Raw genomic sequence first — 57,262 nt, 5'->3', positions numbered from 1 at the left:
ATCCGCCGGCTCCCGGGCATTGAGGGCATCGACGATCTCGGGCGCCCGCACATGGGCGAGATCCCCGTTCTGGCCGGCGAGCGTGTCGTGGGTGATGGTTTCGCTGGTGTCCTGCATCGATCGGCCTCGGCTTTGCGTCCAGCAGCGCAATGAACCAAGGCGGCGCAGAATTCAAACAGAAAGTGCGGCGGCACGTCGCAGGCGCGGTCGACTGAGCCCGCGTCACGGCGCCGTCACATTTCGGGAGATTGCGCGGTGCCGTGCCGGAGGGCCGATCAGGCCCGGCTGAACAGTTTCGCGGCGTCGTCCACCGCCTGGCGCGCGGCGGCGAGATCCGGCGTTTCGTTGTCGTCGTTGAAGCCGAAATAGTCGTTTTCACCGACCGGCTGGACGACGATGCCATCGCGCCGCCCGAGGACGCTGAGGTTGCGGTAGAAGACGCCGTAATTCACATCCGGCTGGGGAATGAGCCAGGCGATCTGGCCGCGCACCGGAACGATGCTCTCGTCACGAAACAGCGCACGAGCGCCGTAGCCGGTGCAGTTGACAATGACGGTTTCGCGGATCTTCGAAAGATCGGACGGCGCCTGCAATTCGATCGGCACGAACAGCCCGCCGGCGCGCTGAAACTCCGCTTCGAGCTGACGGTAGAGATCCGTGACGTTGTAGGTGAGCGAAGCGCTTTTCCACGCGTACGGCGCGGGAAACGGATTCGATCCGGCGGCCAGCAAATCCCATCGCGGCGTGAGCGACCTGATCCGGCCGCGCAATTCGAGGAATTTCTTCGAGCCGTCGCCCGAGGCATGCTGGCGCCTGTGCGGACGGCCGTCGGCGTCGGGTGCATCGTCGGACAGCAAATAGCGATCGGTCCATTCGATCGGATTGCCGGCAAGGCCGAGATAGCTTTGATGGGTCGCAAAGGTCGTGCGCGCCATCCGCTCCCAGCGGTCGGCAAAGTCCGGTGCGACGTCTGCTTCCATCGCGATACGCGAGTCCGGCGACCAGTCCCCGGTCGCACGCGCCGAGCGCACCTGCGGAAATCGCTCCTTGGCGTAGATCGTGACGGTCGCGCCCATCCTCTGGGCGGTGATCGCCGTCGTCAGACCGATCGCGCCGGCGCCAAGGACGGCAATGTTGCGCGCGCTCAATTGCAGGGCGAGCGGCACGGCCTCCTGCGCGGCGCCCCAGGACAGCGACCAGCCGCTACCGCCGTGTCCGTAATTGTGGACGACATATTTGCTGTCGATCCATTCCGCTTCGATGCGCGGACCGGCAGCGCGGAACGGACGCAGACATACCGTGACACGAAACATGCGGTCCGGACGCGCGAGAACCGGCCGGAGCGCAGGCGCGTCGACGAAAGCAGCGTTGTCGGCAACGCCACGCGTTGATATCCCTGCGACCGCAGCGCTCGCCAGGCCGCCGCCGAGAAATGCTCGACGATTGAACATCGATCCCACTTCGATCCCCCTTGCCGCCACGGACTTCCGGGACGTTACGTCCCGTGCGGCAGAGCATCGAATCGTGACATGACGATGTCGCGCTTGGTCTCGTCGACCCGCACCGTCATGTCGAAGCGCTCGCCATTGAGCTCCTTGTTCAGGACCTCGGCATTGCGATGCAGCCAGCTGATGCCGGCGCCGTCGGAGGCATCGATCGAAAGATTGAGCGTGATGCGCTTGGCCGCGAGGCGATCCTCGATCGCGGTCAAGAGCTCCTCGATCCCCTCGCCGGTCACGGCCGAGACCAGGAAGCACGGGCGCTCCGGCGGCCGGCGCGCGGCGATGTTGCGCAGATTGTCCCGCTCCTCCGGATCGAAGCGATCGATCTTGTTCCAGACCTCGATGATGCGCTGGCCGCCGTCGGCGTCGGGATCGATGCCGAGCTGGTGCAGCACCGCCTCGACGTCGCGCTCCTGCGCCTCCGCATCCTCATGGGAGATGTCGCGGACATGCAGGATGATGTCGGCTTCCAGCACCTCCTCCAGCGTGGCACGGAACGCGGCCACCAGCTGGGTCGGCAGATTGGAGATGAAGCCGACCGTGTCCGACAGCATCGCTTTGCCGCCATGCGGCAGGTTGAGCGCGCGCAGGGTCGGGTCGAGCGTCGCAAACAGCATGTCGGCGGCCTGCACGTCGGCGCGCGTCAGCCGATTGAACAGGGTCGATTTGCCGGCATTGGTGTAGCCGACCAGCGCGACGACGCGGTACGGCACGCGCTGGCGTCCGGCGCGATGCAACCGCCGCGTCGCCTGCACCTTCTTGAGCTCGTTCTCGAGCCGCGTGATGCGGTCGCCAATCAGGCGGCGGTCGGCCTCGATCTGGGTCTCGCCCGGGCCGCCCATGAAGCCGAAGCCGCCGCGCTGGCGCTCGAGATGGGTCCACGATCGCACCAGGCGGCTGCGCTGGTAATTGAGATGGGCAAGCTCGACCTGCAACGCGCCTTCCTTGGTCTTGGCGCGGCGGCCGAAGATTTCCAGGATCAGGCCGGTGCGGTCGAGCACCTTGGTGCTCCAGGCCTTCTCGAGGTTGCGCTGCTGGATCGGCGACAACGCGCAATCCATCACCACGAGCTCGACCTTGTCGCCAGCGACGAGGCCGTTGATCTCCTCGACCTTACCCTTGCCCAGATAGGTCGCGGGCCGGATCTGGCTGATCGGCGCGACGACGGATTCCACCACGGTGAGGTCGATCGCACCGGCGAGGCCAGCGGCTTCCCCGATCCGCGCTTCGTAGTCGCGGACAGACGAATCCGTTTGCGCATCGCCGTCGCCACGGCGCATGCGCAGGTACGGGCCGATGACAACCACCCGCCCGGTGCTCAAGTCCCCCGCCGACCCGGGCCTAGACTTGGTCCGGTCGACGCCCCCTTCAGGATTGAAGGGTTCCAATCAGTTCACTCTCAAGCCGGTGCGTCCTCACCACCTTCGAACAGCTGAATCGGAGCGCCGGGCATGATGGTCGAGATCGCGTGCTTGTAGACAAGCTGCGAGTGACCGTCGCGCCGCAGCAGCAAGCAGAAATTGTCGAACCATGTGACAATGCCCTGCAGCTTTACCCCGTTGACCAGAAATATCGTCAGTGGCGTTTTTGTTTTACGAACGTGATTAAGGAAGGTGTCTTGTAGATTTTGTGCGCGGTCTGCCGCCATTGTTTTTGTCCCGCAAGCTTGTGCTTCTTTTTCTTGAACCGGTTGCGGCTCTCTGACGGAGCCTCCTCCGGCTGCCCGCCTGCCCTGAGATCCCCCTCTGGCAGGCGTAGCGGTAGGATTAGAGGCCACGCGCGGTTTTTAGGCAAGCCGGTTCGCGCAGCAGTCGGTAGGAACACGGTGGCCATTCTAAGAAAGCGCAGGGAAAGAGACGAATATTCTCGCAGGGAGTGATAAATCCCCCGGTTGTACCGACCCGGCCCTCGCCTCGCTCAGCGGCCCGCCCGGACCCGAGCCTGGCCTGCTTCCCCCGGCGGGTGACCGCCGAGACTTCGCGCCAGGCTACCGGCGAGTGCCGGCCCTGGCGTATTGGGTCAGGCGTTTCGGGGTCAGCCGACCCCGAGCGCCTTCAGCTTGCGATGCAGCGCTGAGCGTTCCATGCCGACGAACTCCGCGGTGCGCGAGATGTTGCCGGAGAAGCGGCTGATCTGGGCGATCAGATAATCGCGCTCGAACACCTCGCGCGCCTCGCGCAGCGGCAAGCCCATGATGTGCTCGCCATTGTTGGAGGTCGGCATCGCCGGCACCATGGAGCCGACGTCCTGCGGCAGCATATCGGCGGTGATGATCGCCTCCGGCCCGCCGCCGGCCAGGATCATCACGCGCTCGACGTTGTTGCGGAGCTGGCGGACGTTGCCCGGCCAGACATGCGACTGCAGCACGGCCATCGCGTCTTGCCCGATCTGCCGCTTCGGCAGGCCGGTGGCCGCCGAAATCTGGTCCATGAAATAGTCGATCAGCTCGGGGATGTCCTCGCGGCGCTCCGACAGCGGCGGCACCCGGATCGGCACCACCGAGAGGCGATGATAGAGATCCTCGCGGAAACGGCCCGCAGCGATCTCCTCCTCCAGGTTGCGCGCGGTCGAGGAGATGATGCGGACGTCGACATGGACCTTGCCGGTGCCGCCCTGGCGCTGGAAGGTCTGATCGACCAGCACGCGCAGGATCTTGTTCTGCGTCTCGCGCGGCATGTCCGCGATCTCGTCGATGAACAGCGTGCCGCCATGCGCCTCCTCGAGCGCGCCGGCCTTGCGCTGCTGCTCGCCGTTCGATCCCTCGATGCCGAACAGCTCGATCTCCATGCGCTCGGGCGTGATCGCGGCCGCATTGATCACCACGAACGGCCCTTCGGCGCGCCCGGACGCATGATGCAGCGTGCGCGCGGCGAGTTCCTTGCCGGCGCCGGAGGGACCGACGATCAGGATGCGGCTGTTGGCCTTGGCGGCGCGGTCGATGGTCTGGCGCAGCTGGTTCATGCAGGCCGAGCGGCCGGTCAGGACGCTCGCCGCCGGCGCCAGTTGCTTGAGCTCCTTCACCTCGCGCTTGAGCCGCGATGTCTCCAGCGCCCGCGTCGCCACCAGGATCAGCCGGTCAGACTTGAACGGCTTCTCGATGAAGTCATAGGCGCCGCGCTTGATCGCCGCGACGGCGGTTTCGATGTTGCCGTGGCCGGAGATCATCACGACCGGCAGATCGGCATTGTCCTTCTTGATCTGCTCGAGCAGTTGCAGGCCGTCGAGCTTGGAGCCCTGCAGCCAGATGTCGAGGAAGACCAGGTTCGGGCGGCGGTTGGCGATCTCGGCAAGCGCCGAATCGCTGTCGCGCGCGGTACGCGTGGAAAACCCCTCATCGTCCAGGATACCCGCAACGAGGTCACGAATGTCAGCTTCGTCGTCGACAATCAGAATGTCACTTGCCATGGGTTACACCTGCGTTGTCAGTCGCCCGTCGCGGCTTTGATTCTTGGCTGTTGGCTTCTTGGCTCTTGTGCATTTGGCTCTTGGTTATTTGGTTCTTGCTGGTCGGGTTCTTGGATTGGTTGTTGGATTTTTGGTTCATTGTTGGTCGCCTGTGCCGGGCCGTTGGTCGGCTCTTGCGGCGGATTTTTTTCGCCGACGGGGTCGGATGATTTCGCGTCCGGCTTTTGTTCCTTGTTCTCCGGCTTGTTCTCCGGCTTGGCCGCCTGGCCCGTGACGGAAAAGCGCAGCCGCATCCAGGCCCCGCGCTGGCCCTCACGAAAATCCGACGCGTCCTTGAGCTCGATGCGGCCGCCATGGTCTTCGAGAACACGGCCGACGATCGCGAGTCCAAGACCGGTGCCCTTCGCCCGCGTCGTAACATAGGGCTCGAGCAGCCGCGAACGGGCAACCTTGGGCAGGCCGATGCCGTTGTCGACGACGTCGATCAGGATGTCGTCACCCTCGCGCTGCGCCACGACGTCGATGCGGCCCTTGCCGAGCTCCTCGCGTGGGACCTGCTCGATCGCCTCGGTCGCGTTCTTGATGATGTTGGTCAGCGCCTGCGAGATCAGCCTGCGGTCGAACTGTGCCGGCAGCGGCGCCTGCTTGATGTCGGCCTCGATGTCGAGATCGGGATGCGCGACCTTCATCAGGAACACGGCCTGACGCACCACGTCGGCGACGTCCTCGCCTTCCATCACCGGCTTCGGCATCCGCGCGAAGCGCGAGAACTCGTCGACCATGCGCCTGATGTCGTCGACCTGGCGCACGATGGTGTCGGTGCACTGCTCGAAGATCGACTTGTCCTTCTCCTCGGTGATGGTCTTGCCGAACTTGCGGCGGATCCGCTCTGCGGAGAGCTGGATCGGGGTCAGCGGGTTCTTGATCTCGTGGGCGATGCGGCGGGCGACATCGCCCCAGGCCGAGGTGCGCTGCGCGGAGACCAGTTCGGTGATGTCGTCGAGCGTGATGATGTAGCTGTCGCGCGACTGGCTGGTCTGCTCGGCCGAGACGCGAACCGACAGATTGCGCTCATTGCCGTCTCGCAGGATCGTGACCTGCCCCTGCACCAGGCGCTGGGTGCCCTCGCGCGCGGTCTTCATCATCTCGTCGAGCTCGGGCAGCACGTCCGAGAGCGGATGGCCGAGCGTCTCCGACTCGGCATGCCCGATCAGCTTCTCCGCCGACCGGTTGAGGACGCCGATGGTGCCCGACGCGTCGACCCCGATGATCCCGGCGCTGGCCGACGACAGCACCGCCTCGATGAAGCGGCGGCGGCTGTCGATGGTCTCGCTGGCGTCGACCAGCTCGTTGCGCTGGGTGCGCAGCTCCTGGGTCATCTTGTTGAAGATTTCGCCGAGCATCGCGAGGTCGCTTGCCGATTTGTGGACCGGCACCTGGACATTGAGGTTGCCGGTCGAGACCTCGCTCGCGGCGCCCATCAGCTGGCGGATCGGCGACACCAGCCCGTTGGCGAAATTCAGGCCGATCAGCACCGAAGCCATCAGGATGGTCAGCGCGATCACCGCGAACATCAGCGCGAACGCGACCTGGATGCCGAGCCGGCGCGTCTCGAGCTGGGCATACTCGGCGGCACTGGTCTGGGTCTGCTTGAGCTGGGCGACGACGGCCGGATCGAGCAGACGCGCCACGTACAGGAACATGTCGTCATAGGCCCGCAGCCGGACCACGGAGGCGACGTAGTTCTCCGGGAAGACCGAAATCTTCGGCTCGGTCTCGTTGATGTCCTTGAGGATGTCGGGTGGCGGTGCTTCATAGTTGAAGCGAACGCCGGTTTCAGCGCTGGCGACGATCTTGCCGTCCTTGTCCATCAGCACCGCGACCGGCAGGTTGCGCGCCTCGGCGCCGGCGGTCAGGAGTTGCAGGAACGTCATGCGATCCTGATCGTAGAGCGGCCGCGCGTGGGCAAGGTCGTTGGCCATCGCCAGCGTGTCGCCGTTGATGAGTTGCGCGTGCTCCTGCATGTAGGCGCTGGCGATCGTCAGCGAGTTCTGGATCACCTGCTTGGTGGGGCCCGAGAACAGCCGGTCGAGGCCGCGCTCGATGGTGACGTTGGCGACGATCGACACCAGCACGGCGGGCAGCACGGCGATCACCGAGAACAGGCCGACGATCTGGACATGCAGCCGTGCCGCCGCCCGGCCCCGCCGTCTCGCCTGCACCATCTGCCAGACTTCCCGGACGATGATGCCGACCAGCAGCAGGATCGTGGCGGCGTTAATCATCAGGAAGGAGCGGACGACGTCTGAGGTCGGCTCGATCGGGGTCAGGCCGGTCAGCACCACGAAGGTGAGGAAGCCAGACAGCAGCGCAATCGCCACGGCGAACGGCGCCAGCCAGCGTCGCAGCGGGAAGCCCCGCGCCTCTGCAGTGGGCTCGGCCGGGGGCGCGTGTAAAGTTGAAGCGGTGGTGTCTGCGCTGGTCATACCGGCAATTGAGCTGAGAGCGATCGCCCGCGGGAATTGCGAACTGATGCAATCATATCACAATGTTGCCGAATTGCGACATTTCCGCGGCGCAAACCGCGGTGCGGCGCCGTGTCCCTCAAAACCATTTGTGACTACTCAAAAACGGTTGCGAGGCTCGCGCCCCGCCCCGTCTCAGCCCTAGCCGCCGCTCCGGTAGACTTGGATATCGAGGTCGCGGATCTTCTTGCGCAGCGTATTGCGGTTCAATCCGAGCAGGTCGGCAGCCCGGATCTGGTTGCCGCGGGTCGCCGCCAGCGCAGCTGTCAGGAGCGGGATCTCGATCTCCTTGAGGATGCGGTGGTAGAGGCCCGGCGGCGGCACCCCGTTCGGGAAGCCGGAGAAGTGCGAGGACAGATAGGCCTCCACGGCACCGCCGAGATTGTCGACGCCGACGGTCGCGGTGCTGCCCGAGGTGACGGCCGGCGGCGCCAGCTCGCCGTCGATGACAGAAGCGGTGATGACGTCCTGCGGATAGAGCGCGGCGAGCCGCCGGGCGAGATTTTCCAGCTCGCGGACGTTACCCGGCCAGCGGTGCTGCTTCAGCCGCTCCAACGCCTGGGTGTCGAGCTTCTTCGGCGGCAGACCGTCCTTCTCGGCGAGCGAGAAGAAGTGCCGGATCAGGTCGGGCAGATCCTCGATGCGCTCGCGCAGCGGCGGCAGCCGCAGCGGCACCACGTTGAGGCGGAAGAACAGATCTTCGCGGAACAGGCCCTGCTGGATCAGGATGCGCAGATCCTTGTTGGAGGCCGCGACGATGCGCACGTCGGTCTTGATCGGGGTGCGGCCGCCGACGGTGGTGTACTCGCCCTGCTGCAGCACGCGGAGCAGACGGGTCTGCGCCTCCATCGGCATGTCGCCGATCTCGTCGAGGAACAGCGTGCCGCCCTCGGCTTGCTCGAAGCGGCCGGAGGCGCGGGTGTTGGCGCCAGTGAAGGCGCCGCGCTCATGGCCGAACAATTCGGACTCGATGAGATCGCGCGGGATCGCCGCCATGTTGACCGCGACGAACGGGCCGTTGCGGCGCCGGCCGTAGTCGTGCAGCGCGCGCGCCACGAGCTCCTTGCCGGTGCCTGACTCGCCCGAGATCATCACGGTCAGATCGGTCTGCATCAGCCGCGCCAGCACGCGGTAGATCTCCTGCATCGCCGGCGAGCGGCCGACCAGCGGGATCGAGTCGAACTCGCCGTCGTCGGCGGGACTGGAGACCCGCTCCTTCGGCTCGGCGAGCGCGCGGCCGACGATGGTGATCAGCTCCTTCAGGTCGAACGGCTTCGGCAGATATTCGTAGGCGCCGCGCTCGGAGGCGCGGATCGCCGTCATGAAGGTGTTCTGCGCGCTCATCACGATGACAGGCAGGTTCGGCCGCATCTTCTTGATCCGCGGCAGCAGATCGAACGCGTTCTCGTCGGGCATCACCACGTCGGTGATGACGAGATCGCCCTCGCCCTGGCTGACCCAGCGCCACAGCGTGGCGGCGTTACCGGTCAGGCGCACCTCATAGCCGGCGCGCGACAGCGCCTGGTTCAGGACGGTCCGGATGGCGGTGTCGTCGTCAGCGACAAGTATGCTACCTGCAGGCATTGTTGTTCCTCATCGTGAGGCAGGCGAGGACGTACCCGGAACGTCATCGCGGTTGCTGTGATCGTGTTGCTTGGCGGCGCTGTACATCGGCATCAGCACGCGGAAGGTGGTCTTACGCGGCTGCGACTCGCATTCGATGATGCCGCCGTGATCGCCGACGATCTTGGCGACCAGCGCGAGGCCGAGTCCGCTGCCGGTCTGCTTGGTGGTGACGAAGGGATCGAACAGGTTCGGCAACAGGTCTTCCGGCACGCCTGAGCCGTTGTCCTTGACGCAGAATTCCAGCGGCAGCGAGACCCGCGATTTCTTGCCGGGCACTGACAGCCGCACACCAGGCCGGAACGCCGTGGTGAGGTGGATCTCCGCATCGGTGCCGAGATCGGCAACCGCTTCGGCGGCGTTCTTCACGAGGTTGAGGAAGACCTGGATCAACTGGTCCTGGTTGGCCAGCACCGGCGGAAGCGACGGATCATAGTCCTCGATGAAACGGACGTTGCGGGCGAAGCCCGATTGCGCGAGGCGCTTCACATGGTCGAGCACCGAATGGATGTTGACCGGGCCGCGCGCCACCGGACGGTCGTCGCCGAACACTTCCATGCGGTCGACCAGCGTCACGATGCGGTCTGCCTCGTCGCAGATCAGCCGCGTCAGCAGCCGATCCTCCGAGGAAGCCTGCTGCTCGAGGAGCTGCGCGGCGCCGCGGATGCCGGACAGCGGATTCTTGATCTCATGGGCAAGCATCGCGGCCAGCGCGATCACCGAGCGCGCCGCGCTGCGATGGGTGAGCTGGCGATCCATCTTGTCGGCGATGGTGCGCTCCTGCAGCATCACCACGATATGTCCGGGCCGCTCGGTCAGCGGCGCGACGTGCAGGTCGACCTGACGATCGCCGCCGATCCGCGGCGTGCCGAGATCGACCTTGTATTCGTTGACCGGCGAGCCGCTCGCCCGCACCTGCTCGATCAGCGCGAGCAGCGGACTGCCGAACGGCACCAGCTCCTTCAGCGACTGCCGGCGCAAGAACTGCGTCGAGATCTCGAAGAAGGATTCGGCGGCGATGTTGGCATCGACGATCCGTCCGTCGGGTGCGACCAGCAGCACCGGATTGGGCAGCGCGTTGAGGATGGCCTCGCCGTCGGTGGGCACGGGTCGGCGAAATTCCATGGCTGACGTCATGCGGCAGCACTCCAGGCAAAGTCGTCATAGGCGTCCTCGAGCGCGCGATGCACGCTGGACGGCTGCTCCGAGGTCAGGATCGCCTGCCGCCAGGTCTTCAACGTTGCCGCCGGCGCGCAGCTATAGGCCGCAGCAGTCTCCAGCGCCCAGCCGAGATGCTTGCGCGCATGCCTGAGCCCGATACGCAGGCCATAGTGGCTGCAGACCTCGTCATAGAGCGCGCGAACATGCTTGAGTTGCTCGGCGAGCGACGGCGCAGCCTCGGCGACCCCGGTCTCGAGCCGGCGACCGATCTGGCCGGGCAGCCAGGGCTGGCCCTGCGCGCCGCGGCCGATCATGACGGCGTCGGCGCCCGACATCTCCAGCGCGTCGAGCGCCCTGTCGAACGAGGTGATATCGCCGTTGACCACGACCGGGATCGTGACGGCGTCCTTGACCGCGCGCACCGCGTTCCAGTTGGCCTCGCCCTTGTAGAACTGGCAGCGGGTGCGGCCATGCACGGAGATCATCTGCACGCCTGATGCCTCGGCGCGGCGCGCCAGTTCGGGCGCATTGAGCGAGCGATCGTCCCAGCCTAGTCGCATCTTCAGCGTCACCGGCACCTTGACCGCCGACAGCGTCGCCTCGATCAGCGTTACCGCGTGGTCGAGGTCGCGCATCAGGGCCGAGCCGGACTGGCCGCCGGTCACGTGGCGCGCCGGGCAGCCCATGTTGATATCGATGATGTCAGCGCCCGCGCCCTCGGCGATCCGCGCGCCCTCCGCCATCCAGTGGGTCTCGCAGCCGGCGAGCTGGACCACATGCGGCCCGATCCCGGCTGCCTCACAACGCAGCTTCGACATCGGCTTGCCGTTCACCAGATCGTCGCTGGCGGTCATCTCGGAGACCACCAGCCCGGCGCCCAAGGTGGCGGCGAGTCGCCGGAAGGGCGCGTCGGTGATGCCGGACATGGGCGCGAGGAGAACCCGGTTGGCGACAGCAATATCGCCTATCTTCAATGGGTTACGAGGAGTACTTTGCACGCCGGTCACAGCCGTCTCGTCGTTCTGTCAGCCACGCCATTGCAGCCGACGCCATCTATTCTGCGCACAATTCTTGTGCAGTCAAGGCTCATGCCTACGGTTTAGACATTCCTAGCACCTGTGCAAGTGCACTGCAACAAAATCTGCTTTTCCCACAGTCATCGGCAAACGCTCTGTTTTTGCGCAGCTGTCGTGCTAAGGGCTGTGCGCGGCGGTCCCCGCCGCTCCCCTCATCCCTGATTCGCCTGTCACTGGTTCAACATGTCGAAGCCTGAGCGTACCGCAGCCATCCTTGTCGCAGCCGGCCGTGGACTGCGCGCCGGCGCAGGCGGACCAAAGCAGTACCGGACGATCGGCGGACAGACGGTGATCTACCGCGCCATGGAGGCGTTCTCCGGACACCCCGACGTGTTTGCGGTGCAGCCGGTGGTCAATCCCGATGATGCCGCGCTGTTCGATGAAGCGGTGGCTGGCCTCCGCCATCAACCGCCGACGCCGGGCGGCGCGACCCGGCAGGCCTCGGTCCATGCCGGGCTCGAGGCGCTCGCCAGCGCGAAGCCCGATATCGTGCTGATCCACGATGCCGCGCGCCCCTTCGTCACCGCGGCCGTGATCTCGCGCGCGATCGCCGCGGCCGGCCGGACCGGCGCTGCGATCCCCGTGATTCCCGTCACCGACACGATCAAGGTCACCGGCGATGCCGGCGATGTCGAGGCGACGCCGGAGCGCGCCCGCTTGCGGATCGCGCAGACGCCCCAGGCATTTCGTTTCGACGTAATATTGGAGGCGCATCGTCGTGCCGCGCGCGAGGGCCGCAGCGATTTCACCGACGATGCCGCGCTGGCTGAATGGGCGGGATTGACCGTTGCGACGTTTGAAGGCGATGCTGCCAACATGAAACTCACCACCCCCGAAGATTTCGTGCGCGAGGAAGCGCGGCTCGCAAGCCAGCTCGGCGACATCAGGACCGGCACCGGTTACGACGTGCACGCCTTTGGCGACGGCGACCATGTCATGATCTGCGGCGTCCGCGTGCCGCACACGAAGGGATTCCTGGCCCATTCCGACGGCGATGTCGGGCTGCATGCGCTGGTCGACGCGATCCTCGGCGCGCTGGCCGACGGCGACATCGGCTCGCACTTCCCGCCGAGCGACGCCAAGTGGAAGGGCGCCTCCTCCGACCAGTTCCTGAAATATGCCGTTGAGCGCGTCACCGCGCGCGGCGGGCGGATCGCCAATCTCGAGGTGACGCTGATCTGCGAGCGGCCGAAGATCGGCCCGCTGCGCGACACCATGCGGGCGAAGATCGCGGAGATCTCCGGCGTCCACATCTCGCGCGTGGCGGTCAAGGCGACCACCAGCGAGCGGCTCGGCTTCACCGGCCGCGAGGAAGGCATCGCGGCGACCGCGAGCGCCACGGTCCGCCTGCCTTGGGATGAAAAAGGCTGGGGTGCCTGACATGGGCGGCAGCGACGCTCGTGCCCTCTCCCGCGCGCTGCTCGACCTGTGCCGGATGCGCAAGCTGACCATCGCGACCGCCGAGTCCTGCACCGGGGGCCTGGTCGCGGGCGCGCTCACCGATATCCCCGGCTCTTCCGACGTGATCGACCGCGGCTTCGTCACCTATTCGAACGAGGCCAAGCGGGCGATGCTCGGCGTCAAGGCGGCAACGCTGGAGACGTTCGGCGCGGTGAGCAAGGAAACCGCGACCGCGATGGCGATCGGCGCACTGGAAAAGGCCGGCGTCGACCTTGCGGTCTCGATCACCGGGATCGCGGGCCCCGGCGGCGCGACGCCGGGCAAGCCGGTCGGCCTGGTGCACTTAGCCGTCGCCGCGCGCGACGGCCGCATCGTTCATCGGGAGCAACGATTTGGCGCGATCGGCCGCAGCACGGTGCGGCAACGCTCGGTGGTCGAGGCGCTCCGCATGCTGATCGAGCTCGCGCGGCCGCCGCAGGCCGCAAAGCCGCGCCGCGAGGCTGCCAGCCGATTGCGGCCGCGCGTGGCCCGGTCGCCGCGAAGCCATGCCGCGAAGCGCCGGCGGCCGCCACGCGGATAGGCCTACGCAAGTCGCATCGCGCGAAGGCCAACCTCACACACCCCTGTGTCAACTGCGACCCAGTGCCGCCTATCTCAGGTGGAACTGCGACGTCGCTTCGCCGTTTTCTATTGTTCCAACTCTGCTGTTTGAATTGTTTGTCCAAACAGCAAAATCCCACAACAAGGAGAAAATGATGAAGTTGGGAACTTTGGTCGTGGCCGCAATCACCTCAGGCGCCATGACGCTTTCAACTATTGCCCCCTCGTTCGCCGCACCGCTCGCGCCCGCGCGATTGCAGGACCAGCCGATCTCCGTCGAGCAGGTGCAGTATCGTCACTGGCATGGCGGCCCGCGTCACGGTTACCGCGGCGGCTACTACGGTCATCGCCATGGCGGTGGTGGAAACGGTGCTGCGATCATCGGCGGGCTTGCAGCCGGCGCGATCATCGGCGGCGCCATCGCGGCGAGCCAGGCCAAGGCCAACAACGACGCCTATTGCTCCCAGCGCTTCCGCACCTACGACCCGGCTTCGGGCACCTACATCGCGTCCGGCGGCGTGCGTCGTTCCTGCCCGTAAGTCCACGCATCACCCGTCATGCCCGGCCTTGCGCCGGGCATTTGCGTTCCGGGGATGCAACGAGACGGCTTCGCTACGTTGACAGCTGAGGCTTGCCGTAGACTTGGTCCGCCCGCTTCTCGAACGCGGCGGCAAAGCGCGAGAATGCGGCGTCGAACATCGAGCCCATCAGCATCGCCAGCATCCGGCTCTTGAATTCGTAGTTCAGGAAGAAGCCGACATCGCATTCGGTCTCCGACTTCGGCTCGAAGCTCCAGCGGTTCTCCAGATTGCTGAACGGGCCGCGCAGATATTCGACCAGAATCTTCAGGTTGGGCCGATCGAGCGTCACCCTGCTGGTGAAGGTTTCGCGGACCAGCTTGAACGAGACGGTCATGTCGGCCACCACGACCTCGGTGCCGTCGTCCTTGGGCGTCCGCTGGCGGACCTTGAGCGCCTGGCACAGCGGGACGAATTCCGGATAGCGCTCGACGTCGGCGACCAAATCGAACATTTGAGGTGCGGTGTGGCGGACCCGCCGCTTGCTTGAGAATCGTGGCATCAGTGGATACTCGCACGGTTTTGCTGGCGTGCGAGACGCTTCAGATAGTCGTCCGCCTGGGTCCGATCGGTGAAGCAGACCAGCGATTGATCGGCGCGCAAGCCCGAAAAATATTCGACCAGCTTCGGCCGCTGCTGCTGGCGATAGGTCCAGACATACCGGAAGAATTCGAGATCGATCTTCTCCGGGCATCCCTCCGCCATCTCGGGGCGAACCTGGCCATAGCTGCCGGCTATCCGGCCCAGGATTCCGAGCATGCAGGTCAGCCGCGGCAGGTCGAACCAGATGATCGTATCGGAGAGTTGCCGGCGCAGTTCACCTGCACCGCTCTTCATGTAGTTCCCATCCATGATCCAGCGCGGCGCTTGCGTGACCTCGACCATGCGGCGCTCGAATTCATCCTTGTCGGACTCGACCCAGCCCGGCTTCCAGAACAGCGCGTCGATCGACACGGTCGGGATGCCCGTCATGGCGGACAGCCGTCGCGCAAAGGTCGATTTGCCGGACCCCGACGATCCCATCACCAGCACGCGTTGCATTGGTCCCGTCCAAGATTCGGTCAAGGTTCGGTCGAGGCTCGATCAGGCAACGGCGCGTGGCGACGCCGGCCTCCTGCCGTTTACAAAATCTAGCGGCCGCGAGCCGTGCGGGCCGCCTGCAGCTTCGCAAAATCCTCGCCGGCATGATGCGACGAGCGCGTCAGCGGACTCGCCGACACCATCAGAAAACCCTTGGTATAGGCGACACGCTCGTAGCCCGCGAATTCGTCCGGCGTCACGTAGCGCATCACGGCGTGATGCTTGCGCGTCGGCTGCAGGTACTGGCCGATGGTCAGGAAATCGACCTCGGCCGAGCGCAGGTCGTCCATCACCTGCAGCACCTCGTGCCGCTCCTCGCCGAGCCCGACCATGATGCCCGACTTGGTGAAGATGGTCGGGTCCATCTCCTTGACCCGCTGCAGCAGCCGGATCGAATGGAAATAGCGCGCGCCGGGACGGACCGTCAGATAGCGTGACGGCACGGTTTCCAGATTGTGATTGAAGACGTCGGGCTTGGCCGCGACCACGCGCTCGAGCGCGCCGTCCTTGCGCAGGAAGTCCGGCGTCAGGATCTCGATCGTGGTGGTCGGGCAGCGCGCGCGGATGGCGCGGATGGTCTCTGCAAAATGCTCGGCGCCACCGTCGGCGAGATCGTCGCGATCCACCGATGTGATCACGACATGGGTCAGACCCAGCTTCGAGACCGCCTCAGCGACGTATTCGGGCTCATGGGCATCGAGCGCGCCGGGCATGCCGGTCTTGACGTTGCAGAACGCGCAGGCGCGTGTGCACGTGTCACCCATGATCATGAAGGTGGCGTGCTTCTTGTCCCAGCACTCACCGATGTTGGGACAGCCCGCCTCCTCGCACACCGTGACGAGGCCGTTCTCCTTCACGATCCGGCGCGTATCGGCATAGCCGCGCGTGTTCGGCGCGCGGACGCGGATCCAGTCCGGCTTCGGCGGCGACACGGCATCCGGCCGGTTCACCTTTTCGGGGTGACGCGGGCGGAGCTGAGCGGTGGAGATGGTGTCGACGATGGTGACCATTTGTGCCTGCAAGTCGCGAGAGGCCATAGCTAATCGGTGTTGACGCGGCTCGCAACCCGCCCTGCGACCCTAGCAGATCAGCCCATATGTTGGCAGTCTTGCGGTCCGTTCCACGCCGATTCCCACCTCAAAATGGCTCAAAAACCCCGATCGACCCGTGCGACCGCGCCGCGCCTCGGCAAAGCTCTGAAACGCGCCTTCTTCGATCGCAGCGTCCATGAGGTCGCGCCCAACCTGATCGGCGCGACCTTCCTGGTCGGCGGCGTCGGCGGCATCATCACCGAGGTCGAGGCCTACCATCACACCGAGCCGGCGGCCCACTCGTTCAACGGACCGACCCCGCGCAACCAGATCATGTTCGGCCCGCCGGGCTTCTGCTATGTCTACCGCTCCTACGGCATCCATTGGTGCGTCAACTTCGTCTGCGAAGCGCCGGGCTCGGCCAGCGCCGTGCTGATCCGCGCGCTCGAGCCGACCCATGGGCTCGCCGCGATGCGCCGGCGGCGCGGGCTGGAGGATGAGCGTGCTTTGTGCTCGGGGCCCGGCAAGCTCTGCGAGGCGCTCGGCATCACGATCGCGCACAGCGAACTGCCGCTCGACCGTCCGCCGATCGCGCTCCACGCGCGGCCAGAGACGCCCGACATCGTCACCGGATTGCGGATCGGCATCACCAAAGCCGTCGACCTGCCCTGGCGCTACGGGCTGAAGGGATCGAAATTCCTCAGCAAGCGGTTCTGAGCGTCACAGCGTTGTCAGCTATGACGCCTTCTTCAGCAGCTCGATCGCCTCGAGGATCTTGGCCCGGCGCTCCGTTGCTGCCGCGCGCTTCTCTTTCTCTTCCTCGACGAGCTCTTCCGGCGCGTTGGCGACGAACTTCTCGTTGGAGAGCTTTGCGTCGACCCGCTTGATATCGGCGTCGGCCTTGCCGAGCTCCTTCTCCAGCCGCGCGCGTTCGGCTGCAAGATCGATCACGCCCTTCAGCGGCAGCGCGACGACTTCGCCGCGCACCAGCAGCTGCATGGCGCCTTCAGGCGCGGCGTTCGCGAAGGAAATCTCCGACAATCGCGCGAGGCGCTTGATGGTGTCGTTCCAGCGCTGCGCGCGGTCGCGCGTCTCGTCGGAGGTGGTCACGATCACCAGCGGTGTCAGCGTCGACGGCGGGATGTTCATTTCCGCCTTCACCGACCGCATCGCGGTGACGAGATCGACCACCCAGCCGATCTCGGCCTCGGCTGCGGGATCGCTGAAATCGTCCGCGTCGAGCGCGGCAATGACCGGCGGAATGATCGGATCGACAATCGGCCCCGCCGTTGCGATCGCCGCCAGCTGCTCGCCGGTCACGCCCGACTTGCGCGGCCAGGGCGCCAGCACCAACAGGCCGTCGCGCTTCGCGGTCACGGCCCACAGCTCTTCGGTGATGAAGGGCATGAACGGATGCAGCAGCTTGAGGATCTCGTCGCGGGTCCAGGCGATCATGGCGCGAGTCTCGGCCTTGGCTGCGCCCTCCTCGCCCATCAGCACCGGCTTTGCGAGCTCGAGATACCAGTCGCAGAACACGTTCCAGACGAAGCGGTAGATCGCGCCGGCCGCATCGTTGAAGCGATGATCCTCGATCGTCTCGGTCACCTCGCGGGTGACGCGCGAAGTTTCGTGCGCGATCCAGCGGTTCAAGGTCTCCTTGGCGCTCTTCGGATCGAAACCGTCCGGCTTCACGCACTCGTTCATTTCGGCGAAGCGGCAGGCGTTCCAGAACTTGGTCGCGAAGTTGCGGTTGGTCTCGACCAGATGCGGCGACAGGCGGATGTCATGGCCCTGCGCCGCCTCGCGGGTCAGCGCGAAGCGCAGCGCGTCGGCGCCGAAATCGTCGATCACGCCGAGCGGGTCGATAACGTTGCCCTTCGACTTCGACATCTTGGCGCCCTTCTCGTCACGGACGAGACGGTGGATGTAGACGGTCGAGAACGGCGCCTCCTTCATGAAGTGGAGGCCCATCATCATCATGCGGGCGACCCAGAAGAAGATGATGTCGAAGCCCGTGACCAGCGTGTTGGTCGGGTAGTAGCGCGCGACCTCCGGCGTGTCGTCCGGCCAGCCCAGCGTCGAGAACGGCCACAGCGCCGAGGAGAACCAGGTGTCGAGCACGTCCTCGTCACGCGTGATGAAGCCCTCGCGCTTGGCGGGGTCGACCGCCATGTCGTGGCCCTGCTCCGGCGTGATGACTTCCTGCTCGACGTAGTAGCCGAGCGCGTTGCCGACCGCCTCTTCCTCGGTCTCGGCGACGAACACCTTGCCGTCGGGCCCGTACCATGCCGGGATCTGATGGCCCCACCAGAGCTGGCGCGAGATGCACCAGGGCTGGATGTTCTCCATCCACTCGAAATAGGTCTTTTCCCAGTTCTTCGGCACGAACGTAGTCTCGCCCGAGCGCACCGCCGCCATCGCCGGCTGCGCCAGCGTCTTGGCGTCGACATACCACTGGTCGGTGAGGTACGGCTCGATCACGACATTGGAGCGGTCGCCATGCGGCACCATGTGGGTGTTGGGCTCGATCCGCTCGAGGAAACCGAACTCCTCCAGCCGCGCCACGACCTTCTTGCGCGCGGCGAAGCGCTCGATGCCGTGAAACTCTGCCGCGAATTCGTCGGCGCCCGCTGGCAGGCCGCGCAGATAGTCCTCGTTGCCGGTGAGATTCAGGCAGCCTTCCTGGTCCAGCACGCTGATCTGCGGCAGGCCATGGCGCTTGCCGATCTCAAAATCGTTGAAGTCGTGCGCCGGCGTCACCTTGACCGCGCCCGAGCCCTTCTCCGGATCGGAATAGTCGTCGGCGACGATCGGAATCTTGCGGCCGACCAGCGGCAGGATGACATGCTGGCCGACCAGATCGGTGTAGCGCTCATCGTCCGGATGCACCGCGACCGCGGTGTCGCCGAGCATCGTCTCCGGACGCGTGGTCGCGACCACGATGAACGATTTGGGATCCTCGGGGCTGAAGCTGCGGCCTTCGATCGGATAGCGCAGGTACCAGAGATGGCCCCTGACCTCGACCTGCTGCACTTCGAGATCGGAGATCGCGGTGAGCAGCTTCGGGTCCCAATTGACCAGGCGCTTGTCCTTGTAGATCAGGCCCTGGCGGTGCAGCTCGACGAACACCTTGACGACGGCACGCGACAGGCCCTCGTCCATGGTGAAGCGCTCGCGCGACCAGTCGCAGGAGGCGCCGAGGCGCTTGAGCTGGTTGACGATGGTGCCGCCGCTCTCGGCCTTCCACTGCCAGACCCGCTCGAGGAATTTGGCGCGGCCCATGTCGCGCCGGCCCGGCTCCTGCCGTTCCATCAGCTGACGCTCGACCACCATCTGGGTAGCGATGCCGGCATGGTCGGTGCCGGGCTGCCACAGCACGTCACGGCCGCGCATCCGCTCGAACCGGCACAGGATGTCCTGCAGCGTGTTGTTGAGCGCGTGGCCCATGTGCAGCGAGCCGGTCACGTTCGGCGGCGGGATCACGATGGTGAAAGGCGGGGCGTCCTTGCGCTCGGGCCGGCCGGCCTTGAATGCGCCGCTCTCCTCCCAGAGCTGGGCCATCCGGAGCTCGATATCGGCAGGCTGGTAGTTTTTCTCGATCATGACAATGCGCTGTGGACCATGGGGAAAGGGTAGAAAGCCGCCAGAACGCACCGAGTCAACCGGACCGGCACGTCAAAACGGCAATGAGAGCGTTTTCGAGCGAAGCGGACACCGTTTCGCGTGAAGAAAACGCGTCAAAACAGGGAACTGGAGTTTCGGGTCTGATCCTATCAGAACCGAAACTCTGGGGCATTTGGGGGCTGAATGAGGGCTGCCAAGCCCCTGCGGCACCAGCTACCGCCCGCGGGAGACCCGCTCGATCTCGGCCTTGACGATCCGCTCGACCAGCCCCGGCAGATTGTCGTCCAGCCAGGACTTCAGCATCGGCCGCAGCATCTCCTTGACCAGATCCTCCAGCGTCCGAGCATTGTTGCTCAGCACGGTGTTGGCCAGCGAGTTGAAGGCGGATTCGACCGCCCGCATCGTGGTTCCCGAGATGATCTGCTGCATCGGCGCGGTTTCGATTGCCGGCGGTTCTCGCTCTCGAACCGGTTCTCGCATAGGCTCCGGCGCCCGTGTGCGGGCTTCCGTGAACTCGACGTCGTCCTGGGGCTCGACCTTGCGGAACGACGGCGTGGCCGCCGGCTCCGGCAGCGCCATGTCGTCGGTGAGCTCGAATACGTCGGCTTCGGGCTGGGCTTCGGGCTGCGGCGACGGCCTGATCTCGGACGCGGGCGTCGCCTCGTCGAGGCTTGCGAGCAGCGAGTCGATGTCGTCCTGATTGTTGCTGGCCGGCGCCGGCGCGGGTGGCGGTGATTTCGGCGCTGACGCGGCGGGCTTCGCGGCCGGGGGCGCTGCGGGCGGCGGGCTCTTCATCGCGGGCTTGGCTGCTGGTGGCGGCGATTCAACCTTCGGCGGCGGCGCAGCGGCGGCCGCAGGTTTCTCGGCCGCGGCCGGCTTCGCCTCATCGTCGGCAATGATGCGACGGATCGACGCCAGAATCTCCTCCATCGAGGGCTCTTGGACCTTCGCAGGTTGCGTCATCTCCGACTCCACATCGAAACTTATTTTACATCAAGCCCGAGAGGATTCGCCGGTTCCGATGAAGCGCGCGGAGATTTTCATTGCTCCCGCCCGACTTGTCCCCAGATCAAGCCCGCCCGAGGCTTTGTGCAAGCTTCGTGTCGCCCCATGCAGCGTCATCACAGGTGGCGTCGCACCTGCCATCACGCAACGCCGGCGCGAATCGCCTTGCTGCCCGACAAAACGGTATGTCAGGCCAATTATCGATTGCAAGCAAACGCGCCAGTCTGTGGTCCTGATTAACTCAGAACCACAAACATGGCGCGACAAGCGATGTTGACGTGAAGGTGTTTAGCGGCCGTCGGGCGTGCGTACGCCGGCCCAGTTGTCGCGCACCTGCTGGTAATGCACGCTGGCATCATAGACGTTGGTCGAAAGGCCCATCACCTGCGGTGACAGCCGGCCAATCGCGCTCAGCACGTTGTAGGATGCAACGACGCGGTCGTGTTGCGCGGTGACGAGTGCGTTGCGCGCATTGACCAGCGCTTGCTGCGCGTTGAGCACGTCGAGCGTGGTGCGCTGGCCGGCCTTGGCCTCTTCGCGCACGCCGTTCAGCGCGATTTCGGACGCGGTCACCTGCGCCTGCGCCGACGCCACCTGCGACTTGCCGGCGACCAGCTGGCCCCATGCGGTGACGACGTTGGCGCGCGCCTGATCCCTGGTCTGTTCCAGGACCAGACGCTGCTGCGCCAGCGATTCCTTCGACTGCCGGATCAGCGAGTATTCAGCGCCGCCCTGATAGATCGGCACCGACACCTGAACCTGTGCAGCCGCATTGAAGGCGCGATTGACCGACAATTGTTGCTGGTAGCCTTCGGTCACCGACGCCTGCAAGCCAACGGTCGGCAGCAGCGCGCCTTCGGCAACCTTGGTCTGCAGGAAGTTGACGTCGACGCCGTACATCGCGGACGTGACGTTCGGATTCTGGGTCAAGCTGAGCTCGACGGCGGCCGCAAGCGTCGTCGGCAGGAAGCGATCGACCGGCGAGCCGGGCGCAAGATTCTGCGGTTCGTTGCCGATGATGCGGCGGAAGTTCGACCGCGTGGTCGTCAGGTTCGATTCTGCGGTGAGCTGCTGCGTCTTGCCGGCCGCAAGTTGCGCCTCGGATTGTGCGACGTCCGTCCGCGTTACCTCACCTACGTTGAAGCGATCCTGGGTCTGCTTCAGCGTCTGCTCCAGCACGCGCGTGTTGCTGCGCTGGACCTCGACGATCGCCGCGTCGCGCAAATAATCCATGTAGATGGTGGCGGCGCTCAGGATGACGGTCTGCTCGAGCACGCGCAGACCTTCGCGTGCCGACGACACCTGGCTTTCGGCCGCGCGCACCTTGTGCGGGGTCTGCGCGTTGTACAGCGACTGGTTCACCGTCAGCCCCGCGCTGGCGGGATTTTGGGTGCCGTGAATCGAGTCTTTGATGCCCGTCGGCTGCTGGTCGCTATATTGATATCCGCCGCTCACGGTCAGCGCGGCTTTCGGACGATAGCCCGAGAGCGCCTGGGGAACGTTTTCGTCAGTCGCCCTCACCAGCGCGCGCTGCGCATTCAGCTGGGGATTGTTCTGGTAGGACCGCACCAGCGCGGCCTCGATAGTATCGGCGAGCGCAGGCACGGGGCCCATCTCCGCCAACAGAAGGACGGCAGTCGCAGCCGCGGTGATAAGCTTCACCCCACGCATCCCCGGTAATCCAATCATTGTAGTCGCCGTCTCCACACGCAAGTCAGTTCCGGCGGTCGCTTCAGACGAAGTGAGTCCCGCCTCACCTTAGTCCGCAGCTAAGGGCAACGGAACTACCCCGCAACGGAACGTGGTGGAAACTCTTCACGTGGGGCAAACGGGCCACACTTCTGATTCAGAACGGGATTTTATCAGCTAGCGCAGCGCGGTAGCGGTCAGAAGACGAACGCCGGAACCCGCTCGAATCCGGGCAGCACAGGGGCCGTGGCGTCGAACAGCTCGCGATGGCCGAAATCCCCGTGGGAGTGAGTCACGAGGGTGGCACGCGGCGGCGGCGTCAGGCCGAACACCCCGACCAGCCGGCCCCCCTCCTTGAGCTGGCCGAACAGCCCGGTCGGGATAACCTCGGTCGCACCGTTGAGAACAATGACGTCATACGGCGCGCCGGCGGCATCACCGTCGGCGGCGGCTGCGGTCTTGACGGTCACATTCTGGATGCCGAGCTGGGCGAACGCTGCGGAGGCCTTTGCGGCGAGCGCCGGATCGCTTTCGGTTGCGCTGACCTCGCCGGCAAAACGCGCCACGATGGCGGCGGCGTAGCCGGTCGCGCAGCCGACGACCAGGACGCGGTCGGTCGCCTTGATCTCGGCGGCTTGCAGCATCCTGGCGAGCAACGCCGGCGTGATCAGGCAGCGCCTGGCCGTGCCGCCCTCGGTCACGTCGAGATCGAGGTCCAGATAGGCCAGCGCCTGCTTGCCGGCCGGCACGAACACCTCGCGCGGCACGGTCAGCATGGCTTCGAGAATACGATCGTCGGTCACGTCGCTCGGACGCACCTGACCATCCACCATGTACTGGCGCGCGGTTGAAAAACCGGTCATTGGCGGGACCCTGCAAGTCGCGGCATTGCCGCTGGAGAAGCTAGAACAGGGCCATCTTTTGGAACAAGCTCCGCCAAAACGCAACACGCCGTTGGCGTGCAAAACCCGCTCTCAAAATGCGCGCCGTGGTGCGCTCTATTCGATCGTGACGGCAAGCCGGCCGATCAGGCGGACCACTTCATCGAGATGCTCGGAATCATGCTCCTCGACGGCCCTCGCGAGCCGGCGGACACACTCATCGTCACTGATGTCGGGAGCATCGCTCGGAACAAGCGTCGGCTGCAGCATCGACAGGTCGATCAGGTTAATGGCCATCAAAATCACCTCTCAAGACCCGGCAGGACGAAGTGTTGACGGTTATTGAGTCGATTTGACGACGTTTTTTGTCTGTCCGTAGCGGACCACAGGCTTGTGATGGGCGTTGAAGGGGTCTTGATGCGGCCAAAACTGGCTCCCCGGGCTGGATTCGAACCAGCGACCATTCGATTAACAGTCGAATGCTCTACCGCTGAGCTACCGAGGAATAGGCGAACAAAACGTTCGCGAGCGGGCAGCGTATAACAAAGCCTTTCGGCCTTGCAAAGAACCAAATGGGCCTCCGGCGAAACTTTAGCGGGGCACGGTAAACCTCTGCGTTGCAAGGCTTTGCCGGCGTTCCAGGGCGATGCAGGCCTGTCCCGGCTGTGCCGTTATCGGCGCCGCGGGCGCAAGGAAACACCGTCAAACACCGCCGGGCGCGGCCATTTCGCCGCGCCGCTGATTCTTCCGCGGGCCCGCCCCGCCTCTGACCTCATTCCGCGATGAACGAGGTGGTCGTGCGGCACGAGTAAAAATCGTGCACAAAATGTGAAGCTTCGCTCGGAAGCGCTCTATCGCGCAGCGATGGCGGCAATCAGCAGCGCCGTCGCCGCAAGCGAGGCGATGGTCCGCGCGTGGTTCCAGAAGGTCCAGTCGGTCAGGTAGCGCGCCCAGACCGGCGCGGCCGCGGTGCTCGCGGGGTCTGTGGCCGCAAGCTGATCGTTCAGCGGCACGTTGAAGACGACCGTGACGACGAACATCCCGACGACATAGAGGCCGCCGCCGCAGATCATCGCAAGCGCGCCCGGCTCCTGCCATCGCAACCCGCCGAGCACGACGAGCCCGGCGCAAGACAGCGTAGTGCCGAGGAAGACCGGCATGAACAGCGAGCGCACGATGTCGACATTGATCGCGTTCATCGCCGAGACGCCGGCGGCCTGGTCGATGCGGCCGAGCGCGGTCATGACAAACGCCGAGAACGTGAAATAGACCCCGGCAAGCAGGCCGCAGCCGAGCGCGGAAAACCACAGCAAGCCCGAGGTCAGCACATTGCGCATCGCTCTACCTCCAAAAGCGAGAAGTACTCGCATTTGTAAGATGCGATAAACTCTCGTATTTAAGACGTCAACCCCCATTGCGGAGGAGACAGATGGCGAGACGAAAGGCAGTCGCAGGGGCCGCGCCCGGGGCGGAAGCCCCCCTGCCCGGGCTGGCGCGGCTTGCTCCGACGCAACAGCGCAGCCGCGAGCGGTTCGAGCGCATCCTCGCCTGCGCGACCGAGATCATGGCGGAGAAAGGCAGCGAGGCCTTCCGCATGAGCGACATCGTCGAACGCAGCGGCGTCGCATTCGGCTCGCTCTATCAATATTTCCCCGACAAGGCCGCGATCATCGGCACGCTGGCGGAACGGCATAATGCCACCGGGCGCGATTGCGTCAGGCGCGATCTGGCCGCGGTCTCGTCCGCGCGCGACCTGCACCCGGCGCTATGCCGGATCGTCGACAGTTACTACGAGATGTTCATACGCCAGCCTGTGATGCGCGACATCTGGCAGGCGACGCAGGCCGACCGCGCCCTGCAAAAGCTCGATGCGGACGACATGGCCGTGCTCTCCGGCCTGTTGTCCGACGCGGTCAGGCGTGTTGCGCCCACCATACCGGCCGCCAGCCTCGCCACCTTCTCGGGACTGACGATGACGCTGATCGCGGCCGCCGTGCGTCACGCGATCACGCTGCCGCCGCGGAAAGCCCGGCAGGTGCTGACGCAATTCAAGGCCATGCTGCCGGGAGACCTCGCCGGACTGGCATGACCGCGACCGCGCCGATGTCGGGAATTTCCCCGGCACTGATGCGATAGACAGCGGGCGTAGACGATCTACGCCGTTCGGGCCTTCACTACTGTCACGTCTCCCTAAAATTCCTGCGATATTTGACGGCTATGAATATTGCCGGGAAGTCCGGGAAGAGTTTTTCGCTAGATGTGATTTGTCTCACACGAGGTGCGGCCTTGCCGACCTAGGTTCCCCGAGGGGTCGTCAGACATTTATTTACCAAAGCGGGCGCCATCGTTCATTTCATAAAATTCGAACGAATCGCTCAATCAGGACCGAAGACAGTTTTGCGACCATGGCGCTCTCGAACCTCGGAGAGCGCGATGAGCGAAGTCGAATTTGATCTGCTGCTGGACGCCGTGCGAACGGCGATCGCGCCTATTGCTCAGGAGGATTTCGTGGCTCGACCCTCGCCCCGCATTCAGCCGCCGCCGCGCGCGGCGAATGACAACCAGGCGCCGTGGCCGCTGATTCCGTTTCCTGAAGGCTGGTACGCCGCAAGCTAATGCGGCTTCTCATTTGTCGGCTGCAAGCCATTGATGAGATGAGTGGAGGCCACGACCAGAATTGAACTGGTGTACACGGTTTTGCAGACCGTTGCGTAACCACTCCGCCACGTGGCCCCTTGCGGCGCACTTCATATACGCCCTCTTTGCGATAGGCAACCAAGCCGGACAGCTAACGTCGGCGCTTCCGGAAGTCCCGCTTCTTCGGTTTTGGCGCCAATTCCGGCATTTCGGCCTGCACTTCCCGGAATCTCGCCAGCATCCGCTCGAAACTATCAGTTAACGTTGTGGCGATATCCGGCCGCTTTTCCAGCCCTGCCAGCAGGATCGCGGCCGCCTCGATGGTGGACAGGCCGTCGCGCCGCGGTTCCCGGCGCAGCTTGCCGTACAGCGAGGGCCGTTTCGGCCCGAGAATCACCCGCTGGCACTTCAGCATCCAGGCGTTGCGCCACCACAGCGCCTTGGCCTGGCTCCAGGTGCCGTCGAGCAGTACGATGCCCTCGATGTCGGAGAGGACCGCGCGCTGGTGCGGCTCCGGCTCGCCCTTGCGGTTGATCGCGACGATCTCGGCGTCGGTATCGAGATCCTCGACCTTGGCCGAACCGAGATAGAGCACCGCCCAGCGCGACGGATCGGCCACCGGTCGGCCGAGCGCCTTGGAGAGGCTCGGCCAGGACAGCCCGATCCGGACGACCGCATTCTCAAAGTGCCGCGCGGTGAGCCGCGCCGTGCCGAGCGCCCTGTCCTGCTCCTGCGGGTGCTGCAGGATCAGGAGCTGGATCCGGCTCTTGATCGGCGTGACGCTGTCGCAGATACACAGCGGCATCGGCTTGCCGCAATGCGGACACTCCGGGATCTCGGTGGCAAGTTCGGTCTTTGCTTCGGTCGGTTCGGACATCGCTCCGCTATACGCGTGCCGAGCCGTTCAATCCAACCTATTCCGCCGGCGCGTGCACGCCTGACGGCGCCGGGCGCCGGCGCAACCGGTCGATCAAGAGATAGATCACCGGCGTGGTGTAGAGCGTCAGGATCTGCGACACGAACAGGCCGCCGATGATGGTGATGCCGAGCGGCCGCCGCAGCTCGGTGCCCGGGCCGGTCGCAATCACCAGCGGAATGCCGGCGAACAGCGCGGCCGTGGTCGTCATCAGGATCGGGCGGAAGCGCGCCCGGCAGGCCTCGAAGATCGCATCCCGCGACGACAGGCCCTGACGCCGCTCGGCCTCGAGCGCGAAGTCGACCATCATGATGCCGTTCTTCTTGACGATACCGATCAACAGGATGATGCCGACGAAGGCGATCACCGTCAGCGGCGTGTTGGTGACCTGCAACGCCAGCAACGCGCCGAGCCCGGCCGACGGCAAGGTCGAGATGATCGTGATCGGATGCGCCAGGCTCTCATAGAGCACGCCGAGCACGATATACATCGCGACCAGCGCGCCGAGGATCAGCAGCGGCTGCCGCCCGCTGGTCTTGTTGAAGTCGCCGGCATTGCCGTCGAAGCTGCCGCGAATGCCCTCGGGCATGTGCAGCTCGTCGACCGCCTGCTGGATGTTCGTGGTGGCGACCTCGAGCGGCACGTCCGGCAGCAGGTTGAACGACACCGTGGTCGAGGGAAAGCCGCCGGAGTGATAGACCGCGAGCGCCGACAGTCCGCGCTGGTAGTGCACGAGCGCCGACAGCGGCACCTGCACGTCGTTGGCGCCGGCGACATAGATCCGCTCGAGATTCGACGGGTCGCTCTGGAATTTCGGATCGATCTCGAGCACCACCACGTACTGGTTGCGCTGGGTGTAGATGTACGAGATCTGCCGTTGCGAGAACGCGTTGTTGAGCGCGTTGTCGATGTCCTGCACGCGGACGCCGAGGCTGGAGGCGATCTTGCGGTCGATCACGAGGTTGAGCTGCAGGCCGCCGGGGTCGCGGTCGGCGGAGACATCGGTGATGCCCTCCACCGTCTCCATGCGCTTGGCGACGAGCGGCGCCCATTTCTGCAACAGATCGAGATCGGTCGAGGCGAGCGTGTACTGGTAGTCGGAATCGCTCTGCCGGCCGCCGGTGCGGATGTCCTGGGCGGCGAACATGAACAGGCGGATGCCCGGCACCATGAACAGGTTGCGGCGCAGCCGGTCGATCACCTGCGCGGTCGACAGACCTCCCCGCTCCTCGGGCGGCTTCAGGCTGATGAACATGGTGCCGCGATTGGAGGTGGCACCGCCCGGGCCGCCGCCGGAGCCGACCGACGAACCGATGCCGGCGACCGCGGGGTCGGCCATCACGATGTCGGCGAGCCGCTGCTGCAGACCGAGCATCGATTGGAACGAGATATCGGCGGAAGCGCGGGTCGCCCCGATCACGAAGCCGCTGTCGTCGGTCGGGAAATAGGCCTTCGGCGTCTTGACGTACAGCACCACCGTCAGCGCGACGGTGGCGAAGAACACCACCAGGGTCAGGAAGGGATAGCCGAGCACGATCCGCAGGGTCGACGCATAGAACGCCACGACGCGCGACAGCGTGCCCTCGATGACGCGATCGTACCAGGTGGCACGATCCGAGGTCGCCTCCTTGATGTAGTGCGCGCAGATCATCGGCGTGACCGTCACCGACACCAGGGTCGACACGATGATGGCAAACGTCAGGGTCAGCGAGAACTCGCGCAGCAGGCGGCCGACGATCCCGTCCATGAAGATCAGCGGCGTGAAGGCCGCGATCAGCGACAGCGAGATCGACAGCACCGTGAAGCCGATCTGCTTGGCGCCTTCGACCGCGGCCGGATATGGCGCCATGCCCTGCTCGAGATTGCGGTACATGTTCTCGATCATCACGATTGCATCGTCGACCACGAAGCCGACGGAGATCGCGAGCGCCATCAGCGACAGATTGTCGATCGAGAAGCCGGCGAGCCACATCCCGGCGCAGGTGCCGGCCAGCGCCAGCGGCACCGAGACGCCGGCGGCGATCGTCGGTACGATCCTGCGCAGGAATACGAACACCACGATCATCACGAGCACGGCGGTCGCCAGCAGCGTGAACTGCATGTCCTCGACGCTGGCGCGGATCGTTCCGGTGCGATCGACCAGGGTCGAGATCTCGACACCGGCCGGGATCCACTGCTTCAGTTCCGGCAACATCCTGCGAACGCCGTCGACGGTGTCGATGACGTTGGCGTCGCCCTGCTTGGTGATCTGGATCAGCACCGCCGGCTGCTTGTTGAACCAGGCGATCGAGCGCGAATTGCGGACGGAATCCTCGACCTCTGCGACATCCGAGAGGCGGACGAAATTGCCATTCGAACTCTTGATGATGATGTCGCGGAACTCGGCCGCAGTGCGCATCTGCTTGTTGATCGAAAGCGTCTCGCTCAGCCGGTCGCCATTGAAGATGCCGACGGGGCCGAGCGGATTGGCATTGATGATCGCGAGCCGGACGTCGTCGGTCGCGATCCCGGCATTGGCCAGCGACACCGGATTGAGCGCGATGCGCACCGCCGGTTGGTCGGCGCCGCTGACCGTCACCTCGCCGACCCCCGGCACCTGCGAGATGCGCTGCGCGAGCACGGTGTCGGCGACGTCGTACATCGCGCTGGTCGAGATCGTCTTCGAGGTCAACGCCAGCACGAACACGGGTGCCGCGGCCGGATTGGCCTTGCGGAACTTGGGCAGCGACGGCAGGTCGCTCGGCAGATCGGCGAGCGAGGCATTGATCGCGGCCTGCACGTCGCGCGCGGCGCGGTCGATGTTGCGGCCGATCGAGAACTGCACCTGGATGCTGGTGGTGCCGAGCGAACTCGTCGAGGTGATCTGGTCGACGCCCGAAATGGTGCCGAGCTTGCGCTCCAGCGGCGCGGCGACAGTCGCAGCCATCACCGAGGGATCGGCGCCGGGCCGCGACGCCGACACCCGAATGGTCGGGAAGTCGACATTCGGGACCGACGACACCGGCAGAAACTCGTAGGCGACGATCCCGACCAGGAACAGCCCGATCGCCAGCAAGGTGGTGCCCACCGGCCGACGGATGAAGGGCTCGGAGATCGAGATCACTGCATGCCCTCGGTGGCACCCGCGATCGGCGGGCCGCTGGGACCGGGCTCAGGCACGGCCCGCTCGATCCGGCGGTTGAGCCGGTCGAGCGCGAGATAGATCACCGGTGTGGTGTAGAGCGTCAGCATCTGGCTCAGCAGCAGACCGCCGATGATCGAGATGCCGAGCGGGAAACGCAGCTCGGCGCCGGTGCCGCTTTCGATCGCGAGTGGCAGCGCGCCGAACAGCGCCGCCAGCGTCGTCATCATGATCGGCCGGAACCGCAACAGGCAGGCCTGCACGATGGCGTCATAGGACGACATGCCCTGGTGCCGCTCGGCCTCCAGCGCGAAGTCGATCATCATGATCGCGTTCTTCTTGACGATGCCCATCAAGAGGATGATGCCGATCAGGCCGATCACCGAGAGGTCCTGCCCGCACAGCATCAAGGCCAGGATGGCGCCGACGCCGGCCGAGGGTAGCGTCGAGAGGATCGTGATCGGGTGGATGTAGCTCTCGTAGAGCACGCCGAGCACGATGTAGATCGTGATGATCGCCGCCAGGATCAGCCAGGGCTGTCCGGCCAGCGAGCGCGCGAATTCGGCGGCGTCGCCGGAATAGATACCGACGATGCTGCCGGGCATGCCGATCCGGGTCTCGATCGCCTTCACCGCCTCGACGGCGTCGCCGAGCGCCTCGCCGGGCGCCAGGTTGAAGCTGAGCGAGACCGACGGGAATTGCGCCTGGTGCGAGATCGCAAGCGGCGCCGTGGTGCGGACCAGCGTCGCGACCGCCGACAGCGGCACCTGCGCGCCGTTGGCGCCGGGCAGATAGAGCTTGTCGAGGATCGAGGGATCGCGCTGATACATCGGCAACGCCTCGAGCACCACGCGGTACTGGTTGGCCTGGCCGTAGATCGTCGAGATCTGCCGCTGCGCGAAGGCGTCGTTCAACGTGTCGGTGACGCCCTGTAGACTGACGCCGAGCTGGCCGGCGCGCTGGCGGTTGATGTCGAGCGCCGCGCGCAGGCCGCCATCCTGCGCCTCCGACGAGACATCGCGGAAGATCGGGTCGCGCCGCATCTCGGCGACGAGCTTCTGCGACCACTGCGAGACCTCGGCGGCATCGGTCGCAGTCAGCGTGTACTGGTATTGCGAGCGGCTCGACTGGGTCGAGATCTGCACGTCCTGCACCGGTTGGAAGTAGACGGTCATGCCGGGGACCGTCGCGATCTTCTGCTTCAGCCGCTCGATCACCTTGACGACGCCGTCACGCCGCTGGTCGAGCGGCTTCAGCGTCATCACCAGGCGGCCGACATTGGTGGTCGGATTGACCGAGCCCGCACCGATCACCGAGACCACGCCGACCACGTCGGAGTCGGCCTTGATGAGGTCGGCGACCGCGCTCTGGCGCCGCTGCATCTCGGCGAACGAGACGTCGGGGCCGGCCTCGGTCACCGCCGTGATCGAGGACGTGTCCTGCAGCGGCAGGAAGCCCTTCGGCGCCAGCACATACATGATGAGCGTCAGCGCGATGGTCGCGAATGTCACCAGCAGCGTTGCGCGCTGGCGCTGCAGCACCCAGAGCAGCGTGCGATGGTAGAACTCCACCATGCGGTCGATGAAGCGGCTGACCGCGGCAAGGCCCGGGACCGCCATCTCCTCGTGGATGTTCTTGAGCAGCCGCGAGCACATCATCGGCGTCAGCGTCAGCGAGACGATCGCCGAAGTCACGACCGCGATCGTCAGGGTCAGCGCGAATTCGCGGAACATGCGGCCGACCAGGCCGGACATGAACAACAGCGGGATGAACACCGCGATCAGCGACACCGTCAGCGAGATCACGGTGAAGCCGATCTCGCTGGCGCCCTTCAGCGAGGCCTCCATCACCGTCTCGCCGCCTTCCATGTGGCGGACGATGTTCTCGATCATCACGATGGCGTCGTCGACCACGAAACCGGTTCCGATGGTCAGCGCCATCAGCGACAGATTGTCGAGGCTGAAGCCGGCGAAATACATGACGCCGAAGCTCGTGATCAGCGACAGCGGCAGCGCGACACCGGCGATCAGGGTCGCGCGCAGCGACCGCAGGAACAACAGCACCACCAGCGTTACCAGCACCACGCTCAGGATCAGCGTGAACTGCACGTCGTGGACCGAAGCACGTATCGTGACGGTACGGTCGGAGACGATGGTCAGCCTGACGCCGGCCGGAACGGCCCGCTGCAGCCGCGGGATTTCGCCGCGGATCTGCTTGACGACGTCGATGACGTTGGCGCCGGGCTGGCGCTGGATATCGATGATGACAGCCGGCGTGCCCTGGTACCAGCCGCCGGTGCGATCGTTCTCGAGCCCGTCGACGATCTGCGCGACGTCGCCGATCGTGACCGGCGAGCCGTTGCGATAGGCGATGATGATCGGCCGGTAGGCGGCGGCGGCGGCGATCTGGTCGTTGGCGGCGATGGTGTAGGACTGCTGGGCACCGTCAAGCGAGCCCTTCGGCCCCGACACGTTGGCGCCGGCGATCGCGTTGCGCAGATCCTCCATCGCGATGCCATAGGCCGCAAGCCGCGCCAGGTCGGCCTGCACGCGCACCGCGGGCTTCAATCCGCCGAGGATCGAGACCCGGCCGACGCCGGAAATCTGGCTCAGCCGTTGTCCGAGGATGGTATCGGCAAGATCGCTCATCGCCCGCAGCGAGATCGTGTCCGAGGTCAGCGCCAGGGTCATGACAGGCGCGTCCGCCGGGTTCACCTTGGCGTAGACCGGCGGGTACGGCAGCGTCTTCGGCAGAATGCCGGCGGCGGCGTTGATCGCGGCCTGGACGTCTTGGGTGGCGCCGTCGATATCGCGGTTGAGGTCGAACTGTAGCGAGATCTGGCTGACGCCGAACGAGCTGGTCGAGTTCATCGACGACAGCGACGGAATCTGCCCGAGCTGCCGCTCCAGCGGCGCCGTGATCAGCGAGGCCACCACGTCGGGGCTCGCGCCCGGCAGTTGCGTCGTCACCTGTACGGTCGGGAAGTCGACCTGCGGCAGCGCCGAGACCGGCAATGCCCAATAGCCCAGCGCGCCGCCGATCATCAGGGCGATGCCGAGCAGCGAGGTGGCGATCGGCCGGCGGATGAACGGTTCGGAGACGCTCATGGTTGCGTGCTCGCTGTTAGGTCGGACATTACGAGGTCGGGATGTCGGTCATGGCTGCGCCTTCGGCGCGCCGCCCGACTGTTCGCCCCCTGCAGCCGGCGCGGGCGCCGGTCCGGTCTGCCCCTTCTGATCGCCCTCGCTGTGGTCGCGCCGGCCGCGATGCTCGCCGCCCTGCCCGTCCTGCTTGGCGTCCTTGCCCTGATCCTTGCTCTGGCCCTCGCCTTGCGCCCCGCGCTTGCCGTCCGGAGTACGGCCGCGCTTGCGCGGCGCAAGATCGGCGGCCGGCGGCCCGTCGTCCTTGCCGACCACGACCTTGGAGCCTTCAGCGAGATTGGCAAAGCCCGTCGTCACGACGCGGTCCGACGTGGTCAGGCCGGTGGCGATGACGGCTTCATGCTCGTTCTGCTGCGTGACCGTGACCGGCTTGGCTGTGACAGTGCTGTCCTCGCCGATGACGTAACTGAACGTGCCGGCGGGACCGCGCTGCACCACCGAGGTCGGCACCACGATCGCCTGCGGCAGGGTCTCGACCTTGAGCCGCACATTGACGAACTGCCCCGGCCAGAGCTGGTAGCTGGCATTCGGCAGTTCGGCCTTCAGCTTCAATGTGCCGGTGGTCGGATCGACCTGGTTGTCGATGCCGGTCAGCTTGCCGGTATCGACGACGGTGACGCCGTCATTACCGAACACGTCGACCGCAAGCTGGCCCTTTGCGGCCGCGGCGTTGACCCGCATGATCTGCTGCTGCGGCAGGCTGAACCACACCGCGATCGGCTGCAGCTGGGTCAGGATTACGAGCCCGGTGGTGTCGGAGGCGTGGATGATGTTGCCCTGGTCGACCTGGCGCAGGCCGGCGCGGCCGGAGATCGGCGCGACGATCTTGGTGTAGCTCAGGGTCGCGCCCGTATTGTCGATCGCGGCCTGGTCGGCCTTGATCAGCGCCTCCTGCTGCGCCACCAGCGCACGCTGCGTGTCAGCCTGCTGCTTGGAGCCGGCATTGCTGGCGGCCAGCTGCTCATAGCGGGTAAGGTCGAGCTTCTGGTTGGTGAGCAGCGCGACGTCCTGCGCCTTCTTGGCGACGGCCTGGTCGTACTGCGCCTGATAGATCGCAGAATCGATCTCGCCGAGCACGTCGTCCTTCTTGACGTCCTGGCCCTCGACGAAGTTCACCTTGAGCAGCTTGCCGTCGACCTGCGAGCGTACCGTGACGGTGTTGAGCGCCTTCACCGAGCCAACGCCATCGAGATAGACCGGCACGTCCCGTACCTGCGGCGTGGCCGCGAGCACCGGCACCGGCAGATCGGGCCGCGCGCCCGCGCCGCGCCCGCCGCCTCCATTTTGCTTGGGCTGGAAAGCAAGCCAGCCGAGATAGCCGAGCCCGCCGAGGATCACGAGCGTGATGAGCAGCGACACCATGCGCCCAAGCACGCGCGAGACCAGGCTCCGCTTGCGTGGGGCTGAGCTTTTCTCGTCGTCCCTCGAGTCGGGCTTAAAGAGCATCGACCGGTCTTTCCATCTTCGGTTCCCAGCCGCCCCCCAAGGCCTGGTACAGGCTCACGATCGCCAATAGCCGGGCCAGCTGGGCCTGGGAATAAGCGTCTTCCGCCTGGAACAGGGTCAGCTGCGTGTTTAGCACAGTTACGATATCGGCGGTGCCGGCCTTGAGCTGCTGCTCGGCCAGGTCGAAGGCGCGCCGCGACGACGACAGCACGTCGCGCTGCAGCTGCAGCCGCCGCGTGGTCTCGCGGATCGCGACCAGCGCGTTGTCGACATCGGTGAACGATTGCACGACCGTCTTGCGATAGGTCTGCAGCAGCTCATCCTGCCGCGCCTTCGCGTTCTCGAAATTGCCGAGGATCCGGCCGCCATCGAAGATCGGCTGGGTCATGCCGCCAACCAGGTTGAAGAAGGCCGCATGCGGCTGGAACAGCGAGACCAGCGCCTGGCTCTGGTAGCCGCCCGTCCCGGTCAGCTGGATGCTCGGGAAGAACTGTGCCCGCGCGCTGCCGACATTGGCGGTGGCGGATGCGAGCTGCGCCTCCTGCCTGCGGATATCGGGACGCTGGGTGAGCAATTCGGAGGGCAGGCCCGGCGTGACGCGCGGAATCGCGACTGAATTGAGCGAGCCGCCGGCGAGGCGCACGCTCTCCGGCGGCCGCGACACCAGCACCGCGAGCGCGTTGATGTTCTGGTCGAGCGTCTGCCGCAGCGGCGGCACCAGCGCGCGCTGGTTGGCCAGCACGCTCTCCTGCTGCGCGACGTCGAGATCGGAGCCGGTGCCGGCCTTGAAGCGTTCCCGGATCGCATTGAGGATACGCTCGGCGCTGGCGATATTGCGCTGTGCGGTGCGCAGCCGGTCCTGGGCGGCGAGCACCGTGAAATAGGTGTTAGCGACGCTCGCCAGCGTGGTCAGCGCCACCACCTCGCGGTCGAACCGGTTGGCGACGGCGGTCTCCTCCGCCGCCTGCGCGGCGTCGCGATTCTGGCCCCAGAAGTCGAGCTGGTAGCTCGCGCTCAGCGAGGCGCTGTAGTTCACCACCTCGCGCCCGCCATTGGTCAGGCCGCTGGCGCTGGAGCCGGAGGTGCGTGAATAGGTTTCAGACCCGTTGAGATTGACGGTCGGCAGCAGCGCCGCGCCCGCCTGCCGCGCCAGCGCGTCGGCCTGCCGGAAGCGCGCCACAGCCGCAGCGATGTCGAGGTTGACGGTCTGCGCCTCCTCCATCAGCTGCGTCAGCTCCCTGGAGCGGAAGCCTCGCCACCAGGCGAGCGTCGGAAGCGCGTCGCCCGGCCGGCCCAGACGCGCGGCCTTGTAGCCCTGCGGCACGTCGAGCGCGGGATCGGGGATGTCCTGGGTCAGGATGCAGCCGGCTGAGCCCACGACCAGGCCGAGCGCGACAAGCGATCGTCCCGCCAGCCGTCGCATGCGGACGGCGAGGCCGAACCGGCCTCCAGGCGCCATCACGGACGCGGGCTGGGTCACACCCATTCTCCGCCAAAGCCAGACTTCGCCCGTGGCGGACGAATGACGCAGTCAGCAATGGTCTGGGTGACGTGCACGGGGTAATGCTTCCAATGGAACCTGGCTGTCCCATCCTACCCTTGGGACGATAGGGCGGACAGCCCTGTCACGATTGTGCGACGTCGCATCGCAAGCGATTCGTGGCTACCCGGAATGCCGACTTTTCCCTATTTTTACGGCATTTCCGCGCGCTTCAGACCGGTGCCGGAAGTCATCTTTCTTACGAAGATTTCATGGGGATTTCTCGGCCCTGTTGCTCCGAATCCGCAGCTTGCCGTCCCCAACCGGCGCCGGGATGATCCAGACGCCTCGATCTGTCGTTACCCCATTGAGAGCTGCGCCTTGCGACAGTGGCGTTCAACCTTCGGGCCCCGACATGACCTACCTCTACGCCTACCTGTCGACACTGATCGTCTTCTTGCTCTGCGACATGGCCTGGCTTGGGACGATGGCGACCCGATTGTATCGCCCGACACTCGGCGACATATTGTCGACGGAGGTCAACCTGCCTCCGGCAATCGCCTTCTATCTGATCTACCCGATCGGGCTCGTGGTGTTCGCGGTGCTCCCGGCCATAAGGTCCGAAAGCCTGGCCCAGGCAGCGCTCAGCGGCGCGCTCTTCGGCTTCTTCAGTTACATGACGTATGATTTGACCAACCAGGCGACCGTGCGGAACTGGACCTTCCAGCTCACACTGCTCGATATGACCTGGGGAACGCTGCTTGGCGCCATGTCGGCCACGGCGGCCTGCCTCATTACTGCAAGGCTAGCTGCCTGAAGTCGGCTTCGGAAATGGAAAGAACGGCCGGGTTCGCGCCTGTACGTCACGAAATTGCTGGCCGCGCGAGCGCAGCATGTGCTGTTCGAGCGGCGGCACGCCGGACACATGGACCAGAACCCAATACATGCAGGCCGGCGCCAGCAGCGTGATCCAGCCGAGCGGATACGATGCGTCGATCGCGATCAACGGATACGCCAGCCAGCAAAGCCACTCGAAGAAATAGTTCGGATGGCGCGACCACTTCCATAATCCCGCCTCGCAAATCCGATGTCGATTGGCGCGATTCGAGCGGAATTTACTGAGCTGCGCGTCGGACAAGGCCTCCCCGATCAGGCCAGTCAGCAGCAGCACCGCGCCGAACAAGTCCGCAAGTCCAAGTGCGGGTCGCGGGTTATGCGCCGCGAGCGCAACGGAGATCGTCAGGATGAGCCCAACCGCCGCCTGGGCCTGGAGCTGCAGGAACATCCGCCTGTCGGCCGTGTCGCCCCATTGATCGATCAGGTCGCGATAGCGCGGATCATCGCCGGCTTTCCAGGTCCGCGACAGAAGATGACTTCCGAGCCGCAGCGACCAGATCGCGACCAGCAGCATGACCATGATCTGCCGCGCGGTCGGCACGCCCCCTTCCGGGACGGGTACGAGGCTGGCTATGCAAGCAACCAAGCCGGCGCCGAATGTCCAGCAGACATCGATCCATCCGGTGGCTCCGGTCCGTCGCTGGATCTGCCAGGCGGCCGCCATGACCGTGGACAGCGCAAGGGCCATGACAGCGAGTTGAGATATCAGCTGGAGCAGGCTCACGGAGCATCTCCCACGGCGACCGTCACATGCGGATCAACGGCTGCAGCAAACGGCCGATCATTCCGTTGAGCTTCAAATCTCCCTGCATCGCGACCAGGCAGATGCAGTCTTCGGTCGAGTTGATCCTGACGTCATGATCCACCGACCCGTCACCAAAGTCGAAATCTCCTGGCCCGAAATGGCCGCCGGCGTGGACGAAGCTTCCTGACAGCACGCAGGTCATTTCAAACCCGGTGTGGGTATGTTCGATCATCCTCGTTCCCGGGCTGGATTTCAGGAGAAAGACGCGTGTCGCGCTCGGCTCGGGCAACCGGATCGGCCGCAAATGCACCTTCGGTGCGATCCATCTCCACGGACTATCGGGATAGCTGTCCAGAAAGTCCGGCAAACCCGGTACGTCGCGAAATGCCTGCCCCCGGCGCCGCTCCGGGATGGAGGTCAGCGACGTCTCGGCCAGCCTGCGCTCCATCGCCTCGAGCGCTCCGTCCGACATCGCGGTCGGCGGCAATCCAGTCAGCATCGCGCCGCCGACATGCTCCATCGCGCGCACCACCGCACGGCACTTCGCACAGCCGACCAGATGGGTGGCAATGCCAATTTGCTGGCCAAGGTCGGCCGTGCCGGCTGCGAACATCGCCAACAGCTCGTCCGGGGGATGATGATGCACGGTCATGAGAAATCATCCAGCAAGCTGCGCAGCCGGGCCATCGCCAGCCGCAAGCGCGATTTGACGGTGCCGAGCGGGATATCGAGCGCCCTTGCGATCTCCGCATGGGCGGTTTCGTGAAAGAAAGATAGCTCGATGACCCGCATCTGCTCTTCCGGCAGCACAGACAGCGCATCGCGGACCCGCGCCTCGATTTCAGACGCCGCCACCCCGGCGTCGGGCAACGGCCCCTCATCGCGCTGAAACTCGAGTTCCGTCTCGGACGTATCGCTCATTGGGGTTCGTTTCTGACGACGGAGCGCGTCGATGCGCAAGTTTCGCGCAATCGTAAAGATCCAGGCTGCGGCACCGGCGCTGCCGGGATCGAACAGGCTGGCCTTCGACCACACGGCGAACAAGGCCTCCTGCGCCAGTTCGTCGGCAAGCTGCTCGCCCGCACCGGAGCGCTGCATGAACGTCTTGATGCGCGGCGCAAAATCCCGAAACAACGCCGCGAAGGCCTCGCGATCCCTGCGGACAGCAACGGCTTCGATCAGCCGGGCCCATCTGGCGGCGTCCGACGTCTCATTGTCGGGAGTTTCACTCAGCATGCCGCGCGGGCACTCCCTATCACTGACGGCTCTGCGACCGCAGTACCGGATCGCGCCGGGCCTGACCAGACCGATGACCCCGGAAACATGTCGAGCGGCGGCTTGCATGCATCAGCAACGCCACCCGGCCGCGGTTGGATCACTGCCGGTGATCCAACCCGCAATATCCGTCGTTTCGTTCCATGACGCCGACCGCACAATCGGCCGGCGCATCGTGCCACTGAGGGATCGTAGTTGAGCAGCGACGGCCGATTGAACATAGCCGTAGTCGGAACCGGCATTTCCGGCCTCTCGGCCGCCTGGCTGCTCAGCCAGCGGCACGACGTGACGGTCTACGAGAAGTCCGATCGGATCGGCGGGCATTCCAACACCGTGATAGCGTCCATCGGTCACGAGCGCGTTGCCGTGGATACCGGCTTCATCGTGTTCAACCGGAGTACCTACCCTAATCTCTCTGCGCTGTTCCGGCATCTCGACGTCGCCACGCAAGCGTCGGAGATGTCGCTGTCGGTTTCGCTCGACCGCGGCAATCTGGAATATTCCGGGACCGGCCTCGCGGGTCTGCTGGTGCAGCCCGGCAACCTCCTGCGCCTGCGCTTCTGGTCGATGCTGCGCGACGTCGTCCGGTTCTACGATCGCGCGACACGCGACGCGGCACGGCTGAACGACGAGACGATCAGCCTCGGCGATTATCTCGCGCAAGGTGGTTATAGCTCAGCGTTCCGCGACGACCACCTGCTACCGATGGCAAGCGCTATCTGGTCGGCACCCCCGGATGAAATTCTCGCCTTTCCCGCGGCGACATTCATTCGCTTCCACCACAATCACGGGCTGCTCCAATTGACGCGGCGGCCGCCATGGGAAACCGTGATCGGTGGCAGTCAGGTCTATGTGCAGCGGCTGGTCCAGCCGTTCGCGGACCGGATCAGGCTCGACTGCGGCGTGGTCCGGATACGCCGATCGTCCGGCCGCGTCATGGTCACGGATGTCCACGGTGAAACACAGCCGTACGATCACGTCGTGCTGGCAACGCACGCAAATCAGGCATTGTCGACGATCGACGATCCGACGCCCGATGAAGCCGAACTGCTCGGCGCGTTCCGCTATAGCCGCAACCTGGCCGTGCTCCACTCCGATCCCAGATTCATGCCGCGGCGCCGACCGGCCTGGTCGAGCTGGAATTATGTCGGCTCGCGCGACAAGGCCGCCGCGCCGGTCGGCGTCACCTATTGGATGAACCGGCTCCAGGGCATTCCCCAGCATTTGCCGCTCTTCGTCACGCTCAATCCAGCGCATCCGCCACACAGCGAAACGCTGCATCACACGGAGGTGTACGAGCATCCGATCTTCGATGCCGCCGCGATCGTCGCACAGCGCCGGCTATGGTCGCTGCAAGGCCAGAAAAACACATGGTTCTGCGGCGCGCATTTTGGCGCCGGCTTCCACGAAGACGGGCTGCAATCCGGGCTTGCGGTCGCCGAACAGCTTGGAGGCGCGCGGCGGCCGTGGACCGTATCAGACGAATCCGGACGCATCGCGCTCGCCGCAAGCGCGAGGTCGTTGCCCGAACCGGAGCTGCAACCATGACGCTCAGCTCCTGCCTCTATCGCGGCAGCGTCATGCATCGGCGGCTGCGGCCCACCACGCATCGCTTCAGCTATCGTGCGTTCTGGCTGCTGCTCGATCTCGACGAAATGACCCTACTCGCTTCCCGTTTGCGGCTGTTCTCCCGCAACAGATTCAACCTGTTTGCACTTCACGATGCCGATCACGGCGACGGTAGCGCGACGCCACTGCGCCTGCAGGCCGAACGTTGCCTGATGCAGGCAGGGATCGACATCGCCGGAGGGCCGATCCGGCTCTTCTGCATGCCTAGAACCCTCGGCTACAACTTCAATCCGCTCAGCATCTATTTCTGCCACCGACACGACGGACAGCTCGCCGCGGTCATCTATCAGGTTCACAACACGTTCGGCGAACGCCACGCCTATGTGGCCTCGGTCGCGGCCGATACTGGCACCATCCGGCATGACTGCGACAAGGCCTTCTACGTGTCTCCCTTCCTGAACATGGACATGTCCTATCACTTCCGGCTGAACCAACCGGACGAGCATTTTGCGCTCGGTATCAGCGCAAGTGCGGGTGGAGAAACGGTGCTCGGCGCCTGCCTGACCGCGACACGCCACGAGCTCAGCGATCAAGCGCTGTTGCACAACTTCATCGCCATTCCGCTGGTCACGATCAAGGTGATCCTTGCGATTCATTGGGAAGCGTTGCGGCTCTGGTTGAAGGGCTTGCGGTTACGCGGGCGCCCGCAACGCTCCCCTTCCACGATCACGACCGTGCCCCCATCGCCCCAGCATCGGATTGACTCGCATGCACTCTGAGCACCCGCAGACCGTCGCCTGCCCGCATCCCGTCGAATGGCCGCCGGTGCTGCGGGCGACTGTCGGGACGCTGCTGCGGCGGCTGTTCCGCCGTATCGACTGCGGCGAAATCCTGCTCCAGACGCCGAGTGGGCGCGGCGTCGTGATTTCCGGGATGCGCGGCGAAGAGCAGGCGCATATCAGGATCCATAGTTGGAAATGCCTGCTGCGGCTGCTGATCGGCGGTGACCTGGGTTTTGCTGAGGGCTTCCTTGCCGGTGAATGGTCGACGCCCGACATCTACTCGTTCCTCAGCGCGGCTGCACCGCGTTCGGCACGCGCCCCCTCGTTCGAGCGGCTGAGGCCGCCGCAGCCTCTCAACTGGCTTCGTCACGCCCTGCTCAATCGCAATACCAGGCGCGGCAGCCGGCGCAACATTCGCGCCCATTACGATCTCGGCAATGATTTCTACCGCCTCTGGCTCGATCCGAGCATGACCTATTCGTCGGCGATCTACACCTCGCCACACCAGACGCTCGCGCAGGCGCAGCAGAACAAGCTCGATCGGGTGACCGAACTGCTCGATCTCAACGGCGGCGAGAAGGTTCTCGAGATCGGCTGCGGCTGGGGCGCGCTGGCACAGCGTCTTGTCGAACGGAATGTCTGTCACGTCACCGGCCTGACACTGTCGACTGAACAGCTTGGCTACGCATGCGAGCAACTCGCCGAGCAGGGTACCGCCGACCGGGCAAATCTGCGGCTCGAGGACTATCGCGACACCAAGGGCACCTATGATCGCGTCGTCTCGATCGAGATGCTGGAGGCAGTCGGCGAGGCGTACTGGCCGTTGTTTTTCGACAATCTGCGGCAACGGCTCGATATCGGCGGCATCGCGGTGCTGCAGGTGATCACGATCGACCAAGGTCGCTTCGAGAGCTATCGCAGGCGGCCGGAATTCATCCAGCGATACGTATTTCCGGGCGGAATGTTGCCGACCGTCGAGATCGTCGAACGACTGGTCGACAATTCCGGACTTCGGCTGGTTTCGACCGAGTTCTTCGCCGCCAGCTATGCACGCACGCTGGCCGATTGGCGCGACCGGTTCGTCGACGCGTGGCCATCGATCGAAGCCCTCGGCTTCGATATCCGCTTCAAGCGGATGTGGGAGTATTATCTGGCCTATTGCAGGCTCGGCTTTGAAATCGGCGCTCTCAATGTGGGGCTGTACAAGATCGAGCGACCGTCTTGAACGAACCGTGTCGCGCGAATCTGACGCAGCGCGCCGATTTGCAGCAAGATTTGGCCGGATCGCAGCGCATTTTCAAAACGATCTTTCCGGCTGTGTCATCCCCCGCACGGCCAACTGGTTAACGCAGACCGCCACGCGAAATTCGCCGCACTGCAAAAGCCTTCCCCTTTTGCCATCGGCACACTAGTTTCCGGCCAGAGCAAAACACGGACCGGCAAAAGATTACCCCGACATGGCATTCAACAAAGACGTCATTGAAGCGATCGGCAACACCCCCCTCATCAAGCTGAAACGCGCATCCGAACTGACCGGCTGCACCATTCTCGGCAAGGCCGAATTCATGAATCCCGGCCAGTCGGTGAAGGATCGCGCCGGCAAGGGGATGATCCTGGAGGCCGAAAAGCGCGGCGATCTGAAGCCCGGCGGGCTCGTGGTCGAATCGACCGCGGGCAATACCGGCATCGGACTTGCGGTCGTGGCCAGCGCGCGAGGCTACCGCACCCTGATCGTCATTCCGGAGACCCAGAGCCAGGAAAAGAAGGACATGCTGCGGCTGTGCGGGGCCGAGCTCGTCGAGGCGCCGGCGCTGCCCTACTCCAATCCGAACAACTATCAGCATCTCGGCAGGCGTCTCGCCGAGCAGCTGCGCAAGACCGAACCGAACGGCGTGCTGTTCGCCGACCAGTGGAACAACCTCGACAATCCCAAGGCGCACTACGATTCGACCGGACCGGAGATCTGGCAGCAGACCAACGGCAAGGTGGATGGCTTCATCTGCTCGGTCGGCACCGGCGGCACGCTCGCCGGTATCAGCCGCTATTTGAAGGAAAGGAACAAGGACATCGTCACCGCTTGTGCCGATCCGCACGGCTTCGCGATGTACGAGCTGTTCAAGAACGGCCAGGTCAAGTCGACGCCGGGCGACTCGATCACCGAAGGCATCGGGCTCGGACGCAAGACGCCGGTGATCGAGACCGCGAACGTCGACGACGCGTTCCTGGTCTCCGACGAGGAAGCCGTAACCATCATCTACGAGCTGCTGGAGCACGAAGGCCTGTGCCTCGGCGGTTCGACCGGCGTCAACATCGCAGGCGCGATCCAGCTCGCCAAGCAGCTCGGCCCCGGCAAGACCATCGTCACCATTCTCTGCGACTCCGGCAACCGCTATCAGTCCAAGCTGTTCAACCCGGCCTTCATGCGTTCGAAGAACCTGCCGGTCCCGGAATGGCTGGAAAAGCGGAGCAAGATCGAGCTGCCGTTCGTCTGACGAACGACGTCCCCGCAGACGTCATTGCGAGGAGCTATTGCGACGAAGCAATCCATGCTTCCGATGCGGATGATTGGATTGCTTCGCTCCGCTCGCAATGACAGCGGAAATCACCGCAATATCTGGCTCAGGAACAGCTTCGACCGCGCATGCTGCGGGTTGGCGAAGAATTCCTGCGGCGTGTTCGACTCGATGATCTGGCCGGCGTCCATGAACACGACGCGGTTGGCGACCTCGCGGGCAAAGCCCATCTCGTGGGTCACGACCAGCATGGTCATGCCTTCCCTCGCGAGATCGACCATGGTGTCGAGCACCTCCTTGACCATTTCCGGGTCGAGCGCCGAGGTCGGCTCGTCGAACAGCATCACCTTCGGGTTCATGGTCAGTGCGCGGGCGATCGCGACGCGCTGCTGCTGACCGCCCGACATCTGGCCGGGAAACTTATTGGCCTGATGCGGGATCTTGACCCGCTCGAGGAACTTCATCGCGGCCGCCTCGGCATCCTTCTTCGGGATGTTGCGCACCCAGATCGGCGCCAGCGTGCAATTGTCGAGCACAGTGAGATGCGGGAACAGGTTGAAGCTCTGGAACACCATGCCGACCTCGCGCCGCACCTCGTCGACCCGGCGCAGGTTCGGGCCGAGCTCGATGCCGTCGACCACGATCTCGCCCTCCTGGAATTCCTCCAACGCGTTGATGCAGCGGATCAGGGTCGACTTGCCCGAGCCGGACGGGCCGCAGATCACGATGCGCTCACCCTTGCCGACCTCAAGGTTGATGTCGCGCAACACGTGGAAGTCGCCGTACCATTTGTTGAGCGTGGAAATGTTGACGATCGGGGTTGTGGACATGGTGACCTTGTTCAATGGCGGCGGTGAGCGTTGAGCCTGTTTTCGACGAACAGCGAGTAGCGCGACATTCCAAAGCAGAACACGAAATAGATCATTCCCGCAAAGGCGAAGCCGGTAAAGGCCGTCGTCGGCGTCGACCAGTTCGGGTCGGAGAACGATGCCCGCAGGGAACCCAATAGATCGAACAGCGCCACGATCGACACCAGCGAGGTATCCTTGAACAGCGAGATGAAGCTGTTGACGATGCCGGGAATGACGTAGCGCAGCGCCTGCGGCAGCACGATCAGCGACGTCGTCTTCCACCAGGACAGGCCGAGCGCCGATGCGGCCTCCGCCTGCCCGCGCGCCACCGCAGCCAACCCGCCCCTGATCACCTCGGCCATATAGGCGCCGGTAAAGATCGCCACGCCGATCAGGGCACGCAACAGGCCGTCGACGGCGAAATTGCCCGGCACGAACAGCGGCAGCATGTAGGTCGCGAAGAACAGCACCGTGATCAACGGCACGCCGCGCCAGAATTCGATGAAGGCGATCGAGAAGATCCGGATCAGCGGGATGCTCGAGCGGCGGCCGAGCGCAAGCGCAATCCCGATCGGCATCGAGGCAACGATGCCGGTGATCGCGATCACCAGCGTCACCAGGAGCCCGCCCCACAGTCGCGTGTCGATGATGGGAAAGCCGCCGCGATCGAGCCCCATCAGCTTGATGCCAACGGCTATGCCGGCAAAGGTCAGCAGGCTGCCGATCAGCGCTCTGCGCCCGGTCCGCATGCCGCCTCCGAGCACAAACAGCATGGCGGAGACGATCACGGCGGTGACCAGGAAATCGCCCCAGACCGGCAGCGACGAGAGCTGCAACTGGTCGCGCAGCCAAGTCAGCGGAAAGATCAGCCAATGGATCAGAAAGCCGACCAGGACGAGCACCTTGCCCAGTACCCATGGCAGCGGGGCGATCGCCGAACTCTTGCTGAGATTGACCAGCAGATCGCCGGCGCCGCCAACGCTCTGCTCGAACAGCTGCAACACGCCGGCGGTCCAGCTCACGCCGAAGCCCGCGATGCCGCCGCCATGCAGCAGGAAGAACGCCACCACCGGAAACGCGAAGAAAAACAGGCCGGAGTTGATGCCCTTGGCCGGCAGGCGCGGCATCAGCAGCGGCAGCAACAACGCGGCGCCGAGCCCATAGGTCAGATTGACCCGCCAGCGCTGGGCTTCCGGATAGAAGCCATAGATCAGCTGCGTCAGCTTGGCCTCAATATAGGGCCAGCAGGCGCCGACCTCGTGCCCCGCCTTTTCGGCGAGGCAAGCGGTGCGATCCTTGCCGGCCCAGACCGCGTCGACCAGCAGGAACTTGATCGTCGGGACAACGATGTACCAGGCCAGCAATAGCCCGAGGATCGTGAGCAGGATGTTGCCCGGCGAATTCAGCAGCCGCGTTCGTACGAAGCCGATGAAGCCGGTGGTCCTGGCCGGTGCCGCACGCTCTGCGACCAGATCCTGCCGGACAAAGGACGGGGCGGACAGATCCGTCATGCCGCCATGCTCCGGTTGATGCGCCAGCCATAGATGCTCATCAGCGCGCTCGTCGCGAGCGAGAGCAGCAGGTAGACGCCCATCGTCATGGCGATGATCTCGATCGCCTGCCCGGTCTGGCTCACTGCGGTGCCGGCGAACACCGAGACAAGGTCCGGATAGCCGATCGCCACCGCCAGCGACGAATTCTTGGTGAGATTGAGGTACTGGCTGGTCAGCGGCGGCACGATGACCCGCATCGCCTGCGGCACCACGATCAGCCGCAGCGTCCTGGCGCGGCTGAGGCCGAGCGAGGAGCCCGCCTCCATCTGTCCCTTGTGGACCGACATGACGCCGGCGCGGACGATCTCGGCAATGAAGGCCGCCGTGTAGGTCGACAACGCGACCGTCAGCGCAACGAATTCGGGGATGACCCGCGCGCCGCCGGCGAAGTTGAAGCCTTTCAGCTGCGGCAGCTCGAACTTCAACGGCCAACCGAAGATCAGCATCGAGACCAGCGGCAGTCCGACCAGGCAACCAAGCACATAGGGCCAGATCCGGATCATCTGCCCGCGCTGGAACAGGGCACGCCGCGCATGGTGCCGCAAGCCCAGCGCCACGACGATGCCGACCGCGAGCGCGGCGAGGAACGGATTTAGCCCCGGCTCGCTGACCGGCTGCGGCACGATCAAGCCGCGATTGTTGAGAAAGAATGTACTGAAGATCGAGATGCTCTGCCGCGGCGCAGGCAGCGCCGCGAGCACAGCGAGGTACCAGAACAGGATCTGGAACAAGACCGGCAAGTTCCTGACGATCTCGACATAGATGCCGCCGATCCGCGACAGCAGCCAGTTCGGCGACAACCGGCACAGCGCTACGACGAAGCCGATCACGGTGGCGAAGACAATGCCGATCACCGAGACCAGGATCGTGTTCAACAAGCCGACGAAGAACACCCGCCAATAGGTGTCGGAGTTGTTGTAGGCGATCAGGCACTGATTGACGTCAAAGCCCGCATTGTAGTTGAGGAAGCCGAAGCCCGACGCAATGTGCTGGGTCTCCAGGTTCGTCCGCGCATTCGCCACGATCTCATAGGCGATCCAGGCCAGGATCGCAGCGAAGGCAATCTGGGCGGCCAATCCGTTCCAGCCGGTCTTGCCGCCAAGCGCACGCTTCAGCCTGAGGGCAAATTGCAGCGGTGGTTTGCGGGGCGCGATGCTCATCGCGGCAGCCGTTGGCCGGACCGATCAGCGGATCGGCGGCGCGTACTGGATCCCGCCCTTGTTCCAGAGATTGTTGACGCCACGGGCGATGCCGAGCGGCGAGCCGGCGCCGACATTGCGCTCGAAGGTCTCGCCGTAATTGCCGACTGCCTTGACGATGCGCACCACCCAGTCCTTGGTCAGGCCGAGCTGCTCACCCAGATTGCCGTCGGTGCCGAGCACCCGCTTCATCTCCGGCTTGTCCGATTTGAGCATCGTGTCGACATTCTTCTGGGTGATGCCGAGCTCCTCGGCATTGATCATCGCAAACAGCGTCCACTTCACGATGTCGAACCACTGGTCGTCGCCGTGGCGCACCATCGGCCCCAGCGGCTCCTTGGAGATGATTTCGGGAAGCACGATGTGATCGGCGGGGTTCGCGAGCTTCAGACGGCTGGCATAGAGCCCGGAGGCGTCGTCAGTGAAGACGTCGCAGCGACCGGATTCATAGGCTTTGACGGCTTCGTCGATGCTGCCGAATGCGATCACCTCGTACTTCATGTTGTTGCCCTTGAAGAAGTCGGCGAGGTTCTGCTCCGTCGTGGTGCCGGTCTGAACGCAGACCGACGCGCTGTTCAATTCCAGCGCCGAATTGACCTTGAGCGACTTCTTCACCATGAAGCCCTGCCCGTCATAATAGGTCACGCCGGTGAAGTTGGCGCCGAGCGAGGTATCGCGCGACACCGTCCAGGTGGTGTTGCGCGACAGCACGTCGATCTCGCCGGATTGCAGCGCGGTGAAGCGATCCTTGGCCGACAGCGGCACGAACTTGACCTTGGTCGGGTCGTCGAGCACCACGGCGGCAATGGCCCGGCACACGTCGACGTCGATCCCGGTCCAGTTCCCCTTGTCGTCCGGTGATGAAAAGCCAGGCAGGCCCTGGCTGACGCCGCAGGACAGCTGGCCCCGGTCCTTGACCGTCTTGAGGGTTTGCGCCGAGGCGGACTGGACCGACAAGGCAGCGGCAGCAGCAAGGAGGACAGCCAGGGATACGCGTTTCATGGGTAGGCCTTTCAGGGTCGTCCGTTGGACGTTTTGCTTTGTGATCGCCTCGCGTTCACGGGCCATCCCAATGATCCCTTGCAGCAAAAGATGCTGATCTGACAGTCAGTTTGACGTGCAAACCGGCCAGGCAACGGATCGTAGGTCGCGGCAGGCCCCTCAACGTGCGGCGACTGGTAGTTGCGGCGCATCACATAGCGACTGACGAGCCGGGTCAAGGGGTTGACGCACGTCTTCTACCTCTTGTTAGTAACACCTCCCGGCGTAGCCCTGTCTTCCCGACGCGGTACGGCTGCGGCAAAAAGTCTAAAATCCAACGGCAGCAAACCATGACCTCCTCCGACGGCTCCACGCCCTCCCGCCCGCACGACGCCGCGACCCGCCTGGTCACGGCCGGCCGCGACACCAAGGCCCAGAAGGGCTTCGTCAATCCGCCGGTGTTTCACGGCTCGACCGTGCTCTATCCGACCGCCGAGGACCTCCACGCCCATCGCGCCGAATTTACCTATGGCCGCCACGGCAGCCCGACCACGCGGGCGCTGCAGGACGTGCTGATGGCGCTGGAAGGCCCGCAATGCGCCGGCGTCGGCATCGCCCCGTCGGGACTGGCCGCGATCAGCACCACGCTGCTCGCCGTGCTGAAGGCCGGCGATCACCTGCTGGTGTGCGACAACGCCTATCGGCCGACCCGCAATTTCTGCGACAACATGCTGAAGCGCTACGGCATCGAGACCAGCTATTTCGATCCGCTGATCGGTGCCGGCATCGAGACGCTGTTCAAGCCGAATACCCGTGCGGTGCTGATTGAAGCCCCCGGTTCGCAATCCTTCGAGATGCCCGACGTCCGCGCGATCTCGGCCGTGGCGCATGCCCGCGGCGCGCTCATGATCGACGACAACACCTGGGCGACGGCGCTCTATCACCGCTCGCTCGAACAGGGCGTCGACATCAGCATGCAAGCCGGCACGAAGTATATCGGCGGCCACTCCGACATCATGTTCGGCACCATCTCGGCCAATGCGAAGGCCTGGCCGCTGGTGCAGGAGGCGATCCGCCTGCTCGGCGTCTGCGCCGGCCCCGACGACGTCTATCTCGCGCTGCGCGGGGTCCGGACGCTGTCGGTGCGGCTGGCGCAGCACCACCGCTCCGGGCTCGAGATCGCGCGCTGGCTTGGCGCGCGGCCCGAGGTCGCTCGTGTGCTGCACCCAGCCCTGGAGACCGATCCGGGGCATGCGATCTGGAAGCGCGACTTCACCGGCGCCTCCGGCCTGTTCAGCATCGTCTTGAAGCCGGTGCCGCAGAGTGCGGTCGATGCGATGCTCAACGCACTCACGCTGTTCGGCATGGGCTTTTCCTGGGGCGGCTTCGAAAGCCTCGCCATCCCGTTCGACTGCAGCGACTATCGCAGCGCGACCAAATGGTCGCCGGGTGGGCCGACGCTGCGGTTGCATATCGGGCTCGAGAATCTCGACGACCTCAAGACCGATCTCGACCGCGGTTTTGTCGCGTTGAAGGCCGCGCTCTGACTTTCCACGCCGGCTGCGTTAGACGACATTAACCACGACCGACCGGCCAAGTCGCCGCGTTGCGACTAACGTCGCACGCGTTGCGCGCGCACGATCTCCGGGATTCTGCGGAGATGCGACGGCGCCGATAACTCGCCGTTCACCATCCCCGCCAATCCCTTAATTGTCCGGACCTTCCATCAAGTTCCCTTATACTTTTGCGGCCGTACTGATGCTCCCGGGAAGGGCTGTCAGTGCCGCAAGGACGTGACTGCCCTGCGTTAAGGGCATTCAGACAATCGCATGAAGACGGCACGCATCGTGGTCCTCGGCATCGCCGGCGTCGCAGGCCTCGCGGCCATGTATCTCGCGAGCGTTGGCGATCGCAAACCGGCGCCGGTCGCGCCGCCAGTGGTACAGCTGCCGACCGTCGAGGTGCTGGTGGCGAAGGCCGACATCGGGCTCGGTCAGTCGGTCAAGCCCGAAGACGTGCAATGGCAGCGCTGGCCGGCCGAAACCGCGAGCAGCGCGTTCATCCGTCACGACACCAATGCCGACGCCATGAACGACGTCATCGGCTCGATCGCACGCGCTCCCTTTATCGTCGGCGAGCCGATCCGCGAGCAGAAACTGGTCAAAGCCAATGGCAGCGGCTTCATGGCCGCGATCCTGCCCTCCGGCATGCGCGCGATCTCCACGGAAATCTCGCCCGAGACCGGCGCCGGCGGCTTCATCCTGCCGAACGACCGCGTCGACGTGATCCTGTCGCGACGCGACAAGAATCCCGACCAGCAACAGGGCAGCCGCGACATCATCACCACCGAAATCCTGCTGTCCAACGTCCGCGTGCTGGCGATCGACCAGGCGCCGAAAGAGAAGGACGGCAACAACTCCCTGATCGGCAAGACCGTGACGCTCGAGCTCAAGCCCGAACAGGCCGAGACGCTCGCGCGGGCACGGCAGAGCGGCACGCTGGCGCTGGCGCTGCGCAGCATCGCCGACGTCAACGAGAAGACCGACGAGACCAGAGATCAGGCCCCGAAGCGGGGCGAGAGCATTCGGGTGGTGCGTTTCGGCATCCCGAGCTCTCAGACGACACAGAAGTGATGGGGGCTTCGATATGACAATTGCAGCAAAACAACTGGCGAGGCGGACCACGCTGGTCCGCTCGCTGTCAGTCTCGGCGGTCACCGCCCTGATGCTGATCCCTGCCCTCGCCAGCGCGACCGATCCCGACAAGAACGCGGACGTCGCGGTGACGAGCAGCATCGCCGCCAAGACACGCTTCGTCTCGCTCGGCGTCGGCAAGTCGGTGGTGGTCGACCTGCCCCGCGAAGCCAAGGACGTCCTGGTCGCCGATCCCAAGATCGCCAACGCCGTGATCCGCTCGGCGCAGCGCGCCTATATCATCGGCGCCGCGGTCGGCCAGACCAACGTGGTGTTCTTCGACGCCGACGGCAACCAGGTCGCGTCCTACGATATCGCAATCAAGCGCGACCTCAACGGCATGCGTGCCGCGCTGAAGCAGATGCTGCCGGGCGTCCAGATCGAGGGCGTCGGTGAGAGCGTGGTGCTGACCGGTACCGTGGCAAGCCCGGTCGAGGCGCAGCAGGCCGGCGACATCGCAGCCAAGCTGGTCGGCGGCGCCGACAAGGTCGTCAACTCCATCGTGGTGCGCGGCCGCGACCAGGTGATGCTGAAGGTCACCGTCGCCGAAGTGCGCCGCGACGTCGTCAAGCAGCTCGGCGTCGATCTCAGTGCCAACATGAACTACGGTACCGCTGCGGTCGTCTTCAACAACGCCAACGCCTTCACCGCCAACAACGGACCGCTCGCCAACAACGTGCTGACCGGCGCGGCCCTGAACAAGCTCGGCGTGCCGACCGTCACCGCGACGCTGCGCGCGATGGAAAGCGCGGGCGTGGTGAAGACGCTGGCCGAGCCCAACCTCACGGCGATCTCCGGCGAGTCCGCGACCTTCGTGTCAGGCGGCGAGTTTCCCATTCCGACCGGCGTCACCTGTCAGACCTCGGCGACAGGCACGATCGGGAATTGCGTCCAGACCGTCAGCTTCAAGAAGTTCGGCATCTCGCTCAACTTCACCCCGGTGGTGCTGTCCGAGGGGCGCATCAGCCTGAAGGTGATGACCGAGGTTTCCGAAGTCTCGATGGACAACGCGTTGACCGGCGGCCAGGGCGGCACGACCATTCCCTCGATCAAGACCCGCCGCGCCGACACCACGCTGGAAGTGCCCTCCGGCGGCTCGATCGCGATGGCCGGATTGATCCAGGAGCAGACCAAGCAGGCCATCAACGGAATGCCCGGTGTCGATCAGATCCCGGTCCTCGGACAACTGTTCAGGAGCCAGGACTTCGTCAACAACGAGACCGAGCTCATGGTCATCGTGACGCCCTACGTGGTGCGCGCGGTTGCGCAGAAGGAATTGTCCCGTCCCGATGACGGGTTCGCCCCGGCCTCCGACGCGCAGTCGGCGCTGCTGGCGCGCGTCAATCGCATCTACGGCGTTGCCGCCCGTGCCGAGCCGATCGGCGCCACGCCGGTCAATTTCGGCTTCATCATCGACTGAGGCGCTGAAGGGTTGGGGGATGCCATGATGACACGCAACACACGAGCCGGCCATGCGAGGACGCTGTCGCTGTCCGGCGCCCTCGTCGCCACCGCGATCGCGCTCGGCGGCTGCAATCTGACCGGCGACAATATTGCGACCGGCACAGTGCCCGACGACTATCGGCAACGGCATCCGATCGCCGTCACCGAGGGCGAGCAGTCGATCGTCGTGTTCGTGGGCCGCGCCCGCGGCAATCTCACCGAAACGCAACGCGACGACGTCATGGGGATGGCCCGCACCTGGCGCCGCGACGGCACCGGCGCGATCGCGATCGACGTGCCGGCCGACACCTCGAATGCGCGCTCTGCGCAAGCGGTATATCAGGAGATCCGCGGCGTGCTCGCGTCGATGGGCGTGCCCGCCCACGCCATCGTCAGGCGTTCCTATCGCGTCGACGATCCGCGCGCGCTGCCGACCATTCGCCTCAGCTATTCGAAGATGGCCGCGGTCGCCGGCCCCTGCGGCTTGTGGCCGAGCGACCTGGGTCCCTCGATCTACAATCCCAGCTACAACGAGAACAAGCAGTGGGACAATTTCGGCTGCGCCACGCAGCACAATTTGGCTGCGATGGTCGCCAATCCGTCCGACCTCGTGCAGCCGCGGACCGAAACCGCATCCTACACGCCGCGCCGGTCGGTCGCGTTCCAGAAATACAGCAAGGGTGAGTCCACCGCGACCACCTACCCTGAAGCCGATAGAGCCAAGCTGAGCGACGCCGGGAAATGACCGAACAACAAGACGAGCCGCAGCACGTCAACGACCACATCGCGCCGGCGCCACGGATTTCCGTGCAGGCCTTCTGCGCCAGCGTCGCGACCGCCACGACGGCGCGCGCCGCCGCCGAAGACCGTCGGCTCGCCAAGGCCCACCTCTCCGTCCATATGGGCGGCATCGCCGCCGCCATCGACGCCTATCACAAGGCGCCGACGCCCAACGTCATCATGCTGGAGACCGAGCCGGACATCGATTTGCTCGCCGGTCTCGACGAACTCGCCACGGTCTGCGATCCCGGCACCCGCGTCGTCGTGCTCGGCATGCCCGGCGAGACTGCACCGTATCGCGAATTGGTCCGGCGCGGCGTCAACGACTACGTCATCGGGCCGGTTAAGGTGCTCGACGTCGTGCGCTCGATCTGCGGCCTGTTCTCGTCCTCGGAAGCAGTCTCTGTGGGCCGCCTGATCGCGGTCGCGGGCGCCAAAGGCGGCGTCGGCGCCTCGACCATCGCTCACAATGTCGCCTGGACCATCGCGCGCGACCTCGGGCTGGATTCGGTCGTGGTCGATCTCGACCTCGCCTTCGGCACCGCCGGCCTCGACTACAACCAGGATCCGACACAGGGTATCGCCAACGCCGTGTTCGCGCCCGAGCGCCCGGACAGTGCCTTCATGGAGCGCCTGCTGGCAAAATGCGGCGATCACCTGAGCCTGCTGGCGGCACCGGCCACGCTCGACCAGGTCTACGATTTCGGCGCCGAAGCATTCGATGCCATCTTCGATACGATGCGCATGACCACGTCCTGCATCGTGCTCGACGTTCCCCATCAATGGACCGCCTGGACCAAACGCGTGCTGGTAGGCGCCGACGATATCCTGATCGTCGCCGAGCCCGACCTCGCCAACATGCGCAACACCAAGAACATGATGAACCTGTTGCGGACCGCGCGTCCGAACGACCGCCCGCCGCTCTACTGCCTGAACCAGGTCGGCATGTCGAAGCGCCCCGAGATCGAGGTCAAGGACTTCGCCAAGACGATCGAGAGCCAGCCGATCGCGACCATCCCGTTCGATTGCAGGTTGTTCGGTGAGGCCGCCAACAACGGTCAGATGATCGCGGAAGTCTCCGCGCGTCACCGCACCACCAAGACCTTCCTGCAGATCGCGCAACGCCTGACCGGCCGCCCCGATCTCGCCGAGACGCGCGAGTCGTTCCTGTCGCCGATCCTCAGGAAGCTGCAGTCGCGTCGAAGCGACGGACGCCGCGCCGCCGGCTAGTCTTCCAGACGTTCGCGTGAGAGCGCTCTAGTCGCGGCGGCTGGCCGCGACCGGGATCTTGTCCGCATCGCTTCGGCTCGCGTCCCTGCGCGTCAACAGCCGCTTCAGCGCGGTGACATTGGCTGATCCCTGATCGGGCGGCAGATCGGCCTTCATGATGGTCTCTGCCTCGGCCTGGCGGCCCTGCAGGCCGACCACGACGGCGAGATTGGTGCGCACCCGCATGTCGTCGGGCGCGCGATCCCGAGCCCGGCGCAGCGTTTCCTCAGCCTTCGGCAGATCTTTCGACAGCAGATAGGACAGGCCGAGGTTGGAGAGCACCGACGGATCGTCGGGCACGATTTTCAGGGCGCTCGCGTAATATTGGCGGGCCTCGTCGTGGCGCTCGAGCTGATCGAGCACGGCGCCCTGCGCCGACAGGATGCGCCAGTCCGGGTCCTCCGGGGTGTGGGCGCGCCCGAGTACGTCGAATGCCTGCTGGAAATTGCCGTTGTCGGCGAGCGCCCGTCCGTAGCCTGCGAGCAGCGCCTTGTTGCTGGGCTGCGCCAGCACCGCCTGCTCCATGACCGCGACCGCCTGCGCCCGCTGGCCGGTGGCGCGCAGCGCCCGGGCGTATTTCAGCGCGGAGTCAGTGTCCTTGGGGTTGGCGCGGACGCGCTCGTGATAGGTCGCGATGTCGCGCCGCGGGTCGGCTGGGGCCGGCGTGGACTCCGCCGTATCGCCCAATGACCCAGTGATGTCGGACGGACCGGAGGTCTGACAGGCGGACAGCCCGATCAGCAGGATCGCAGCCGATACCGAGCCGGCGAGACGGTGCAGACGGCCTGAAGGTCGGGATAGTTTGTCAGACATCAAGGAGACTCGGAACAGCGAAGGTTCCGGGATGCTCACAGCTTAACCCTAAGTTCCGGTTAAGGATGCCATCATCTCGCCGTCATCCGGCCCAGAAGCGGTGCCGGACGCGGCGCGAACCGCCAGCCTGCCGGCTGGATCAGTCGACAAATTGGGCGCCGAATTCGTGCCCGATCCGCCAGGCCAGGCGGCACTGACGCGGACTGCCGCTCGACAGGATGATGGTGAATTCCGGCGGAATCTCCAGATATTCAGCGATCACCTTGACGCCGCCGGCCGAGATATCGGTGATCATGCAGTCGCGCGGCAGCGACCCTGTGCCCAACTGAATTTTGGCGACGCTCCGGCACTCACGGCGTTCGCTCTTGCGGCGATTGACAAACATCCTGATCCCCAAGCCCTTTTCTGGATAGCTTCTCGGCTGGACAGCTACTCGTTCCCACCGTCATAACGGGGAAAGATTGGAAACTGCCTAGCGGAACCAATCGCAATTGAGCGGTCATGTTCGAGATTCGTTTACCGGGCCTCACCGTTGAACCATGAGGCCGGCTCCAGTGACCTCAGTGCCTCAATTGGCGGCCGCGGTCGTTACAGGCCTTTCCGACAAGCCGGGTCCAACGGGAACAAAAAGGGGTTGATCCCAGGTCATTTGACGATAGCGTGACCCCTTCGACTCGAATTTGCCGGGATATCCAGGAAGTATGGGAAGTCTTGTTCTGCTTGATCTGATGGGGGGCGTCGCGCTCTTGCTGTGGGGCCTGCATATGGTCCACAGCGGGATTCTGCGGGCTTTCGGGCCCGATTTGCGGCTGTTGCTGGCCCGGGCGCTGAACAACCGCTTCACCGCCCTTGGCGCCGGCCTTGGCCTGACTGCCCTGCTCCAGAGCTCGACCGCGACCGCCCTGATCACCAGTTCCTTCGCCGCCGAGGAGATCGTCAGCCTGGTGCCGGCGCTTGCGATCATGCTCGGCGCCAATATCGGCACCACGCTGATCGTGCAGGTGCTGTCGTTCAACGTCGCTGCCGTGGCGCCGGTGCTGTTCATCGTCGGCCTGGTCGCATTCCGCAGCGGGCCACGCTCCCGGATCAAGGATCTCGGCCGCGTCTCGATCGGCCTCGGTCTGATGCTGCTCGCGCTGCATATCCTGCTCGATACGATGGCGCCGGCCGAGAATGCCCCGGGTGTGCGCGTGTTCCTGAACGCGATCACCGGCGATCCCGTACTCTGCATCCTGATCGGCGCAGTCGTGACTTGGCTGGTCCATTCCAGCGTCGCCAGCGTGCTGCTGGTGATGTCGCTGGCCTATTCACAGTTCATCTCGCCCTATGCCGCGTTCGCGCTCGTGCTCGGCGCCAACCTCGGCAGCGCCATCAATCCGTTGATGGAGGGGGCGCGGCGCGACAATCCGGCGAGCTACCGGCTGCCGGTCGGCAACCTCGTCAACCGCGTCATCGGTATCCTTCTGGTGGCGCCGTTCCTGCGTCCGATCACCGAGCATATCTACGCCTGGCAGCCGGATCTCGCCAAGGCGACCGCGCTGTTCCACATTGCTTTCAACGTTGCGACCGCGCTGCTGTTCATCGGCGTGCTCGACCACTCGGCGCGTCTGCTCGAGCGGCTGTTGCCCAAGCGGGCGCAGGAGACCGATCCGTCACGGCCGCGCTATCTCGACGAGAGCGCGCTGGAGACGCCCTCGCTCGCGCTGGCCGATGCCGCGCGCGAGGTGCTGCATATGGGCGACCACACCGAGGCCATGTTGCGCAAGGTGATGACGGCGATGCTGACCAACGATCGCGCAATGGTCGACCAGGTGTCGAAGATGGACAACACCGTCGACCGGCTGAACGAGGCGATCAAGCTTTACGTCACGAAGCTCACTCGGGGCAGCCTGGACGAGCGCGAGGGTCAGCGCGCCATGGAGATCGTCGCGTTCGCAATCAATCTCGAGCATATCGG

49 protein-coding genes and 2 tRNA genes (2 of these 51 running past the window's edge) are annotated in these 57,262 nt (G+C 65.0%); 17 read left to right on the top strand and 34 right to left on the bottom strand.

Translation table 11 applies throughout. The annotated features are described in order from the left end of the window. The 9 genes from mgtE to dusB form a co-directional block, all read right to left on the bottom strand. On the bottom strand, positions 1-117 hold the start of the coding sequence (gene mgtE, locus JQ573_RS28780; RefSeq protein WP_212314494.1) for a magnesium transporter. The gene continues 1,254 nt to the left of window position 1, outside the view; 117 of the gene's 1,371 nt are visible here — the first part of the coding sequence; the start codon lies at positions 115-117; its stop codon lies beyond the left edge, outside the window. 158 nt (positions 118-275) lie between these two features. Further along, the gene (locus tag JQ573_RS28775) at positions 276-1,451 is read right to left on the bottom strand and encodes an FAD-dependent oxidoreductase (protein WP_212314495.1); all 1,176 of its coding nucleotides are present in this window, start codon (positions 1,449-1,451) and stop codon (positions 276-278) included. 44 nt (positions 1,452-1,495) lie between these two features. Continuing rightward, a complete protein-coding gene (gene hflX / locus JQ573_RS28770; protein ID WP_409334704.1) occupies positions 1,496-2,890 on the bottom strand; it encodes a GTPase HflX in 1,395 nt (464 codons plus the stop codon). An 11-nt stretch (positions 2,891-2,901) separates the two neighbouring features. After that, positions 2,902-3,150, bottom strand: a complete 249-nt coding sequence (hfq, locus tag JQ573_RS28765) for an RNA chaperone Hfq (protein ID WP_006020546.1) — start codon at positions 3,148-3,150, stop codon at positions 2,902-2,904. Positions 3,151-3,536: 386 nt separating this feature from the next. Beyond that, complete coding sequence (locus tag JQ573_RS28760) at positions 3,537-4,907, bottom strand: sigma-54 dependent transcriptional regulator (RefSeq protein ID WP_028331957.1); 1,371 nt, start codon at positions 4,905-4,907, stop codon at positions 3,537-3,539. 17 nt (positions 4,908-4,924) lie between these two features. Then, positions 4,925-7,393 (bottom strand): PAS domain-containing sensor histidine kinase, encoded by a 2,469-nt coding sequence (locus tag JQ573_RS28755; RefSeq protein ID WP_212314500.1) that lies wholly within the window; start codon positions 7,391-7,393, stop codon positions 4,925-4,927. Positions 7,394-7,573: 180 nt separating this feature from the next. Next, a complete protein-coding gene (gene ntrC / locus JQ573_RS28750) occupies positions 7,574-9,016 on the bottom strand; it encodes a nitrogen regulation protein NR(I) (protein WP_029084144.1) in 1,443 nt (480 codons plus the stop codon). 9 nt (positions 9,017-9,025) lie between these two features. After that, the gene (locus tag JQ573_RS28745) at positions 9,026-10,192 is read right to left on the bottom strand and encodes a nitrogen regulation protein NR(II) (RefSeq protein ID WP_092114488.1); all 1,167 of its coding nucleotides are present in this window, start codon (positions 10,190-10,192) and stop codon (positions 9,026-9,028) included. Then, positions 10,189-11,190 carry a tRNA dihydrouridine synthase DusB gene (gene dusB, locus JQ573_RS28740; protein WP_212314502.1) on the bottom strand — a complete coding sequence of 334 codons (1,002 nt, stop codon included), beginning with the start codon at positions 11,188-11,190 and terminating at the stop codon, positions 10,189-10,191. The genes JQ573_RS28745 and dusB overlap by 4 nt, the downstream gene beginning before the upstream one ends. A 285-nt stretch (positions 11,191-11,475) precedes the next feature. Between dusB and JQ573_RS28735 the strand changes: the two genes are divergently transcribed. From JQ573_RS28735 to JQ573_RS28725, 3 genes are all read left to right on the top strand, one after another. Further along, entirely contained in the window at positions 11,476-12,672 is a 1,197-nt protein-coding gene (locus tag JQ573_RS28735) for a bifunctional 2-C-methyl-D-erythritol 4-phosphate cytidylyltransferase/2-C-methyl-D-erythritol 2,4-cyclodiphosphate synthase (protein ID WP_212314504.1), read from the top strand. Between the two features lies 1 nt (position 12,673). After that, positions 12,674-13,273: a CinA family protein gene (locus JQ573_RS28730; RefSeq protein ID WP_212314506.1), complete on the top strand. Its 600-nt coding sequence runs from the start codon at positions 12,674-12,676 to the stop codon at positions 13,271-13,273. A gap of 172 nt (positions 13,274-13,445) precedes the next feature. After that, the gene (locus tag JQ573_RS28725) at positions 13,446-13,832 is read left to right on the top strand and encodes a BA14K family protein (RefSeq protein WP_212314508.1); all 387 of its coding nucleotides are present in this window, start codon (positions 13,446-13,448) and stop codon (positions 13,830-13,832) included. 73 nt (positions 13,833-13,905) lie between these two features. Here JQ573_RS28725 and JQ573_RS28720 read toward each other — a convergent pair whose 3' ends face one another. The 3 genes from JQ573_RS28720 to lipA all read right to left on the bottom strand — a co-directional run bounded on the left by JQ573_RS28720 (position 13,906) and on the right by lipA (position 15,961). After that, positions 13,906-14,373 (bottom strand): type II toxin-antitoxin system RatA family toxin, encoded by a 468-nt coding sequence (locus JQ573_RS28720; protein WP_212314510.1) that lies wholly within the window; start codon positions 14,371-14,373, stop codon positions 13,906-13,908. Further along, a complete protein-coding gene (locus JQ573_RS28715) occupies positions 14,373-14,912 on the bottom strand; it encodes a DNA topology modulation protein (RefSeq protein WP_212314512.1) in 540 nt (179 codons plus the stop codon). Before JQ573_RS28715 ends, JQ573_RS28720 begins: the two co-directional genes overlap by 1 nt. Before the next feature lie 89 nt (positions 14,913-15,001). Continuing rightward, complete coding sequence (lipA, locus tag JQ573_RS28710) at positions 15,002-15,961, bottom strand: lipoyl synthase (RefSeq protein WP_212314514.1); 960 nt, start codon at positions 15,959-15,961, stop codon at positions 15,002-15,004. 132 nt (positions 15,962-16,093) lie between these two features. Between lipA and JQ573_RS28705 the strand changes: the two genes are divergently transcribed. Next, complete coding sequence (locus JQ573_RS28705) at positions 16,094-16,699, top strand: DNA-3-methyladenine glycosylase (protein WP_212314515.1); 606 nt, start codon at positions 16,094-16,096, stop codon at positions 16,697-16,699. Between the two features lie 18 nt (positions 16,700-16,717). Here JQ573_RS28705 and JQ573_RS28700 read toward each other — a convergent pair whose 3' ends face one another. The 7 genes from JQ573_RS28700 to JQ573_RS28670 form a co-directional block, all read right to left on the bottom strand. Continuing rightward, positions 16,718-19,585 (bottom strand): valine--tRNA ligase, encoded by a 2,868-nt coding sequence (locus JQ573_RS28700; RefSeq protein ID WP_212314517.1) that lies wholly within the window; start codon positions 19,583-19,585, stop codon positions 16,718-16,720. Positions 19,586-19,819: 234 nt separating this feature from the next. After that, complete coding sequence (locus JQ573_RS28695; protein WP_212314519.1) at positions 19,820-20,569, bottom strand: PopZ family protein; 750 nt, start codon at positions 20,567-20,569, stop codon at positions 19,820-19,822. A gap of 330 nt (positions 20,570-20,899) precedes the next feature. Next, positions 20,900-22,282 carry a TolC family outer membrane protein gene (locus tag JQ573_RS28690; RefSeq protein WP_212314521.1) on the bottom strand — a complete coding sequence of 461 codons (1,383 nt, stop codon included), beginning with the start codon at positions 22,280-22,282 and terminating at the stop codon, positions 20,900-20,902. 215 nt (positions 22,283-22,497) lie between these two features. Beyond that, complete coding sequence (locus JQ573_RS28685; RefSeq protein WP_212314523.1) at positions 22,498-23,163, bottom strand: protein-L-isoaspartate O-methyltransferase; 666 nt, start codon at positions 23,161-23,163, stop codon at positions 22,498-22,500. Between the two features lie 135 nt (positions 23,164-23,298). Next, positions 23,299-23,478, bottom strand: a complete 180-nt coding sequence (locus JQ573_RS28680; protein ID WP_212314524.1) for a hypothetical protein — start codon at positions 23,476-23,478, stop codon at positions 23,299-23,301. A gap of 133 nt (positions 23,479-23,611) precedes the next feature. After that, a tRNA-Asn gene (locus tag JQ573_RS28675) sits at positions 23,612-23,686 on the bottom strand. Between the two features lie 346 nt (positions 23,687-24,032). Further along, complete coding sequence (locus JQ573_RS28670; protein WP_212314525.1) at positions 24,033-24,518, bottom strand: DUF1772 domain-containing protein; 486 nt, start codon at positions 24,516-24,518, stop codon at positions 24,033-24,035. A gap of 92 nt (positions 24,519-24,610) precedes the next feature. On the opposite strand from JQ573_RS28670, the gene JQ573_RS28665 reads away from it, so the two are divergent. Both JQ573_RS28665 and JQ573_RS28660 read left to right on the top strand, forming a co-directional pair. Then, positions 24,611-25,270, top strand: a complete 660-nt coding sequence (locus JQ573_RS28665; protein ID WP_212314526.1) for a TetR family transcriptional regulator — start codon at positions 24,611-24,613, stop codon at positions 25,268-25,270. 344 nt (positions 25,271-25,614) lie between these two features. Continuing rightward, positions 25,615-25,797 (top strand): hypothetical protein, encoded by a 183-nt coding sequence (locus tag JQ573_RS28660; RefSeq protein ID WP_092114503.1) that lies wholly within the window; start codon positions 25,615-25,617, stop codon positions 25,795-25,797. Positions 25,798-25,840: 43 nt separating this feature from the next. Here the strand turns inward: JQ573_RS28660 and JQ573_RS28655 are convergent. The 6 genes from JQ573_RS28655 to JQ573_RS28630 all read right to left on the bottom strand — a co-directional run bounded on the left by JQ573_RS28655 (position 25,841) and on the right by JQ573_RS28630 (position 35,948). Then, a tRNA-Cys gene (locus JQ573_RS28655) sits at positions 25,841-25,914 on the bottom strand. Positions 25,915-25,969: 55 nt separating this feature from the next. Continuing rightward, complete coding sequence (locus JQ573_RS28650) at positions 25,970-26,695, bottom strand: tRNA-uridine aminocarboxypropyltransferase (protein WP_212314527.1); 726 nt, start codon at positions 26,693-26,695, stop codon at positions 25,970-25,972. A 37-nt stretch (positions 26,696-26,732) separates the two neighbouring features. Continuing rightward, positions 26,733-29,837, bottom strand: coding sequence for an efflux RND transporter permease subunit (locus JQ573_RS28645; protein ID WP_212314531.1), 3,105 nt, complete (start codon positions 29,835-29,837; stop codon positions 26,733-26,735). Next, the gene (locus tag JQ573_RS28640) at positions 29,834-32,962 is read right to left on the bottom strand and encodes an efflux RND transporter permease subunit (RefSeq protein WP_212314533.1); all 3,129 of its coding nucleotides are present in this window, start codon (positions 32,960-32,962) and stop codon (positions 29,834-29,836) included. The genes JQ573_RS28645 and JQ573_RS28640 overlap by 4 nt, the downstream gene beginning before the upstream one ends. 48 nt (positions 32,963-33,010) lie before the next feature. Next, a complete protein-coding gene (locus JQ573_RS28635; RefSeq protein ID WP_212314534.1) occupies positions 33,011-34,462 on the bottom strand; it encodes an efflux RND transporter periplasmic adaptor subunit in 1,452 nt (483 codons plus the stop codon). Further along, the gene (locus tag JQ573_RS28630) at positions 34,452-35,948 is read right to left on the bottom strand and encodes an efflux transporter outer membrane subunit (protein ID WP_212314535.1); all 1,497 of its coding nucleotides are present in this window, start codon (positions 35,946-35,948) and stop codon (positions 34,452-34,454) included. Before JQ573_RS28630 ends, JQ573_RS28635 begins: the two co-directional genes overlap by 11 nt. Before the next feature lie 409 nt (positions 35,949-36,357). Between JQ573_RS28630 and JQ573_RS28625 the strand changes: the two genes are divergently transcribed. Further along, positions 36,358-36,759: a DUF2177 family protein gene (locus JQ573_RS28625; RefSeq protein WP_212314536.1), complete on the top strand. Its 402-nt coding sequence runs from the start codon at positions 36,358-36,360 to the stop codon at positions 36,757-36,759. Here the strand turns inward: JQ573_RS28625 and JQ573_RS28620 are convergent. From JQ573_RS28620 to JQ573_RS28610, 3 genes are read right to left on the bottom strand one after another with little or no spacing between them, the layout of a single operon-like run. Then, positions 36,748-37,563: a DUF1295 domain-containing protein gene (locus JQ573_RS28620; RefSeq protein WP_212314537.1), complete on the bottom strand. Its 816-nt coding sequence runs from the start codon at positions 37,561-37,563 to the stop codon at positions 36,748-36,750. The genes JQ573_RS28625 and JQ573_RS28620 overlap by 12 nt on opposite strands. A 22-nt stretch (positions 37,564-37,585) precedes the next feature. Then, positions 37,586-38,236, bottom strand: coding sequence for a ChrR family anti-sigma-E factor (locus tag JQ573_RS28615; protein WP_212314538.1), 651 nt, complete (start codon positions 38,234-38,236; stop codon positions 37,586-37,588). Further along, complete coding sequence (locus tag JQ573_RS28610) at positions 38,233-38,928, bottom strand: sigma-70 family RNA polymerase sigma factor (protein WP_249132414.1); 696 nt, start codon at positions 38,926-38,928, stop codon at positions 38,233-38,235. The genes JQ573_RS28615 and JQ573_RS28610 overlap by 4 nt, the downstream gene beginning before the upstream one ends. A gap of 144 nt (positions 38,929-39,072) precedes the next feature. Between JQ573_RS28610 and JQ573_RS28605 the strand changes: the two genes are divergently transcribed. The 4 genes from JQ573_RS28605 to JQ573_RS28590 all read left to right on the top strand — a co-directional run bounded on the left by JQ573_RS28605 (position 39,073) and on the right by JQ573_RS28590 (position 43,702). After that, positions 39,073-40,407, top strand: coding sequence for an NAD(P)/FAD-dependent oxidoreductase (locus JQ573_RS28605; RefSeq protein WP_212314539.1), 1,335 nt, complete (start codon positions 39,073-39,075; stop codon positions 40,405-40,407). Further along, positions 40,404-41,207 (top strand): DUF1365 domain-containing protein, encoded by an 804-nt coding sequence (locus JQ573_RS28600; protein WP_212314541.1) that lies wholly within the window; start codon positions 40,404-40,406, stop codon positions 41,205-41,207. The genes JQ573_RS28605 and JQ573_RS28600 overlap by 4 nt, the downstream gene beginning before the upstream one ends. Continuing rightward, complete coding sequence (locus JQ573_RS28595; protein ID WP_212314542.1) at positions 41,197-42,435, top strand: cyclopropane-fatty-acyl-phospholipid synthase family protein; 1,239 nt, start codon at positions 41,197-41,199, stop codon at positions 42,433-42,435. Before JQ573_RS28600 ends, JQ573_RS28595 begins: the two co-directional genes overlap by 11 nt. Positions 42,436-42,667: 232 nt before the next feature. After that, a complete protein-coding gene (locus JQ573_RS28590) occupies positions 42,668-43,702 on the top strand; it encodes a cysteine synthase A (RefSeq protein ID WP_212314543.1) in 1,035 nt (344 codons plus the stop codon). Positions 43,703-43,812: 110 nt separating this feature from the next. Here JQ573_RS28590 and JQ573_RS28585 read toward each other — a convergent pair whose 3' ends face one another. Genes JQ573_RS28585 through JQ573_RS28570 form a run of 4 tightly spaced genes read right to left on the bottom strand, consistent with a single transcriptional unit; the run spans position 43,813 to position 48,328 of the window. Continuing rightward, positions 43,813-44,553 carry an amino acid ABC transporter ATP-binding protein gene (locus tag JQ573_RS28585; protein WP_029083902.1) on the bottom strand — a complete coding sequence of 247 codons (741 nt, stop codon included), beginning with the start codon at positions 44,551-44,553 and terminating at the stop codon, positions 43,813-43,815. An 11-nt stretch (positions 44,554-44,564) separates the two neighbouring features. Continuing rightward, complete coding sequence (locus tag JQ573_RS28580) at positions 44,565-46,085, bottom strand: amino acid ABC transporter permease (protein ID WP_212314544.1); 1,521 nt, start codon at positions 46,083-46,085, stop codon at positions 44,565-44,567. Further along, the gene (locus JQ573_RS28575) at positions 46,082-47,287 is read right to left on the bottom strand and encodes an amino acid ABC transporter permease (RefSeq protein ID WP_212408762.1); all 1,206 of its coding nucleotides are present in this window, start codon (positions 47,285-47,287) and stop codon (positions 46,082-46,084) included. Before JQ573_RS28575 ends, JQ573_RS28580 begins: the two co-directional genes overlap by 4 nt. A gap of 24 nt (positions 47,288-47,311) precedes the next feature. Continuing rightward, the gene (locus JQ573_RS28570; protein ID WP_173642910.1) at positions 47,312-48,328 is read right to left on the bottom strand and encodes an amino acid ABC transporter substrate-binding protein; all 1,017 of its coding nucleotides are present in this window, start codon (positions 48,326-48,328) and stop codon (positions 47,312-47,314) included. Between the two features lie 329 nt (positions 48,329-48,657). Between JQ573_RS28570 and metC the strand changes: the two genes are divergently transcribed. The 5 genes from metC to JQ573_RS28545 all read left to right on the top strand — a co-directional run bounded on the left by metC (position 48,658) and on the right by JQ573_RS28545 (position 54,453). Then, entirely contained in the window at positions 48,658-49,854 is a 1,197-nt protein-coding gene (gene metC, locus JQ573_RS28565) for a cystathionine beta-lyase (protein WP_212314546.1), read from the top strand. A 282-nt stretch (positions 49,855-50,136) separates the two neighbouring features. Then, the gene (cpaB, locus tag JQ573_RS28560) at positions 50,137-50,940 is read left to right on the top strand and encodes a Flp pilus assembly protein CpaB (RefSeq protein ID WP_212314547.1); all 804 of its coding nucleotides are present in this window, start codon (positions 50,137-50,139) and stop codon (positions 50,938-50,940) included. 91 nt (positions 50,941-51,031) lie between these two features. Then, the gene (locus JQ573_RS28555; protein ID WP_249132477.1) at positions 51,032-52,420 is read left to right on the top strand and encodes a type II and III secretion system protein family protein; all 1,389 of its coding nucleotides are present in this window, start codon (positions 51,032-51,034) and stop codon (positions 52,418-52,420) included. A 27-nt stretch (positions 52,421-52,447) separates the two neighbouring features. Then, complete coding sequence (locus JQ573_RS28550) at positions 52,448-53,188, top strand: CpaD family pilus assembly protein (RefSeq protein ID WP_212314552.1); 741 nt, start codon at positions 52,448-52,450, stop codon at positions 53,186-53,188. After that, on the top strand, positions 53,185-54,453 hold the full coding sequence (locus JQ573_RS28545) for an AAA family ATPase (protein ID WP_212314554.1): 1,269 nt from the start codon (positions 53,185-53,187) through the stop codon (positions 54,451-54,453). The genes JQ573_RS28550 and JQ573_RS28545 overlap by 4 nt, the downstream gene beginning before the upstream one ends. Before the next feature lie 27 nt (positions 54,454-54,480). Here JQ573_RS28545 and JQ573_RS28540 read toward each other — a convergent pair whose 3' ends face one another. Continuing rightward, positions 54,481-55,305: a tetratricopeptide repeat protein gene (locus JQ573_RS28540; protein WP_212314556.1), complete on the bottom strand. Its 825-nt coding sequence runs from the start codon at positions 55,303-55,305 to the stop codon at positions 54,481-54,483. Positions 55,306-55,444: 139 nt separating this feature from the next. Further along, entirely contained in the window at positions 55,445-55,690 is a 246-nt protein-coding gene (locus JQ573_RS28535; protein WP_021079298.1) for a PilZ domain-containing protein, read from the bottom strand. A 316-nt stretch (positions 55,691-56,006) separates the two neighbouring features. Between JQ573_RS28535 and JQ573_RS28530 the strand changes: the two genes are divergently transcribed. Beyond that, positions 56,007-57,262, top strand: partial view of a Na/Pi cotransporter family protein gene (locus JQ573_RS28530; RefSeq protein WP_212314558.1) — the 5' portion only. 427 nt of this gene lie beyond the right edge of the window; the window shows 1,256 of its 1,683 coding nt (coding positions 1-1,256); its start codon is at positions 56,007-56,009; its stop codon lies beyond the right edge, outside the window.

Origin of the sequence: Bradyrhizobium sp. AUGA SZCCT0105 (assembly GCF_018129565.1) — a bacterium.
Lineage (GTDB): Bacteria > Pseudomonadota > Alphaproteobacteria > Rhizobiales > Xanthobacteraceae > Bradyrhizobium.
This window is presented reverse-complemented; position numbering and strand designations above follow the sequence as displayed.

What these genes read in the sequence shown, in the direction of transcription:
- JQ573_RS28775 (WP_212314495.1), bottom strand. Translation starts at nt 1,451, where the DNA reads ATGTTCAATCGTCGAGCATTTCTCGGCGGCGGCCTGGCGAGCGCTGCG.
- hfq (WP_006020546.1), bottom strand. Translation starts at nt 3,150, where the DNA reads ATGGCGGCAGACCGCGCACAAAATCTACAAGACACCTTCCTTAATCAC.
- JQ573_RS28760 (WP_028331957.1), bottom strand. Translation starts at nt 4,907, where the DNA reads ATGGCAAGTGACATTCTGATTGTCGACGACGAAGCTGACATTCGTGAC.
- JQ573_RS28755 (WP_212314500.1), bottom strand. Translation starts at nt 7,393, where the DNA reads ATGACCAGCGCAGACACCACCGCTTCAACTTTACACGCGCCCCCGGCC.
- ntrC (WP_029084144.1), bottom strand. Translation starts at nt 9,016, where the DNA reads ATGCCTGCAGGTAGCATACTTGTCGCTGACGACGACACCGCCATCCGG.
- JQ573_RS28745 (WP_092114488.1), bottom strand. Translation starts at nt 10,192, where the DNA reads ATGACGTCAGCCATGGAATTTCGCCGACCCGTGCCCACCGACGGCGAG.
- JQ573_RS28735 (WP_212314504.1), top strand. Translation starts at nt 11,476, where the DNA reads ATGTCGAAGCCTGAGCGTACCGCAGCCATCCTTGTCGCAGCCGGCCGT.
- JQ573_RS28730 (WP_212314506.1), top strand. Translation starts at nt 12,674, where the DNA reads ATGGGCGGCAGCGACGCTCGTGCCCTCTCCCGCGCGCTGCTCGACCTG.
- JQ573_RS28725 (WP_212314508.1), top strand. Translation starts at nt 13,446, where the DNA reads ATGATGAAGTTGGGAACTTTGGTCGTGGCCGCAATCACCTCAGGCGCC.
- JQ573_RS28720 (WP_212314510.1), bottom strand. Translation starts at nt 14,373, where the DNA reads ATGCCACGATTCTCAAGCAAGCGGCGGGTCCGCCACACCGCACCTCAA.
- JQ573_RS28715 (WP_212314512.1), bottom strand. Translation starts at nt 14,912, where the DNA reads ATGCAACGCGTGCTGGTGATGGGATCGTCGGGGTCCGGCAAATCGACC.
- lipA (WP_212314514.1), bottom strand. Translation starts at nt 15,961, where the DNA reads ATGGTCACCATCGTCGACACCATCTCCACCGCTCAGCTCCGCCCGCGT.
- JQ573_RS28705 (WP_212314515.1), top strand. Translation starts at nt 16,094, where the DNA reads ATGGCTCAAAAACCCCGATCGACCCGTGCGACCGCGCCGCGCCTCGGC.
- JQ573_RS28700 (WP_212314517.1), bottom strand. Translation starts at nt 19,585, where the DNA reads ATGATCGAGAAAAACTACCAGCCTGCCGATATCGAGCTCCGGATGGCC.
- JQ573_RS28695 (WP_212314519.1), bottom strand. Translation starts at nt 20,569, where the DNA reads ATGACGCAACCTGCGAAGGTCCAAGAGCCCTCGATGGAGGAGATTCTG.
- JQ573_RS28690 (WP_212314521.1), bottom strand. Translation starts at nt 22,282, where the DNA reads ATGCGTGGGGTGAAGCTTATCACCGCGGCTGCGACTGCCGTCCTTCTG.
- JQ573_RS28685 (WP_212314523.1), bottom strand. Translation starts at nt 23,163, where the DNA reads ATGACCGGTTTTTCAACCGCGCGCCAGTACATGGTGGATGGTCAGGTG.
- JQ573_RS28680 (WP_212314524.1), bottom strand. Translation starts at nt 23,478, where the DNA reads ATGGCCATTAACCTGATCGACCTGTCGATGCTGCAGCCGACGCTTGTT.
- JQ573_RS28670 (WP_212314525.1), bottom strand. Translation starts at nt 24,518, where the DNA reads ATGCGCAATGTGCTGACCTCGGGCTTGCTGTGGTTTTCCGCGCTCGGC.
- JQ573_RS28665 (WP_212314526.1), top strand. Translation starts at nt 24,611, where the DNA reads ATGGCGAGACGAAAGGCAGTCGCAGGGGCCGCGCCCGGGGCGGAAGCC.
- JQ573_RS28660 (WP_092114503.1), top strand. Translation starts at nt 25,615, where the DNA reads ATGAGCGAAGTCGAATTTGATCTGCTGCTGGACGCCGTGCGAACGGCG.
- JQ573_RS28650 (WP_212314527.1), bottom strand. Translation starts at nt 26,695, where the DNA reads ATGTCCGAACCGACCGAAGCAAAGACCGAACTTGCCACCGAGATCCCG.
- JQ573_RS28640 (WP_212314533.1), bottom strand. Translation starts at nt 32,962, where the DNA reads ATGAGCGTCTCCGAACCGTTCATCCGCCGGCCGATCGCCACCTCGCTG.
- JQ573_RS28635 (WP_212314534.1), bottom strand. Translation starts at nt 34,462, where the DNA reads ATGCTCTTTAAGCCCGACTCGAGGGACGACGAGAAAAGCTCAGCCCCA.
- JQ573_RS28630 (WP_212314535.1), bottom strand. Translation starts at nt 35,948, where the DNA reads ATGGGTGTGACCCAGCCCGCGTCCGTGATGGCGCCTGGAGGCCGGTTC.
- JQ573_RS28625 (WP_212314536.1), top strand. Translation starts at nt 36,358, where the DNA reads ATGACCTACCTCTACGCCTACCTGTCGACACTGATCGTCTTCTTGCTC.
- JQ573_RS28615 (WP_212314538.1), bottom strand. Translation starts at nt 38,236, where the DNA reads ATGACCGTGCATCATCATCCCCCGGACGAGCTGTTGGCGATGTTCGCA.
- JQ573_RS28610 (WP_249132414.1), bottom strand. Translation starts at nt 38,928, where the DNA reads ATGCAAGCCGCCGCTCGACATGTTTCCGGGGTCATCGGTCTGGTCAGG.
- JQ573_RS28600 (WP_212314541.1), top strand. Translation starts at nt 40,404, where the DNA reads ATGACGCTCAGCTCCTGCCTCTATCGCGGCAGCGTCATGCATCGGCGG.
- JQ573_RS28595 (WP_212314542.1), top strand. Translation starts at nt 41,197, where the DNA reads ATGCACTCTGAGCACCCGCAGACCGTCGCCTGCCCGCATCCCGTCGAA.
- JQ573_RS28590 (WP_212314543.1), top strand. Translation starts at nt 42,668, where the DNA reads ATGGCATTCAACAAAGACGTCATTGAAGCGATCGGCAACACCCCCCTC.
- JQ573_RS28585 (WP_029083902.1), bottom strand. Translation starts at nt 44,553, where the DNA reads ATGTCCACAACCCCGATCGTCAACATTTCCACGCTCAACAAATGGTAC.
- JQ573_RS28580 (WP_212314544.1), bottom strand. Translation starts at nt 46,085, where the DNA reads ATGACGGATCTGTCCGCCCCGTCCTTTGTCCGGCAGGATCTGGTCGCA.
- JQ573_RS28575 (WP_212408762.1), bottom strand. Translation starts at nt 47,287, where the DNA reads ATGAGCATCGCGCCCCGCAAACCACCGCTGCAATTTGCCCTCAGGCTG.
- JQ573_RS28570 (WP_173642910.1), bottom strand. Translation starts at nt 48,328, where the DNA reads ATGAAACGCGTATCCCTGGCTGTCCTCCTTGCTGCTGCCGCTGCCTTG.
- metC (WP_212314546.1), top strand. Translation starts at nt 48,658, where the DNA reads ATGACCTCCTCCGACGGCTCCACGCCCTCCCGCCCGCACGACGCCGCG.
- cpaB (WP_212314547.1), top strand. Translation starts at nt 50,137, where the DNA reads ATGAAGACGGCACGCATCGTGGTCCTCGGCATCGCCGGCGTCGCAGGC.
- JQ573_RS28555 (WP_249132477.1), top strand. Translation starts at nt 51,032, where the DNA reads ATGCTGATCCCTGCCCTCGCCAGCGCGACCGATCCCGACAAGAACGCG.
- JQ573_RS28550 (WP_212314552.1), top strand. Translation starts at nt 52,448, where the DNA reads ATGACACGCAACACACGAGCCGGCCATGCGAGGACGCTGTCGCTGTCC.
- JQ573_RS28545 (WP_212314554.1), top strand. Translation starts at nt 53,185, where the DNA reads ATGACCGAACAACAAGACGAGCCGCAGCACGTCAACGACCACATCGCG.
- JQ573_RS28540 (WP_212314556.1), bottom strand. Translation starts at nt 55,305, where the DNA reads ATGTCTGACAAACTATCCCGACCTTCAGGCCGTCTGCACCGTCTCGCC.
- JQ573_RS28535 (WP_021079298.1), bottom strand. Translation starts at nt 55,690, where the DNA reads ATGTTTGTCAATCGCCGCAAGAGCGAACGCCGTGAGTGCCGGAGCGTC.